This window comes from Pedobacter sp. Leaf216 (assembly GCF_001421515.1).
GTDB lineage: Bacteria > Bacteroidota > Bacteroidia > Sphingobacteriales > Sphingobacteriaceae > Pedobacter.
The window spans coordinates 56,131-113,801 of record NZ_LMKM01000004.1; the positions used below are offsets into that span (position 1 = coordinate 56,131).

The 57,671-nt window shown below is 38.0% G+C and carries 52 protein-coding genes (2 of these 52 only partly in view); 28 read left to right on the top strand and 24 right to left on the bottom strand.

What is annotated here, in order from left to right; genetic code table 11:
- The 3 genes from ASE74_RS03400 to ASE74_RS03410 all read right to left on the bottom strand — a co-directional run.
- Window positions 1-550, bottom strand: partial view of a LemA family protein gene (locus tag ASE74_RS03400; RefSeq protein ID WP_055904174.1) — the 5' portion only. The gene continues 8 nt to the left of window position 1, outside the view; 550 of the gene's 558 nt are visible here — the first part of the coding sequence; the start codon lies at window positions 548-550; its stop codon lies beyond the left edge, outside the window.
- A gap of 49 nt (window positions 551-599) precedes the next feature.
- Window positions 600-2,414, bottom strand: coding sequence for a hypothetical protein (locus ASE74_RS03405; RefSeq protein WP_055904177.1), 1,815 nt, complete (start codon window positions 2,412-2,414; stop codon window positions 600-602).
- Window positions 2,415-2,482: 68 nt separating this feature from the next.
- Entirely contained in the window at window positions 2,483-4,273 is a 1,791-nt protein-coding gene (locus ASE74_RS03410) for a hypothetical protein (protein WP_235525994.1), read from the bottom strand.
- 145 nt (window positions 4,274-4,418) lie between these two features.
- Between ASE74_RS03410 and ASE74_RS25045 the strand changes: the two genes are divergently transcribed.
- The 9 genes from ASE74_RS25045 (at window position 4,419) to ASE74_RS03455 (ending at window position 13,475) form a co-directional block, all read left to right on the top strand.
- The gene (locus tag ASE74_RS25045; RefSeq protein ID WP_055904182.1) at window positions 4,419-4,667 is read left to right on the top strand and encodes a hypothetical protein; all 249 of its coding nucleotides are present in this window, start codon (window positions 4,419-4,421) and stop codon (window positions 4,665-4,667) included.
- 734 nt (window positions 4,668-5,401) lie between these two features.
- On the top strand, window positions 5,402-6,817 hold the full coding sequence (gene miaB / locus ASE74_RS03420; RefSeq protein ID WP_055904185.1) for a tRNA (N6-isopentenyl adenosine(37)-C2)-methylthiotransferase MiaB: 1,416 nt from the start codon (window positions 5,402-5,404) through the stop codon (window positions 6,815-6,817).
- 70 nt (window positions 6,818-6,887) lie between these two features.
- Window positions 6,888-8,132: a sigma-54-dependent Fis family transcriptional regulator gene (locus ASE74_RS03425; protein ID WP_055904188.1), complete on the top strand. Its 1,245-nt coding sequence runs from the start codon at window positions 6,888-6,890 to the stop codon at window positions 8,130-8,132.
- Window positions 8,133-8,168: 36 nt separating this feature from the next.
- Entirely contained in the window at window positions 8,169-8,681 is a 513-nt protein-coding gene (locus tag ASE74_RS03430; protein WP_055904191.1) for an LptE family protein, read from the top strand.
- Between the two features lie 75 nt (window positions 8,682-8,756).
- Entirely contained in the window at window positions 8,757-9,800 is a 1,044-nt protein-coding gene (locus ASE74_RS03435; protein ID WP_055904194.1) for a hypothetical protein, read from the top strand.
- 15 nt (window positions 9,801-9,815) lie between these two features.
- Window positions 9,816-10,184, top strand: a complete 369-nt coding sequence (gene secG, locus ASE74_RS03440) for a preprotein translocase subunit SecG (protein ID WP_055904197.1) — start codon at window positions 9,816-9,818, stop codon at window positions 10,182-10,184.
- 149 nt (window positions 10,185-10,333) lie between these two features.
- On the top strand, window positions 10,334-11,359 hold the full coding sequence (locus tag ASE74_RS03445) for a cell wall metabolism sensor histidine kinase WalK (protein WP_055904200.1): 1,026 nt from the start codon (window positions 10,334-10,336) through the stop codon (window positions 11,357-11,359).
- Between the two features lie 451 nt (window positions 11,360-11,810).
- Window positions 11,811-12,452 (top strand): DUF47 domain-containing protein, encoded by a 642-nt coding sequence (locus ASE74_RS03450; RefSeq protein ID WP_200912255.1) that lies wholly within the window; start codon window positions 11,811-11,813, stop codon window positions 12,450-12,452.
- 12 nt (window positions 12,453-12,464) lie between these two features.
- Window positions 12,465-13,475, top strand: coding sequence for an inorganic phosphate transporter (locus tag ASE74_RS03455; protein ID WP_055904207.1), 1,011 nt, complete (start codon window positions 12,465-12,467; stop codon window positions 13,473-13,475).
- Window positions 13,476-13,613: 138 nt separating this feature from the next.
- Here the strand turns inward: ASE74_RS03455 and ASE74_RS03460 are convergent, their stop codons facing one another.
- The 3 genes from ASE74_RS03460 to ASE74_RS03470 all read right to left on the bottom strand — a co-directional run bounded on the left by ASE74_RS03460 (window position 13,614) and on the right by ASE74_RS03470 (window position 16,214).
- A complete protein-coding gene (locus ASE74_RS03460) occupies window positions 13,614-14,228 on the bottom strand; it encodes an FMN-binding negative transcriptional regulator (protein WP_055904210.1) in 615 nt (204 codons plus the stop codon).
- Between the two features lie 107 nt (window positions 14,229-14,335).
- Window positions 14,336-15,643, bottom strand: a complete 1,308-nt coding sequence (locus ASE74_RS03465; protein ID WP_055904213.1) for a carboxypeptidase-like regulatory domain-containing protein — start codon at window positions 15,641-15,643, stop codon at window positions 14,336-14,338.
- On the bottom strand, window positions 15,636-16,214 hold the full coding sequence (locus ASE74_RS03470) for an RNA polymerase sigma factor (RefSeq protein WP_055904217.1): 579 nt from the start codon (window positions 16,212-16,214) through the stop codon (window positions 15,636-15,638). The genes ASE74_RS03465 and ASE74_RS03470 overlap by 8 nt, the downstream gene beginning before the upstream one ends.
- A gap of 216 nt (window positions 16,215-16,430) precedes the next feature.
- On the opposite strand from ASE74_RS03470, the gene ASE74_RS03475 reads away from it, so the two are divergent.
- The 10 genes from ASE74_RS03475 to ASE74_RS03520 all read left to right on the top strand — a co-directional run bounded on the left by ASE74_RS03475 (window position 16,431) and on the right by ASE74_RS03520 (window position 24,027).
- The gene (locus ASE74_RS03475) at window positions 16,431-17,192 is read left to right on the top strand and encodes a DUF4197 domain-containing protein (protein ID WP_055904220.1); all 762 of its coding nucleotides are present in this window, start codon (window positions 16,431-16,433) and stop codon (window positions 17,190-17,192) included.
- Window positions 17,193-17,413: 221 nt separating this feature from the next.
- Complete coding sequence (locus ASE74_RS03480; RefSeq protein ID WP_082458631.1) at window positions 17,414-18,349, top strand: PD40 domain-containing protein; 936 nt, start codon at window positions 17,414-17,416, stop codon at window positions 18,347-18,349.
- A gap of 336 nt (window positions 18,350-18,685) precedes the next feature.
- Entirely contained in the window at window positions 18,686-19,237 is a 552-nt protein-coding gene (locus tag ASE74_RS03485) for an RNA polymerase sigma factor (RefSeq protein WP_055904226.1), read from the top strand.
- Between the two features lie 10 nt (window positions 19,238-19,247).
- Window positions 19,248-19,601, top strand: coding sequence for a hypothetical protein (locus ASE74_RS03490; protein WP_200912256.1), 354 nt, complete (start codon window positions 19,248-19,250; stop codon window positions 19,599-19,601).
- 617 nt (window positions 19,602-20,218) lie between these two features.
- The gene (locus ASE74_RS03495; RefSeq protein ID WP_055904232.1) at window positions 20,219-20,485 is read left to right on the top strand and encodes a hypothetical protein; all 267 of its coding nucleotides are present in this window, start codon (window positions 20,219-20,221) and stop codon (window positions 20,483-20,485) included.
- Between the two features lie 5 nt (window positions 20,486-20,490).
- The gene (locus ASE74_RS03500; protein WP_055904235.1) at window positions 20,491-20,724 is read left to right on the top strand and encodes a hypothetical protein; all 234 of its coding nucleotides are present in this window, start codon (window positions 20,491-20,493) and stop codon (window positions 20,722-20,724) included.
- A gap of 5 nt (window positions 20,725-20,729) precedes the next feature.
- Window positions 20,730-21,122 (top strand): hypothetical protein, encoded by a 393-nt coding sequence (locus ASE74_RS03505; protein WP_055904238.1) that lies wholly within the window; start codon window positions 20,730-20,732, stop codon window positions 21,120-21,122.
- A 53-nt stretch (window positions 21,123-21,175) separates the two neighbouring features.
- Window positions 21,176-21,628: an Hsp20/alpha crystallin family protein gene (locus tag ASE74_RS03510; RefSeq protein ID WP_055904241.1), complete on the top strand. Its 453-nt coding sequence runs from the start codon at window positions 21,176-21,178 to the stop codon at window positions 21,626-21,628.
- A 184-nt stretch (window positions 21,629-21,812) separates the two neighbouring features.
- A complete protein-coding gene (locus ASE74_RS03515) occupies window positions 21,813-23,045 on the top strand; it encodes a DEAD/DEAH box helicase (protein ID WP_055904244.1) in 1,233 nt (410 codons plus the stop codon).
- 70 nt (window positions 23,046-23,115) lie between these two features.
- Window positions 23,116-24,027: an AEC family transporter gene (locus ASE74_RS03520; RefSeq protein WP_055904247.1), complete on the top strand. Its 912-nt coding sequence runs from the start codon at window positions 23,116-23,118 to the stop codon at window positions 24,025-24,027.
- 87 nt (window positions 24,028-24,114) lie between these two features.
- On the opposite strand, the gene ASE74_RS03525 is transcribed toward ASE74_RS03520, so the two are convergent.
- A complete protein-coding gene (locus tag ASE74_RS03525) occupies window positions 24,115-25,542 on the bottom strand; it encodes an L-serine ammonia-lyase (RefSeq protein ID WP_055904250.1) in 1,428 nt (475 codons plus the stop codon).
- Between the two features lie 110 nt (window positions 25,543-25,652).
- On the opposite strand from ASE74_RS03525, the gene ASE74_RS03530 reads away from it, so the two are divergent.
- The gene (locus ASE74_RS03530) at window positions 25,653-26,144 is read left to right on the top strand and encodes an RDD family protein (protein ID WP_055904253.1); all 492 of its coding nucleotides are present in this window, start codon (window positions 25,653-25,655) and stop codon (window positions 26,142-26,144) included.
- Here the strand turns inward: ASE74_RS03530 and ASE74_RS03535 are convergent.
- From ASE74_RS03535 to ASE74_RS03590, 12 genes are all read right to left on the bottom strand, one after another.
- On the bottom strand, window positions 26,125-26,784 hold the full coding sequence (locus ASE74_RS03535; RefSeq protein ID WP_055904256.1) for an MgtC/SapB family protein: 660 nt from the start codon (window positions 26,782-26,784) through the stop codon (window positions 26,125-26,127). The two genes, ASE74_RS03530 and ASE74_RS03535, sit on opposite strands and share 20 nt — an antisense overlap.
- A gap of 23 nt (window positions 26,785-26,807) precedes the next feature.
- Window positions 26,808-27,830 carry a PorP/SprF family type IX secretion system membrane protein gene (locus ASE74_RS03540; RefSeq protein ID WP_055904259.1) on the bottom strand — a complete coding sequence of 341 codons (1,023 nt, stop codon included), beginning with the start codon at window positions 27,828-27,830 and terminating at the stop codon, window positions 26,808-26,810.
- Window positions 27,827-33,772: a PKD domain-containing protein gene (locus tag ASE74_RS03545; protein ID WP_055904261.1), complete on the bottom strand. Its 5,946-nt coding sequence runs from the start codon at window positions 33,770-33,772 to the stop codon at window positions 27,827-27,829. Before ASE74_RS03545 ends, ASE74_RS03540 begins: the two co-directional genes overlap by 4 nt.
- Before the next feature lie 292 nt (window positions 33,773-34,064).
- A complete protein-coding gene (groL, locus tag ASE74_RS03550) occupies window positions 34,065-35,699 on the bottom strand; it encodes a chaperonin GroEL (RefSeq protein ID WP_055904264.1) in 1,635 nt (544 codons plus the stop codon).
- A 131-nt stretch (window positions 35,700-35,830) separates the two neighbouring features.
- Window positions 35,831-36,121, bottom strand: a complete 291-nt coding sequence (gene groES / locus ASE74_RS03555) for a co-chaperone GroES (protein WP_025141798.1) — start codon at window positions 36,119-36,121, stop codon at window positions 35,831-35,833.
- A 330-nt stretch (window positions 36,122-36,451) separates the two neighbouring features.
- Window positions 36,452-37,213: a TIGR03915 family putative DNA repair protein gene (locus tag ASE74_RS03560; RefSeq protein WP_055904266.1), complete on the bottom strand. Its 762-nt coding sequence runs from the start codon at window positions 37,211-37,213 to the stop codon at window positions 36,452-36,454.
- 134 nt (window positions 37,214-37,347) lie between these two features.
- Window positions 37,348-38,604 (bottom strand): putative DNA modification/repair radical SAM protein, encoded by a 1,257-nt coding sequence (locus ASE74_RS03565; RefSeq protein ID WP_055904269.1) that lies wholly within the window; start codon window positions 38,602-38,604, stop codon window positions 37,348-37,350.
- Window positions 38,605-38,697: 93 nt separating this feature from the next.
- The gene (locus tag ASE74_RS03570) at window positions 38,698-39,228 is read right to left on the bottom strand and encodes a hypothetical protein (protein WP_157255333.1); all 531 of its coding nucleotides are present in this window, start codon (window positions 39,226-39,228) and stop codon (window positions 38,698-38,700) included.
- Between the two features lie 85 nt (window positions 39,229-39,313).
- Entirely contained in the window at window positions 39,314-39,958 is a 645-nt protein-coding gene (locus tag ASE74_RS03575; RefSeq protein ID WP_055904274.1) for an HD domain-containing protein, read from the bottom strand.
- Window positions 39,959-40,033: 75 nt separating this feature from the next.
- Window positions 40,034-40,315: a helix-turn-helix domain-containing protein gene (locus tag ASE74_RS03580; RefSeq protein ID WP_055904277.1), complete on the bottom strand. Its 282-nt coding sequence runs from the start codon at window positions 40,313-40,315 to the stop codon at window positions 40,034-40,036.
- 309 nt (window positions 40,316-40,624) lie between these two features.
- On the bottom strand, window positions 40,625-41,119 hold the full coding sequence (locus ASE74_RS03585) for a hypothetical protein (RefSeq protein ID WP_055904280.1): 495 nt from the start codon (window positions 41,117-41,119) through the stop codon (window positions 40,625-40,627).
- A gap of 67 nt (window positions 41,120-41,186) precedes the next feature.
- Window positions 41,187-42,365 (bottom strand): class I SAM-dependent RNA methyltransferase, encoded by a 1,179-nt coding sequence (locus tag ASE74_RS03590; RefSeq protein WP_055904388.1) that lies wholly within the window; start codon window positions 42,363-42,365, stop codon window positions 41,187-41,189.
- A gap of 71 nt (window positions 42,366-42,436) precedes the next feature.
- On the opposite strand from ASE74_RS03590, the gene ASE74_RS03595 reads away from it, so the two are divergent.
- From ASE74_RS03595 to ASE74_RS03605, 3 genes are all read left to right on the top strand, one after another.
- Window positions 42,437-42,802 carry a DUF3127 domain-containing protein gene (locus ASE74_RS03595; protein ID WP_055904285.1) on the top strand — a complete coding sequence of 122 codons (366 nt, stop codon included), beginning with the start codon at window positions 42,437-42,439 and terminating at the stop codon, window positions 42,800-42,802.
- Between the two features lie 255 nt (window positions 42,803-43,057).
- On the top strand, window positions 43,058-44,878 hold the full coding sequence (locus ASE74_RS03600; protein WP_055904288.1) for a sensor histidine kinase KdpD: 1,821 nt from the start codon (window positions 43,058-43,060) through the stop codon (window positions 44,876-44,878).
- Between the two features lie 172 nt (window positions 44,879-45,050).
- Window positions 45,051-45,746, top strand: coding sequence for a response regulator transcription factor (locus ASE74_RS03605; protein ID WP_200912257.1), 696 nt, complete (start codon window positions 45,051-45,053; stop codon window positions 45,744-45,746).
- A 385-nt stretch (window positions 45,747-46,131) separates the two neighbouring features.
- On the opposite strand, the gene ASE74_RS03610 is transcribed toward ASE74_RS03605, so the two are convergent.
- Together ASE74_RS03610 and mqnB are read right to left on the bottom strand one after the other, a co-directional pair.
- Window positions 46,132-46,971: a menaquinone biosynthesis family protein gene (locus ASE74_RS03610; protein ID WP_055904291.1), complete on the bottom strand. Its 840-nt coding sequence runs from the start codon at window positions 46,969-46,971 to the stop codon at window positions 46,132-46,134.
- 34 nt (window positions 46,972-47,005) lie between these two features.
- Window positions 47,006-47,635 carry a futalosine hydrolase gene (gene mqnB, locus ASE74_RS03615; protein ID WP_055904294.1) on the bottom strand — a complete coding sequence of 210 codons (630 nt, stop codon included), beginning with the start codon at window positions 47,633-47,635 and terminating at the stop codon, window positions 47,006-47,008.
- Between the two features lie 109 nt (window positions 47,636-47,744).
- Here mqnB and ASE74_RS03620 point away from each other — a divergent pair, with 109 nt between their 5' ends.
- The 4 genes from ASE74_RS03620 to ASE74_RS03635 all read left to right on the top strand — a co-directional run bounded on the left by ASE74_RS03620 (window position 47,745) and on the right by ASE74_RS03635 (window position 53,584).
- Window positions 47,745-48,155 (top strand): 6-carboxytetrahydropterin synthase, encoded by a 411-nt coding sequence (locus ASE74_RS03620; RefSeq protein ID WP_055904297.1) that lies wholly within the window; start codon window positions 47,745-47,747, stop codon window positions 48,153-48,155.
- 11 nt (window positions 48,156-48,166) lie between these two features.
- Window positions 48,167-48,802 carry a GTP cyclohydrolase I FolE gene (gene folE / locus ASE74_RS03625; protein ID WP_055904300.1) on the top strand — a complete coding sequence of 212 codons (636 nt, stop codon included), beginning with the start codon at window positions 48,167-48,169 and terminating at the stop codon, window positions 48,800-48,802.
- A gap of 76 nt (window positions 48,803-48,878) precedes the next feature.
- A complete protein-coding gene (gene fabD / locus ASE74_RS03630; protein WP_055904303.1) occupies window positions 48,879-49,760 on the top strand; it encodes an ACP S-malonyltransferase in 882 nt (293 codons plus the stop codon).
- Window positions 49,761-49,855: 95 nt separating this feature from the next.
- Window positions 49,856-53,584 carry a HAMP domain-containing sensor histidine kinase gene (locus ASE74_RS03635; RefSeq protein ID WP_235525996.1) on the top strand — a complete coding sequence of 1,243 codons (3,729 nt, stop codon included), beginning with the start codon at window positions 49,856-49,858 and terminating at the stop codon, window positions 53,582-53,584.
- A gap of 31 nt (window positions 53,585-53,615) precedes the next feature.
- Here ASE74_RS03635 and ASE74_RS03640 read toward each other — a convergent pair whose 3' ends face one another.
- Window positions 53,616-54,566 carry a hypothetical protein gene (locus tag ASE74_RS03640; RefSeq protein WP_235525997.1) on the bottom strand — a complete coding sequence of 317 codons (951 nt, stop codon included), beginning with the start codon at window positions 54,564-54,566 and terminating at the stop codon, window positions 53,616-53,618.
- Between the two features lie 157 nt (window positions 54,567-54,723).
- Between ASE74_RS03640 and ASE74_RS03645 the strand changes: the two genes are divergently transcribed.
- The gene (locus ASE74_RS03645; RefSeq protein ID WP_055904312.1) at window positions 54,724-56,268 is read left to right on the top strand and encodes a glycoside hydrolase family 10 protein; all 1,545 of its coding nucleotides are present in this window, start codon (window positions 54,724-54,726) and stop codon (window positions 56,266-56,268) included.
- 8 nt (window positions 56,269-56,276) lie between these two features.
- Here ASE74_RS03645 and ASE74_RS03650 read toward each other — a convergent pair whose 3' ends face one another.
- Together ASE74_RS03650 and ASE74_RS03655 are read right to left on the bottom strand one after the other, a co-directional pair.
- A complete protein-coding gene (locus ASE74_RS03650) occupies window positions 56,277-57,296 on the bottom strand; it encodes a LacI family DNA-binding transcriptional regulator (protein ID WP_055904314.1) in 1,020 nt (339 codons plus the stop codon).
- 35 nt (window positions 57,297-57,331) lie between these two features.
- Window positions 57,332-57,671, bottom strand: the 3' end of a protein-coding gene (locus ASE74_RS03655) for an acyltransferase family protein (RefSeq protein WP_055904316.1). Its footprint extends 821 nt past the window's final position; the window shows 340 of its 1,161 coding nt (coding positions 822-1,161); its start codon lies off the right edge, out of view; it ends in the stop codon at window positions 57,332-57,334.

Consider the following 57,671-nt stretch of genomic DNA (forward strand, 5'->3'; position numbering starts at 1 on the left):
TAAAAAGTTCTTTGGCACTGATGTTTTTGCGTTCTTCGGCTGCGGTTTCTAAAACAGCAATTGGCTGAAAGTTCAACATTCCGGCGAATAAACTTCCAGGAAACATCATAATGGAGTTGTTATAGTCGGTTACAGAAGCATTATAAGTTCTTCTTGCTGCAGCAATCTGCTCTTCACTTTCTGTCCAGGTGGTTTGCAGGTTAATAAAATTGGTATTGGCCTTTAAATCAGGATAATTTTCAATATTTACCATTAAACCTTTAACAGTGCTGCTTAATTGAGCATCCAAATCAGCCTTTTCTGCATTACTGAGGTTGCCTGAGGTTGCTTTTGATCTAAGCTCGACAATTTTAGTTAGGGTTCCCTGCTCATAGTTGGTGTATTGTTTTACCACTTCAACGAGGTTAGGAATGAGGTCGAACCGTTTTTTAAGCATCACATCAATGGCAGAGAAAGCATTGGTTACCTGGTTTTTTTTACCGATAAGTGAATTGTAGAAGAAAATTCCAATCAGGAATATAAATCCGATAATGATGAGGGCAATAATCATAATTTTGGTTTAAGTTTAGATAATAAAGATAAGAAAAGGTTACAAAATGTTACCGCTTTTCATTTTGTTCGCGCTCCCGCTTCATCCGGCGCATTAATCTTTTATGTTTCCTTAAATTATGGCTCGCCCTCATGGCTTTAAATTTGGCAATATGCTGGCGCACCTCATTCTGTTTCTCTTCTGTAATGCCAATACTGTATTTTATGCCTGTAAAAAGGCTCTTCCAGATCATGTTGAAAAAAGAAGTGTTTGCAGGCCTGCTATAAGTTACTTTTTCTGGAATGAGTTTACCACCCAGTCCGGGGTTTTCGGATTTTATGATTAAAGCATTCGCTAAAAAAGAAAGGAAGCCACGGGTTACCAAATGATCTTTTTCAGGGTCATTTTTCATCAGGGCTACAGAAAGATCGTAATAAGAAAAAGCCACAGTTCCTTTTGCTCCTAAATCATTTGCTTTAAAATCAAACTTTAATTTATCGATGTTGCCACGGTTAATGCGTACCAAACCAAGGGGTTTGGTAATCTGATTGAGCACCCTTGCATTAAAATTGTGCAAAACGCCATTGTAAGAAAAAGCCCCGTCTTTAGCGGTTAAGTTAAATTTAAAGTTCACATCAAGCTTTCCCTGTCCAAAAAGATAAGTATTAAGATTTACCTCCATTGTTGGGTTTATGGCTTTAATTTTATCGAGGTTGGTGGCATTTTTTATAATTCCCGAGGTATGCTCAAAACTGATCTGTCCTTTCTGGTTACTTTCGCTGTTGTACACTGCGTAATTAACATTAACATCTTTCAGCTGAATTTTTTGTACAAGGATAGGGGCATCAACCAGTTGCAGAAGTTGATGAGGAAATTTACCTATTTTATTTTCCTGGGGTTTCCCTGGAAGTCCATTTTGATTAAAAACGGAAATAAAACCATTCGAAATGGCCATTTCTTTTGCCCAAAGTTCTTGCTTGCTAATGTAAAGTGGCAAATCTATGTCGTTGAGCATAATATCGCTCATGCTGATGTTAAACCGTTCACGGGCATAACCCGCTACTTTTCCAAAAGTCATTTCGTCATACAGCGGAACCATTGCAAAGCTGTTTATCCTCAATTTACCCGTAGTTGCCCTAAAATCAAGTTTATCAAGCTTAATGTCGTACATTTTATCCGGTGTGCGGTAAACATAGTTATTCAGGTTAATTACAATATCTTTAAGGAGGTAAAAGCGGGATGGATCTTCTGCGGAGGTCGAATCAACCAATAAATCGGTTAAGGTGATGTTGAGATCATCAATTGAAAAAGGAGTGGAATTGGTTATATTTTTATTAATGTATTTAAAACTCACATCCTTAAACCTGATGGATTTAATGCTAAATTCCTTAAGGTTTTTGGAAATGATATCATAAGGAGATTTAATTGGCCTTGGCGCACGGCCTTCGTTAAACGCAAACTGTTGATTAACCATCGTAACCTCGGGTTTATCAAAAATGATTTCCTCGAGTTGAAGCTTTTGTTCCCTGTATAGCGTAAGCGGATGGAAGCGCTTTACAACCAGTTTTTTTAATGAAACCGTATAAAGGTTGTTTGGTGCTCTTTTTAAGGCAATAAGGCGTTTAAATCGATTGGTATCGGGGGTAATTTTAACGTTTTGCAAGGTAGCGTTGCCTGTGATAATATTGGTAGAAACCTTTGTAAAGCTAATGGTATATAAACTATCTGTGGATTTATAAAGCAGCGTTTTTATCCTGTCGGTTAACATCGGCCGCGATTTTACATTTAAAAACCAGGCAATACCTGCAAGTACGATAAAAATGCCAAGCAGCATGCCGGCAGTCCATTTCAAAACTTTATAACGGTATCTTTTTGTATCAGGCATTAAAAAAGGAAGGATCTTGTTTTTACTAGCAATATACGGTTATAAACATATATTTTAGAAATGTAAGATCAGTTTTTTTCTCTCCTTGCCTTTCGCGCTGCTTTTCTATCTGCCCGCTTTTGTGCTCTAATTTTTTTTGCAATTACTTTTTGCTGTTTTACAGGATTTTTTTCGGGTACTATTCCCACACCTACAATATCTTTAATGCCTACAAAAACTGTTTTCCACATCAGGTTAAAAAAAGATGCCGAATTGATCCTGCTATTCGTCATTTTAGCTGTTCTAGGAGCTTCGCCTTTTTGTGGGTTTTCATTTTTTACCAGAATGGCATTGGCCAGAAATGATAAAAATCCCTTTTCTTTGGTGCCTTCGCCATCAATATTATCCGATAATAATTTAACCTTTAAATCGGTGTAAAGCATATTCATAGTGCCTGCCGCGGACCTTAAGTTTCCATTAGCTTTAAAATCAAGCTGTTGTATATTGCCACTTTCTATCTCAACCAGGCCCAATGACTTTGATAGCGGATTTAGGTTTTTCATATCAAATCTGCCTAAATTACCACTGTATGTAAAAGCACCATTTTTATCGGTAAGATTAAAATCAATTTTTACGTTCATCTTTCCTGTGCCCATTAAAAGTGTATTTAAATTGGCAACGGCATGGTTATTTTTACTCACTTGTAAACTATCGTTGGTTACATTTAAAATATTGCCTGTTAATGCCTTAAAGTTTACCGAACCGGTTTTTTTACTGGCAGGATTAAATTCCGAATACTTAAGGTTAATATGTCTTAATTTTACGGTATCAATCAGTGTAGGCAAGTTTAGTCGCTTTAAAGCGATATGTGGATAATTTTTCCCCTTATCCAGGCCAGGAGGTGGTGGCGATTCGCGGCTCATAAAAACTTCAACATTTGCCGGACCAACTTTCAAAGATTTTGCGTGCAATTTCTGGTCGGTATTTAAACCAATAAAATCAACACCATTAAATTCTATTTTTTCGAAGGCCAAATTGTAGCGGTCTTTCTGAACTTTATATTTTCGGGCAAAAGTGAGTTCATCATATAAAGGAATAAGTTTTAAACCTTTTACTGTGATTTTTTTCGATGCAGTAGATCCCGTGATTGTATCAACCTTCATTGAATACATTTTATCTTTCGTTACAGATTTATATCCGGCAATTTGAAAGGAAGCATCCTTTGTATAATAAAATCTTGTGGTGTCACTTCCAGAAAGAGAGTCCAGTAAAAAATCTTTAATGTTTATATCAAGGTGTTTAATAGCGTTTTTAGTCTTTTTAGCACCGGTTTTGTTAATGTAATCAAAATCAGCATCTACAATTTTTATGCTTTTAACGTGTACCGATTTAAAGGATTTTGAAATCTGCTCATAAAGGGATTTCTCATCTTTAGCCGTATCTGGCTTTTTACTCACTTTGTTAAAAACCATATTGATGGAGGGTTTTTGCAAAAGGATTTCGTTTACATCTATCCGTTTTTTAAAATAAGCGGTTAATATGCCTACACGGGTAATTTGCAGTTTCTTCAGCTTAAGCTCGAAAGTATGGGCAGGTGCAAGTTGCATTTTCTTTAGGCTGTCAAAAACAGCGGTATCGGGCGTTAGGGTAACATCACGCAGGGCCAGGCTTCCTGTAATTACATTTAAGTTTATACTTTTAAAATCTATTTTGTAAAGGTGATGAGAACCGTTATACACTCCATCTTTAATTTTTTCGGTAAGTATAGGCTTCCATCGGGCACTTAAAAACATGGCACCAAAGGCTACAATTAATATGAGGATACCAAATATACTTCCTATCCAGGTCCAGATTTTATTTCTACGCTGCGCTGTCATCATTATGGCTTATCGATAGGTAACAGATTGGAAGACTAAAGGTTTTTTAACAGCAAGCGAAAAAACTAAGCCTATATTAAAATAGCTTTTTGAAGTGCAAGAAACCACCGTGCATGCCTGTCTTATTGAGTTAGCATATTAACCACAGATGCACACAGATAAACACGGATTATTCATCTGTGTGCATCCTTTTATCTGTGGTAAACTGAGTATTTATATTGTTAATTTTTTTTTGCAGCGCAAGGGCAGTACAAGAAACATCGTTTGTTCCTTTGCTACGCTTGTACGCTTCGGCCATCGTACCTCAAGGCCTGCAGGGTACCGCTTCGCCAAGGGCTATTCGGTTAGGCCTGTGGTATGGAAACCCCTCATAGCAACACAAACAGCTGTAAGCTAAACCCGACCATAGTGAGATGCCGATTTTTTCAATCGGCAGAAACGGGGGCGGGGCTGCAATCCTCCACATGTTCAGAACCTTACATTTCCAAAAAAGAATAAACCAACTATAAAACACTAGTATCATTGACAAATAATTTTTGCAGCACAAGTGAATTACATTTATTCCTATATAATTTCACTGAGTTAGCATATTAACCACAGATGTACACAGATAAACACGGATTATTCATCTGTGTGCATCCCTTTTATCTGTGGTTAACTGAGTATATATTGTTAATTTTTTTGCAGCGCAAGGGCAGTACAAGAAACATCGTTTGTTCCTTTGCTACGCTTGTACGCTTCGGCCATCGTACCTCAGGCCCTGCAGGGTACCGCTTCACCAAGGGCTAATCGGTTAGGCCTGTGGTGTGGATACCCCTCATATCAGCACAAACAGCTGTAAGCTAAACCCGGCCCTAGTGAGATGGTGATTTTTCAATCGGCAGAAACGGGGGCGGGGCTGCAATCCTCCACATGTGCAGAACCGTACATTTCCAAAAAAGAATAAACGAACTTTAAAACACTATCCGACAGGCATATTTTCCATTAAAAAATAATAAAATCGATTCCGTATTCCTTTTCGCAACTGCGTAATGATCATAATCCCACTGTAAACATTTAAACTAAATATGTCAATTTGTCACTTTTAATTTTATTTATGTATTTTTGCAATCCCCAAATTGTTTTTAAATAATGATTGATTTACAAGTAACAGATAAGACGCACGATGAGGCCAGGCAAGGTGAAGCTTTAATTTTAGATGCACCAGTAAAAGCCGATGCCCGTAAATTATATATCGAAAGTTATGGTTGTGCAATGAATTTTGCGGACAGCGAAATTGTTGCCTCAATTTTATCCGAAACTGGTTTTGAAACTACAGGGGATTACCATCAGGCAGATGTGATTTTTATTAATACCTGCTCTATCCGCGAAAATGCAGAAACCAGGGTAAGGAACCGCCTTTCGCAGTTTGGTGTAGAAAAACGCCGTAACCCTAAATTAATTGTTGGCGTTTTGGGCTGCATGGCAGAACGTTTAAAATCTAAATTTTTAGAAGAAGAACGTTTGGTTGATGTAGTTGTAGGACCAGATGCTTACCGAGATTTGCCTAACTTGATCGAACAGGTTGAAAGTGGGCATAAAGCGGTAAACGTTTTACTATCCCGCGAAGAAACTTACGCCGATATCAGTCCGGTTCGTTTAAACAGCAATGGAATTACCGCATTTATTTCCATTACCCGTGGTTGTAACAACATGTGTTCTTTTTGCGTTGTTCCTTTTACACGTGGCCGCGAACGTAGCCGCGATGCGCATTCAATTATAGAAGAAGCAAAAGGTTTGTTTGAAGCAGGTTACCGTGAAGTTACCCTTTTGGGCCAAAATGTAGATTCGTACACTTGGACATCAGAAGATGGAACCGAAACTGTAAATTTTGCACAGCTTTTGGAACAAACAGCCTTGGTTAGCCCTGAGCTAAGGGTCCGTTTTTCTACGTCACACCCAAAAGATATTACCGATGAGGTTTTACATACCATCGCTAAATATGATAACATCTGTAATTATATCCACTTACCTGTTCAATCGGGAAATACCCGTATACTGGAACTGATGAACAGAACTTATACCCGTGAATGGTATATTAACCGTATAGATGCCATCCGTAACATTATTCCGGGTTGTGCAATTTCTACCGATATCATTGCAGGTTTTTGTACAGAAACAGAAGACGAACACCAGGAAACTTTGAGCATAATGGATTATGTGCAATATGATTTTGCTTATAATTTTACTTACTCTGAAAGACCAGGGACTTTAGCTGCACGTAAATTAGCGGATGATATACCCGAGGATGTAAAAAAACGCCGTTTAGCCGAAATTTTGGCAAAACAACAAGCACATTCTTTAATGCGTTTACAAGAATGGGTGGGTAAAACCGTTCGCGTTTTAATCGAAGGAACCTCTAAAAAATCAGATCTTGATTATTGTGGAAGAGGAGATAGCGGCGCAATGGCCATTTTTCCGGCAATTGATGGCGTTAAACCCGGTGAATATGCAAATGTTTATATCGAAAGATGTACATCTGCTACCCTAATTGGAAAAATAGTTTAAAAAAGGTGGAGGGTAGAAGGCCAGAGGCGTAAGGTCTAATATCTCAAATCTCAATACTCAAATCTAAAGAATGGATACACAAAATATTAAACAACGGTTCGGTATTATTGGAAACTCTCCATTACTTAACCGTGCGATAGATATTGCCAGCCAGGTGGCACCAACCGATATGTCTGTATTGATTACAGGCGAAAGTGGTAGTGGTAAAGAAGTTTTCTCGCAGATTATCCATCAAATGAGTGCCCGTAAACATGGGGCTTTTATTGCTGTAAACTGTGGCGCTATTCCAGAAGGAACAATAGATTCGGAGCTTTTTGGTCACGAAAAGGGATCTTTTACAGGTGCACACGAAGCCCGCAAGGGTTATTTTGAAGTTGCAAACGGCGGAACAATTTTTTTGGATGAAGTAGCAGAACTACCTTTAGGCACACAGGCCCGTTTATTAAGGATTTTAGAGAGCGGAGAATATTTACGTGTAGGTTCATCTAAAGTTCAAAAAACGGATGTCCGCATTATTGCGGCAACCAATGTTGATGTATATAACCGTGTTAAAAACGGAAAATTCCGCGAAGATTTATATTACAGGTTAAACACTGTTCCGCTGCGTATCCCTGCATTACACGAACGTAAGGAGGACATTTACCTCTTGTTCAGAAAATTCTCTGCAGATTTTAGTGATAAATACCGTAGTCCGGCCTTACACCTTGAGCCAGATGCGATTCAGATTTTAACAAACTACAGCTGGCCAGGTAATGTTCGCCAGTTAAAAAATATTGCCGAACAGATTTGTGTACTGGAGAAAGACCGAAATGTTACCGGCCAAGCAATTTTAACCTATATCCCTAATGAGGCGGGTAGTAACCTGCCCATGGCCATTAACGCCCAATCAAAAGAAGATTTTACTGAACGTGATATTTTGTACAAAGTTCTTTTTGATATGAAAAAGGATATGGTTGAACTTAAAAAACTGGTTGCAGAAATTATACAGCACGGTGGCAATACTGCTACAGTTTTGGCGGATAATCCTCAGTATATCAACCAATTGTATCGTGATGTAGAGTTACCTGCGGGCCAGGAGCATGCTTTTACCATTCAACAACCATCGCAGGGTAATAACAACCCGAACAGCAATAACACCGATTATTTTGCGCATGAGGCCGAAGAAGTAGAAGAATCATTATCACTGGTTGATAAAGAATCAGATCTGATTAAAAAAGCTTTAAAAAAGCATAAGGGTAAACGCAAATTTGCGGCCCAGGAACTGGGTATTTCTGAAAGAACATTGTACAGAAAGATTAAGGAACTAAATTTATAATTTAAAGTACAATTGCTTTAAGCATTAATAAGAGTTATGAAAATTAAAATATTCGCTTTAATCCTACTTGCTTCGGTATTAAATGCCTGTTCTTATAAATTCAGCGGGGCATCAACCACAGGATTAAAAACAGTTGTTATCCGGTTATTCGAAAATAATGCCCCACTTGTAGTACCAACTTTGAGCAATCAGATTACAGAGTCATTAAAAACACGTATCCGTAACCAAACCAAATTAATTATTTCTACCACTGGCGAAGGTGATGCATCTTTTGAGGGAAGAATAACAGGTTATGATATTAAACCAGTGGCACTCCAAAACAGTGCTACACCTACTTCTGGCGCAAACAGGTTAACAATTACCGTTTCTGTAAAATATAAAAACAACCTGAAAGAGCACGAAAAAGAAAGTTTTGAGGAGAGTTTCACCAAATTTTTCGATTTTCCGATCAGTGGTGCGCCTATTCAAACCCTGTTGCCGGGAGCTATTGAGAATATTAACAAGCAGCTATCAGAAGATATTTTTAACCGGGCCTTTGCGCAGTGGTAGATAAAGCGGCATTCTATTAGACAAAATTTTAAAAACCCGCCCACATTTTTTTTAACTTAGCGGCAAACCTCTATAATGGATAATAAAAAGCTACTGGCCGATTTACTTGCGCAACCTGGAAAGGTTGGTCCAGAGCACGTATCCATGTTACAGGATATGGTTCAGCAATTTCCTTATGCTCAACCTATTCATTTACTTTTAGCAAAGGCCAATGCATCAGCAATCCCTAAGGCTGCACTTTATAGTCAGGGGCATGTTTTGTTTCATGTGCTAAATATGGTTTCGGTTAGGGAGACTGAAGAAGTAGAAATTGCTGCTACAACTCCAGAAACTGTTGTAGACGATAATAATATTTTTGATGAGGCTGCTCAAACAGTTAGCGAAGAACATTTACCCGCAGCTGAAAACATTAATATAGAAACACCAGATTATCTTCCAGGTGTAGATCGTCATTTAATGGATTTACCCATTGATGAGGATTCATTTATCGAAAGTGTGGCCGCTGTTGATTTTTTTGCTTTTGAGCAGAAATTAAGTACTGATGTGGTAACGCAGGCTCCGGAAATTGAAACTGTAGTGCCTGATGAGCACGAAAGAAATTTTGTTTCACAGTATAACGACGATAAACTTCCGTATACATTTTTATGGTGGCTGGCCAAAACGCGTAAAGAACACGAGCAGATTTTTCAACCTTATGCCCATGCCAGTTCTGCCAGGGTAAAGCCGCAAACACCGCATACGCAACAGCAGCCAGAATTTCAACAACAGTATGTTGAGCATATTTTTCATATTCAAACCCCTTTTGAAGTAGCCGATCACCTGGCCGAATATCCTGCCGGAGAAATTAAAGATGCTAAGGGAGCGGAAATTATAGAACGGTTTTTAAAAGAAGACCCAACAATTAAACCGCCCAAGCCTGAGCAGATTGATAATGAAAATAAGGCAAAAAAGAGTGCAGAAGACAATTACGACCTTGTTTCGGAAACATTGGCAAAGATTTACATCGAGCAGATGCTTTATCACAAAGCCATAGATACTTATAAAAAATTAAGTTTGAAATATCCGGAAAAAAGCCGTTACTTTGCCGACCTTATCCAATCTATAGAAAAGAAATTTTAAAATATAAATATTAGCATGGTAACCTTTTTAATCATTTTATTAATTATTGTTTGCGTAGCCTTAGGCCTGTTTGTTTTAATACAAAACCCTAAAGGTGGTGGTTTGGCTACAGGTGGCGGCACCAGTAACATGTTTGGTGTGCAACGTACCGGTGATGTTTTGGAAAAAGGATCGTGGGTTTTGTTGGCAGCTATTGTTGTTTTAACCTTATCAATCACTACAATTGCTAAAACCAGCGGTGGTACTACAGCTGTTGGAAATTCAGCTATTCAAGAACGTTTGGATAAAACGCCATCACCATCTCCACTTGGCGGAAGCTTAAACAACACTAAGCCAGCTACTGCTCCGGCTCCAGCTACAACAACAGATTCGACTAAAAAATAAGTCTAAATAAACTATTTTAAAAAGCTTTTCTCAAAAGGAAAAGCTTTTTTGTTTTTATAAGTAATTGGCTTAAACCCGCTCTTGCAAACATCTGGCAAATGCTATTATCTGTTAACACACATTTAACATAAAAAGCTTTAAATTGCAGCATGAAATTAAGTGTGCTGGTTTTATTTACTGCTCTTTCCGTTGGCTTATCCATCGGGATGGTTAATTTTTACTTTCAGCATAGCTGGTATTACCTCGCTATTTCTTTTGGAGTGTCCTTTCTTTGCAGTTTCCTGGTGTTTTATTATTTGCTCGAAAAATACATTTACACTAAAATTAAACTGATTTATAAGCTCATCCATAACCTTAAACTTGGCAAGGATTTAAAAGATGCACTTGGCGAATATGTAAGTTCTGATCCGATTAATGATGTAGAACAAGAAGTGAAAGAATGGGCAGGAGCAAAGAAAAAAGAGATTGATTTGTTGAAAAAGCAAGAACAATTCAGACGCGAATTCCTTTCGAATGTATCTCATGAATTTAAAACGCCTCTTTTTGCCATTCAGGGCTATATTGAAACTCTGCAGGATTGTTTGGTGGATGATCCGGATCAGGCAGTTCTGTTTTTAAAAAAGGCAGAGAACAATGTAGAGCGTTTAAGTTATTTAATTAATGATTTGGATGCCATTTCGAAGCTCGAAACAGGCGAATCGCCGATAAATTATCAAAAATTCGATTTTGTGCAACTGGCAAAAGAGGTGATGGAAAACCTTGAAGACCGTGCGCAGGCAAAACACATTAAACTTTTTTTTAAAGATAAGTATACTGCTATTACCAATGTATTGGCCGATAGAGAAAAAGTACGCCAGGTACTGATCAATTTAATTGTTAATAGCATTAAATACGGAATTGATGGTGGCGAAACGGCAATAAAAATTTTCGAATTGCATGATCAGGTTTTGATTGAGGTTACCGACAATGGTATCGGTATTGAAGAAAAACACCTGTTACGTTTGTTTGAGCGTTTTTACCGCATAGATACCCATCGGGCAAGAGAAGTTGGTGGTACAGGGTTAGGATTAGCCATTGTAAAACACATTTTGGAAGCCCATCAGCAAACCATCTCGGTAAGAAGTACGCCTGGTATAGGAACTACCTTTGCATTTACCCTGCAAAAAGGAGGTTAATATTTTTCAAATGTGGGCGACTATCAATTTTATTAAAAAGGCAGCAAGTATATAAAGAAGGGGCTTTATCATCTAATAGATCATTCGTTAATTTTTGCCACAGAATCGCAGAAAAAGCTAAGTAATTTTTGCTGACCCTAACAGACTTTATCACAAAACCGATTTCTTTTTAAAAAGGTTCAATATTGAGTATTCTGAAGAATCAGTGCAGGTTGTCAATCAGATCGAAAAAAGCACCTGTCTTTCTCAGGCAGGGGTAGAGGAGCAAATCTCTTTCAAATAAAAGGTTGTTACTATTTGGTAAGTCTTTATTTAATTCATTATCAAACATCTAAATGCTATTAAAATTAACCTCGTATGACGGAAAACTGGCCGATCTCGTTAATATAATTAATAAATTAACATTAACTTAACATTGGGCTTGTAGCTTTGCAACATATTAAAAATTAACATGAACAATATTTTTAAGTTCTTTACACCTCAAGACAGAAAGTTTCACCCACTTTTCGAACAAGCAGGCAGCAATGCATTAAAAATTGCAGAAACCCTTTTAGAAATGGTGAGCACCGCTGATGCAGAAAGAAGAAAAACAATTTTTAAAGAAATTGAACGCTTAGAGCACGTAGGTGATGATATTACCCATTCGATTTTTCTTGAGTTAAGCAGGAACTTCATTACTCCATTTGATAGAGAAGATATTCACCAATTGGCTACTGCTGTTGATGATGTTGCCGATTATATTTATGGTACTGCAAACCGCATGCAGATGTACAACATGAACACCATTAATGAGCCGATTGTTAAAATCGCTGAGCTTTTGGTAGAAATGTGTACCGATATCGATAAAGCAATAAAAGAATTACGCAGTTTTAAAAATATCCGTGTAATTGCTGATGCTTGTATCCGCATTAACAGTGGCGAAAATCAGGCCGATTATGTATTTACTTTAGCGGTTGCCCGTTTATTTGAATACGAAACCAATGCGATTGAATTAATTAAACAAAAAGAGGTTTTACAAACGATAGAAAAAGCGACAGATAAGTGTGAGGATGTGGCAAATGTGCTTGAAACTATCTTGGTTAAAAACGCTTAATAATACACAAACATGGTAACTACCTTATTGGTTGTTGTTGTAATTCTGGCTATTGCTTTCGATTACATTAACGGCTTTCACGATGCCGCTAACTCGATTGCAACAGTTGTATCTACAAAAGTTCTTACGCCTTTTCAGGCGGTTTTATGGGCTGCGCTTTTTAATTTCGCCGCCTACTTTTATTTTACCGATCATAAAGTAGCCAATACGGTTGCTAAAACAGTTATAGAGCATTATATCACCCTAGAAGTAATCCTTGCAGGATTAATTGCTGCAATTATCTGGAATCTTTTAACCTGGTGGTACGGTATCCCTTCAAGTTCATCACATACGCTTATTGGCGGTTTTGCTGGCGCAGGGATGACTTACGCATTAATTACAGGTGCAAGTCCGCTTGATGCTGTAAACATGGGTTATGTAATTAAAATTATTTCCTTTATTGTTTTGGCTCCGATAATCGGTTTGGTTATTTCTGTTGTTTTAACCCTGATCATTATCAATATCTGCCGAAACGCCAAGCCGGCCACAGCAGAGAAATGGTTTAAACGTTTGCAATTAATTTCTTCTGCAGCCTTAAGTTTCTTTCATGGTGGTAACGATGCTCAAAAAGTAATGGGAATTATTGCAACAGCATTAATTGCAGCAAAGGTTATTCCTAATTTCGAAGCCATGCCTTGGTGGGTTCCTGTAGCTTGTTATTCTGCAATATCATTGGGTACCATGAGTGGTGGCTGGAAAATTGTAAAAACGATGGGTTCTAAAATCACTAAAGTAACAGCACTCGAAGGTGTTGCGGCAGAAGGTGCAGGTGCCATTACATTAGGAATTACTGAACATTTCGGTATCCCGGTATCTACTACACACACTATCACGGGATCTATTGTAGGGGTTGGGGTTGTAAAAAGTGTATCGGCTGTACGTTGGGGGGTAACCATCAACCTGATTTGGGCATGGATTTTAACCATCCCGGTATCGGCCACATTGGCTGCCATTATTTACGCAGCCATTTACTACTTAAAATAAAAACAAAATCCTTTAAATATACTCAAAAGACCAAAGCTCATTGCCTTGGTCTTTTTTTGTTTATCCGCATTAAATCATTTAATGATGAAGTGTAGGATGACGCTATCGGAAATAAAATTATAGCATGAATCGAAATGCTTAAAAATCCTTTTTCATTTCTTTAGCAACTTCTTGATCTATCGCATCATTGCTTTTTTCTAAGTTTGCCACTATGTTTTCTTTATTTTTGGAAGAATGATTTTGACTCATTTTAAAAACGTGGTCGATATGACTAACGGTAACCTCAAAGCCGGTTATTGCTTTTAAATGTTTCTGAATGTAAGCTTCATCCATTTTATTAAATGCCGCAGGGCTCGTTTCTGGATTTTCGTATTTATCAGTCAATTCTTTTATTACCTGATAAGTCTCCTCTGACGACATTAACCTGATCATCCCTTTGGCTTGTACGGTTTTGTAATTCCATGTTGAGGCAGCAGAAGGGTTTTCGTACACTGAAGCACTAATATAAGCGTGTGCCCCTGTAAAAAGTGCCATAACGTGAGGGTTTTGTTCAAAAGCCTTGCAATGATCGGTTTTCGTCATAATATGGCCAATAAGTTTAATTGAATCTTCATCAACTACGGTTTTAACCGGAACCTGCGTGGCAACCGGGAATTCGCCATCGAAACCAATTAAGGTTACAAATGTATTTTGGTGCATAAATTCAAGCACCTCATTTTGATTATCGGCAGTATAGTGGGGTAATTTGTACATGAAATTTTGATTTTTTAGCCCAATAAAGAATGGGTTTCAAAGCGCACAACAGGGCTTGGTATATTGCCCGCTGTAATAATGCAACGCTTTGTGTTTAATAAATGAAATTAAAACTTAACACTGATTTCGACTAAATCAGTACCTTTTTTAGGTAAAACCCAATCAGGGCCATCCTGAATAAGCCGTTTTGCTTCTGCATCAGCTTTTTTGTTGAGCGATTTGATCACAGCAATGTTTGAAGGCCGCCCGTTCTTTTTAACTTTAAAGCTTAAAATCACAAATTGTTCGGGGCCCTTAGGATTATAGAGTTTATTGTTGTTTTCTAAATATTGCACATAGTTGATGGTAGAAACCGGAATAGGTTTCGTAATGCTATCAGCTGATTTTCCATCCAGGTTTTGTTCTGCACGGAGTGTAATTTTTGGCGCAGGAATATTTTCTTTTTTCTGACCGTTGGATCCTGTAATCAGTGCAATTTCATTTAAAGATTTATTTCCGGTAAGGGCATTTTTTATTGCGTTTGGATCTTGTAGACCTGCTATAGGAACTTCTTTAAAACCAATTGCATTGATTAATAATGCTTTATCTTTAGCGCTACTATCAGCAGGTAACGAAAAATATCCTTTTATATCGGTTGCCGTTATATTTTTAGAGCCAGCCAACTTAACTACAGCCCCTTGTATGGGCTTACCATTGCGCTGATCTACTACATTTCCGCTAAATACAATTTTGCTCGAGCCAATTGCAGGCGCAGGTGCTGAAGCTAGCACAGGTTCATTTAAGGATTGCTGTGCAGCCTTTGCTTTAGTGGCAAATCCATTAATATTCTCTAATCTGGAGGTACCTCTGCGGTTATACTCAACAACCGCTTTTTGTTCGGTTGCTACGCGCTCGGCAGGTTGGATCACTTCACTTTTCCTCGAATTTTTTGCCAGATCGCCCGTTTTTGCCTGGGCAATGGCTTTATCTATTAAAGCGGTTTTGGTTGCACTTTGCACTGTTGTATCAGTTTTAGGCTTACTCGAGGCAATGGATGTTGCACTATCCAACTGCACCATTACGCCTTTTTCTTTCCTTGCCGCAATTTCCGCATTTCTGCGACTGGTTTCGCGCATGAAGAACAAAATACTTACCGCAATGAAAGCTACTGTTGCTGTTGCCGCAATACTTAATCTTTGCGTAGTAATGCCCCAGAGTTTGCGTTTTATAGGTTTTTCGGAAACACGGTCGTGCAATTGTTTTTGTAAAATAGAAAGTGTTTGTTTGCGTTTTGGCGATTGTTTTAAACCTTCTAATGCTTCTGCAACAAAGGGATCATCTAAAGCCTGACGCTCAACAAAGTGCATAGCTTTAGCATCAAGTTTACCATCTAGGTAATCTTCCAGCACATCAATATCTAACCAATCGTTATTCACTACTGTTTTTCTCTATACAAATCTTTAAATTCCGTTTACCGTTTTGGATGTAACTTTTTACCTTCAGCATGTCGTAGCCAGTAATATCGGCCACTTCTTTATAGCACTTTTCTTGTAAATAAAATAAATCTACGCTTTTTCGCTGTTCTTCGGGCAAAGTTTCCATACACTTTTCCATAATGGTAAGCTGCGTTTCTTTTGTGTTGTCTATATCCAGATGCACAAACTCGCTGTTTTCCACAAAAGTATCGTCTATAGAAACGTTATTCTGCCTGGCCGATTTCCGCAATGCCATTAAACAATGGTTCCGCGTTAAAACATGAAGCCAGCTTTTGAAATTCTGCACCTCGTGTATTTTTAGTTTCGTAACCAATTCTTCAAAAATCTGCATTACCGCATCTTTACTTTGCTCTTCATCTTTAAAGTAGTTTAAGCAAACCCCGAAAACCAAATGCATGTATTTATTGTAAAGCGTACCCAATGCGTCTAAATCGCCGGTATTTTTATACTCAGCAATTAATTTGGCATCTTCCTGCTGGGTGTTTCCAGCTGTATTTTTTATAAATCTCAAAAAAAAGGTAGCTATTTCGAATTATCTTTCAAGTATAAAAAATATTTTTGAGTGATTGGACATAAACTAATTTTTTAGGCTATCAGCTGCCGAAATTTTGATATCGTAACACCAATTTTAACTGATAACTTAAGTAAGCCGTTTGTAAAGGATTATATTTGAAACAACAATTAATTAATGGCAGCTCTTTTGCTTAAGTTTGATTAAACACACAAAATGAAAACAATCAGGAATTTATCAATATCACTGGCCATGCTGGTATTTGTTAGCTTAAATGCAGGAGCACAGATTAAATTAAGCGATATATTTAAGAAAATTACGGAGAAACCGGGTACAACCACTGCTGCTACAAGTACGCCATCTACACTGGAAATAGGACAGGGGATTAAGGAAGCGTTGCAGATAGGTGTTTCTGCGGGTGCAGACCGGCTTTCGGTTAAAGATGGATTTTTAGGCAATCTTGCAGTTAAAATATTAATGCCGCCTGAAGCACAGAAAGTTGAAAAAACCTTGCGCGGCATAGGTTTGAACAAACTTTGCGATAATGTGATTGTGAGTTTGAACAGGGCTGCTGAAGATGCTGCTACTGAAGCAAAACCCATTTTCATTTCTGCCATTAAACAAATGACTTTAACAGATGCTACGAATATCCTTTTAGGTAATAATAATGCAGCTACCGAATACTTTAAAAGAGTAACCACTTCGCAGCTGATGCAAAAATTTAGTCCGATTGTAACCACGAGTTTAAATAAAGTAAACGCAACAAAATATTACAGTGATTTAACTACACAATACAACCGCTTGCCTTTAGTTAGGCCCGTAAATACCAACCTTACAGAGTATGTTACCCAAAAAGCAATAGATGGTTTATTTGTTGAAGTTGCAAAAGAAGAATTAAAAATCAGAGGTAACCTGAGTTCAAGAAGCACAACCTTATTGCAAAAAGTATTCGGTTACGCAGATAAGAAGAAGATTTAACCGGTTAGCTGGTTCGCGATGACACGAACCATAAATAAAAATGAATGAGATCTAATTTCGGTTTGTGGGGACACAGACCGGGGCAATTTATTTCCCTCCGCCGTTGGTTCCCGAAGCATGATAGAAATAGAATCTATCAAGACAAAGTTTGTTTTAGGTAAAATATAGCTCCACCACGGCATGTGGAATGACAAAAACAAAAACTATTTGTAAAATTGCACATGATGATGTTTAACAAACCATTCGCCTCAGCCTGCATTGCAATTTCGCTTTTTTTAATAGCATGTAACAGCAATAACTCAGAAAATGATGCAAATAAAGCTGTTTTAGATACCATTTCTTTAAGCAATAAAAATTTTGCTCTTGCTTATCAGGATGGCGATAAAATTGTAGCAACCAGTATTGATACCATGAAACAGATTTCGTTTGGTGGTGCTACTGATCCTGCGATTTCGCCAGATGGCAATAAACTGGCTTATACGCTAAGTGATTCTGTTGGAAATAGGTCTGTTTGGATTGCCGATCTGGAAAATAAGAGCCAGGGCAAGCTACAGGTAAACAACAATAATTATTATGGAGCGGTATGGTCTGCCGATGCAGGTAAAATTGCCATTAATGTTTTTAACAAAAACAGTGTGTGGAAAATAGGTGTGATCAAAGCTGATAATTCCGGTTATATCATGCTGGATAGTGCATCGAAAATAAATGCTTTTTCTCCCGCCTGGAAAAATGATCATGAAATTATTGCGCACGATCTGGAAAACCTCTATACTTTTGATCTTTCAGGAAAAATAATCGGTACGGAACCTATAAAAGCTTTAATAGGGACTGTCTATAATATATCGAGTAGCAACGGTTTCTTTTATACCAAAGATGGCAAAAAAATATTTTTTAATGCCGCTAACGGCCCTCTAATAGAAGGTACGCATGATGAAGCTGAAGCAGTTTATCTTCTTGATGTAGCCAGCAAAAAAATAACGCAAATCTCCCCCAAAGGAATTCATGTATCTTTTCTTTTTGTAACTGCGGATGACAGGATTTTTTACAGTGGTGCTGAAAAACCTTACAAGCAAAGCAAAATCTATGTGGCAGATTTAAGTGGGAACATTAAAACGGTAGTTGATAAAGGAACTTATCCAACTGCAGCACTAAAATAGGGACAACTTAATACGTTTACTGAGTTATTGCAAAAATAGCAAAGATAAAAGGATGCATACAGATAAATATCCATGTTTATCTATGCTCAGCCGTTGTTAAAAATGCTTAACTTATTGATATTGGATTATCGCTTCACCTAGGAATTGGCATTAGCAGCATTTCATTTTCAAAAGGAAAGTATTGAAGATTTTGCTCCTCTACATATGGTTTATATCAATACTTGAGAAGTAAGTTTTTGCGCGTAAAATGCTATAATCTAATCTGACCAAAAAAATAAAGAAAATTTAAAGTAATATTGAGTTTCATCCGTTTACTGAATTATTAAACAAAATTTAGTGCCAACAAACGAGCCTCAAAATATCATTTCAACCGTTGCCAACTATGGTAAACGCCTATTCAGTTTCATCCGCGGCAGGGTGAATACAGATGAGGATGCAGAAGATATTTTGCAGGATGTTTGGTTTCAGCTCAGTAATCAACCTGAGGCAGGTGCCATTGAACAGATCAGTGGTTGGCTTTACCGGGTGGCCAGAAATAAAATCACTGATAAATACCGGAAGCAGAAAGAAGAATCGTTAGAAGATTTCACTTTTGAGGGCGAGGATGGCGAGATTAATTTTAAAGAAATTTTGCTTGCCGAATCTTTCTCGCCAGAGGAGGAGAGTTTAAAAAAACTCTTCTGGGATCAGTTGTTTTTGGCCCTTGAGGAACTTCCAGAAAACCAACGCTATGTTTTTGTTCAGAATGAACTGGAGGAACGCACCTTTCAGGAGTTAGCTGATGAAAGCGGCGAAAATATTAAAACACTAATATCAAGAAAAGGTTATGCAGTAAAACACCTGCGGAGCCGTTTACAAAATTTATATCAAGAATTTATTAACTATTAAGTTTACAGACATGATGAATAGAAAATTTAATCGCGGTAAGAAATTCATGTTCTTTTTCCCTGTAGCAGTGCTTATTGCTGCGGTGCTGGGTTACGTAGTTATGTTTTTATGGAACTGGATTTTGCCTGAAATAGCGCATACAGGTAAGCTAAATTACTGGCAGGCAATTGGTTTACTTGTGCTGTGCAGAATATTATTCGGCAATTTTAATAAAGGCGGCCATGGCGGGCATAATGGTTTCCGTGAGCGGGCAATGGGTATGCGCGCCAAATGGGAGATGATGAATGAAGAGGAGCGGGCAAAATTTAAAGCGGAATATAAACGGAGATGTGGCGGATGGGGCCACTATCGTAACAAAGAATAATTGAAAGCTTTTAGCGAATCGTTATCTAAAAAGTAACGCGGAGCGATCTATTAAGACAGATTTCTCCATTTCGCTGCACTTCAGTCGAAATGAAGATTGATTTTTTTACTATCATACTAATAAGGACTTTCTACTTGCCATAAAGATTGCTTCGTCGGCTGAAAAAGCCTTCTCGCAATGACGATACCCGTTGGATATTCATTTCCTTAAAATCAGGTCACCTCCGTGCTTTCTGTGTTGCCGTGGCAAAAACTGATCTCTATGTAAAGCTGTGGCTAAAATCCTTGGACTACGCTACCATTAGCAGGCTTCAGTAAAGCGTCGGCTGAAAAAGCCTTCAGCAATGACGATACCCGTTGGATATTCATTTCCTTAAAATCAGGTCACCTCCGTGCTTTCTGTGTTTCCGTGGCAAAAACTAATCTCTGTGTAATTCTGTGGTTAAAATCCTTCCATTACGCTACCAACTAGAAATAACACAAGTATTTTAAAAAATCCAAAATAATTTAAAGTAAAAATAAAAGTCTTGCGTCTTCCTATATAAATAACAAAAACAACAGTATTGGTGCTTCAACTAATTTAAGGTGAATGGATTACAGTACTTAAAATTATAAGAGATGAAAAAAATATTAAAAACCATCGGATTCGGAATTGTAATCGGAGCAGCCGCTTTCTTCATACCATTTGTATTCAAATTTATATTCGCCGCAATGTTAATTGGCCTAATTTTCAGGGTGATTATTGGTAGAAGACGCCATCATTTCCACCATCGCTTTAACGGCTTCGAGCAATATTACAATCCAATTGTACCGATTGATAACCAATGGTACAGGCCAAATGTGCAAGGTAATGGAACAGTGAACAACATTAACGTAAATTATTAACAGCAATGAGAGCATTTAGAATATTATTAGCAATTGCTGTAGCAGCAGGCACTTTTTACAGCTTAAATGTATTGGCTGTTCAAAATGGTTACCGCGATCGGTTAGACTTTAAAAACAGGCATTACCATGATGATTGCCAGCAAGAGCATTACAGGAATCATAGTTTCAGCCATCACAATAGAAAAATGAATGATAGTGTGATTAAACCTATCGACAGTATAAATAAGGTAAACAGATAGAAATTATGTCGCAAGTACTTTTTTTAAGTGATCCATCTCAAGCGGATGTTCGGCCTATTTTAGGGATGGCGAATGATCTGATTACGAAAGGAGAAAAGGTAACCTTTTTCAGTTCTGATGAATTTAAGGGCTCCGTTGAGGAAATTGGTGCCGACTTTAAAGCATACAATCAGGAACTGAACATTTTTCGGGAGAAAAAAGAGGTGGCTGAAGATGAGAAACCGAAATCGGGATTGATTAGTGCACTACTTGAGCCAATGAAATTTATTGATGATATTTTGGTTCAGATAAGGGGTTTAAAATTTGATTATGCAGTTTTCTCACCATCATATCCTTATGCAAATATCATCACGCAATTATTGGGTATCCCTAAAACCGAACAACCGGTTTACAACTAACATTGGCTTGCCAATAAATTAACAGCATTAACAACAATTAAAAATTAAACACAATGTACAACGAAAATAGATGCCATTCGGGCAAGATGCATAGCCGTTTCGGCTCAGGAGCAGGCAGATTTGGAAAACAATTTGGCGGGCCCTTTGGTCACCATAAATTTGGGATGTTTAACCAGGGATTTAGAAAAGTACCTGTAAACATCGAAGAAACGGAAAGCAGTTTTATTATTGAGCTTTTTGCACCTGCATTAGTTAAAACGCATTTAAAAGTGATTACTAAAGATGATGTATTAACGATCAGTTACCAGCCTAAAGAGGAGGCAGATGCTGAAAAAAAATACAACCGCAGGGAATACAGCAACGCTGGCTTTGAAAGGGCCTTCGGCTTAAATGGAAAGGTTTTATCAGATGATATTTCAGCACATTATGCTGATGGAATTTTAAAGGTTACGCTACCTAAAAACCCTGAAACGAATACACCGGAAAAAGATATTCTGGTAGACTAAGTTTCGTCTATTATAATTTCCAAGCCTCAATTGTTTTTTTACAGTTGGGGCTATTTTTTTATGCTTTGCCAGAAAATGTAGTTTTTTTGCATTTCAAAATCGTTAAACTGTAGCTATATTGAAATGCGGTTTGCTATTCGCCGTATTTTAAGGTACTTTTGCTAAAAGACATAAACACAACAGATTGAATTTTAACGACTTTAATTTTAACCCCGATTTATACGAAGGCTTAATGGCCATGGGGTATAAAAGCGCTACTCCAATACAAGAACAAGCCATTCCAGTAATTTTAGACAATCATGATCTGATTGCCTGTGCACAAACCGGAACGGGAAAAACCGCCAGCTACCTTTTACCAGTAATGGATAAAATCAGCAAAGCTGCAGACAGACATAATAATACTTTGATATTGGCTCCAACACGCGAGCTGGCCCAACAAATCGACTTACAGGTTGAAGCATTGGCTTATTTTACAAATATCAGTTCTTTAGCGGTATATGGCGGTGGAGATGGGATTGCATATGAGCAACAAAAACGCTCAATGCGCGATGGAGTGGATATTATTATTGCCACGCCGGGCAGGTTGATGGCGCATTTATCATCCGGCGTATTAAAATTGGAGCATTTGCAGCATTTAATTTTAGATGAAGCCGATAGGATGTTGGACATGGGTTTTTATGATGACATTATCCGCATCATCAGCTACCTGCCAAAGAAAAGGCAAACACTTTTATTTTCGGCTACAATGGCGCCTAAAATAAGAACAATGGCAGGCAAGATTTTGCACGAACCGAAGCAAATTACCATTTCAATTGCTAAACCAGCTGAAGGAATTGATCAGCAAGCCTACAATATCCACGATCAGCAGAAACAGGCATTATTAACCGATATTTTTAAAAGCGGACAATACAAAAGCAGTATTATTTTCGTTTCGACTAAAGAAAAAGTAAAGGCTTTATACAAAACTTTTAAAGGTTTGGGCATTAAAGCAGAAGCCTTCCACTCTGATTTAGGACAGAAAGAGCGTGAAGATATTTTATTGGCTTTCAAAAACCGCAGACTGCCAATTTTAATCGGAACAGATGTTTTATCCAGAGGGATTGATGTTGAAGGTATCGATTTGGTAATCAATTACGATGTTCCCGGCGATCCGGCTGATTATGTACACCGTATTGGCCGTACTGCAAGGGCCGCCACAAAAGGAACCGCCATTACTTTAGTAAATGGAAGAGACAAGCGTAAATTCGATAACATCGAAAAATTGATTGAAAAAGAAGTTCCACGCATGCCTCTGCCCGAGAGTGTAGCCGCAATAGAAATTACACATGTTGAAGAAAAAAGACCTCAGCATAGTAATAATAATAATGGAAAGAAAAAGGTTTGGCATAAAAAGAAGAAGCCAAAACCATCTGCATAAATTATTAAAACGCCGATAAGTACAATTCTTATTGGCGTTTTTCTTTTATAAACTATCTTTGCGCAATTAGATGGCAAACTTCATTCTTATAGGTTTATGCATTTTAGCGGGAATTCTTTTCAGAAAAAGTAAATCGCTACCTAAAGATGCTCATAAAGGCATCAATGCCTGGATTATTTACATCGCACTCCCTGCTGTTTCTTTTAAGTATCTTCCACATATCACCTGGACTAAAGATCTGTTATTTCCCGCCCTGGCACCGGTATGCATCTGGTTGTGCGGTTGGTTATTTATTACAATTTACAGCCGCATCACAAATATTAGTAAAGCAACTTCAGGCGGTTTAAAACTCACCAGTTCCTTAAGCAATACATCTTTTGTTGGCTTTCCGTTAATTGTAGCATATTTTAGCGAAAAAGAGTTGGCTATAGCCATTATCTGTGATCAGGTTACATTTACGCTATTATCTACCATTGGCATCATTGTAGCCATTCGTTCATCGCAAAATCAACAGTTAAGTCCGAAATTGGTACTTAAAAAGGTATTGACATTTCCGCCGCTTATAGGTTGTATTTTAGCTTTAAGCATTCCACATTTTATTGATATTTCTGCTTTCGATCCATTGTTTGATAAATTAGCCGGAACGGTAGGTCCGCTGGCATTATTTTCAATAGGTTTACAGCTAAAATTCGGGGGGTGGTTTAGCGAACTAAAACACATCAGCTTTGCACTATTGTATAAATTAATTTTGGCACCCTTGGTTGTTCTGCTTGTTGCGCTTGCTTTGGGCATGAACGGAACAATTACCAAAATAACCATTTTCGAAATGGCTATGCCAACATTATTAACGGCTGGCGTGGTAGCCGATCAGTATAATCTTAACCCAAAGCTTTCTAATTTAGTGGTGGGCATCGGGATTTTGCTTTCTTTCATTACCACGGGCTTATGGTGGATGGTGCTCACTTATTCGGGCCTGGTTTAAGTATTTTTCAGTTATGAACGGGGAAATACAAAATACTATCCTTCAAATAAAGGGTTTTTAATCAATCATTTATCCTTAATTTCAGCATTAACATTCAGGCAAACTGATCGGAATATTTGTTGCCAAACCACCATCAGATGTTTCTTTGTATTTGGCATTCATATCCAAGGCGGTTTCCCACATGGTATTTACCACGGCATCTAAACTCACTTTTGCTTTATCAGGATTACTTTGTAAAGCCAATTGACTTGCAGTAATGGCTTTGATTGCTCCCATTGTGTTTCTTTCGATGCATGGAATTTGCACCAGTCCGCCTATCGGATCGCAAGTTAAGCCTAAATGATGCTCCATGGCAATTTCGGCAGCCATTAAAACCTGCCTTTGCGAGCCTCCTAAACATTCTGTAAGTGCTGCGGCTGCCATAGCTGATGAAACTCCTATTTCGGCCTGGCAACCACCCATTGCTGCCGATATTGTTGCCCCTTTTTTAAAAATACTGCCAATTTCTGAAGCACAGGCAATAAATTGAATAATTTTTTCTTCACTATAACCATCACAAAAGGTTATAAAATATTGGAGTACCGCCGGAATTACCCCTGCCGCGCCATTTGTTGGTGCCGTTACCACACGCCCAAATGATGCGTTTTCTTCATTAACTGCCAGCGCGAAACAACTTACCCAATCTAACGTGTAATTAAAGCCGTTACCGCCTTTTTTAATGGCTTCTACCCAGGTATCATAGTTTGAATATTCGCTGTTGGCAATAAGGCGTTTATTTAATGGGAAGGCCCTTCTGGCAACATTTAAACCTCCAGGTAAAAAACCAGTAGTATGGCAACCACGATAAATGCAATCCCGCATTACGGCAAAATGTTGTAAAATGCCTCTTTTGGTTTCTGCCTCACTGCGCCAGGCCAATTCGTTTTCCATCACAATTTCGCTCACTTTTAAACCGGTTGAGAGGCACCAATGCAAAAGTTCTTTGGCTTTTTCAACTGGAAAAGGAAGATCAACCTGTGCTTTTTTACTACTGTCTTCACCCTCTTTTACCACAAAACCACCACCGATGGAGTAATAAGTTTCTGAAACTCCGGTTCCGTTTTTTAAAAATGCCTGAAAAGTAACCGCATTCGGGTGAAAGGGCAGGCTTTCTGCAAAGAGAAAAAGAAGGTCGTTGCTGTAATCGAAATCGATAATTAAACTACCTGCGAAGTTTAGTTTTTTGTCTTTTTTTATGCTTTCAAAAGTAGGCGTAACCGCATCTACATCAAAAGTTACAGGATCAGCACCGGTTAAGCCAAGTAAAATGGCTACATCGGTTCCGTGGCCCACACCTGTTTTGGCAAGTGAGCCATATAACAATATTTTTATACCCTCAATTTCATTAATTAAGTTGTTTTGAGCGAGCGATGCTGTAAATTGTTGTGCTGCACGCCATGGGCCAAGAGTATGTGAACTGGATGGGCCAATGCCTATTTTAAAAATATCGAAAACTGAAATCTGTTCCTTGATCATTATGATTATAGTTACACAAAGCTAGGATTGTTTTATGATTTTGGATAAATTAATTTTGCGCTATGGTGAAAATATTTTAACTTGGAAAGGTCTAATATAAACGCCTCAAAATGAACTTCGACAACAGTTATCAAGAAATTGATTTAGAATACTGCCGTGCCAGCTCTGGCAAAAGATTCGCTAATTATATTATAGATACAGCCGTATTTTACATCCTTGCATTTGGACTTGGTATAGTGATTGGCATTTTTAAGCGAAGCCTTTTAAATGATATTGATGACCTGGCTTTACGGTTAATTACGCTATTGTTTTATGGCATAGTAATGTTTATGACAGAGGCAATGTGCAACGGGAAATCGTTAGGTAAATTAATTACTGGTACAAGGGCAGTAAATTATGATGGTACTGATATGTCTTTTCAAAAAGCATTAGTTCGGAATATTGTAAGGGCAATACCTTTTAATGCGTTAAGTGCTTTAGGTACTCCAAGTATCCCATGGCACGATCGCTGGTCGGACACAATGGTGGTTGACGAGAAAAAACTACCATTACAAACCCAAAGGGTTGATTTGTTTGATTCGGTTAAAAATCAAACTCTATAATGTCATCATCTTTAAGCATCCGCTCTACAAATTTTTGATGGTTTTGTGGCGTACCGGTAGCAATCCAGTTCCCTGTGATAATATTATCCGCCAATTGGTGTTTTCCGCGCTGTGGTTTAAGTTTGCTCTCGCGAAAAACTTCCTCATAGCTTTCTAAATTGCCATGGGTATGCTGTTTTTTAACAATACGATATACTCTTTTAGTGAAACGGCGGTCGCCAATTTCTTCTAAAAAAGGAAAAATAATCAGCGCAAGTAAAACCACAATGGTAACCCCTATGGCCTGTTCATAATAACCAGAACCTACTGCCATACCAATTGCAGCAACAATCCAGATAATACAGGCCGTTGTAAGTCCTTTAACCCGGTTTTCTTCTTTAAAAATTACTCCGGCACCCAAAAAACCAATTCCGGTTACAATATTGGATGCAATACGGTCCTGACTGGTTGGTCCGATTTTAATGGATAGGATGGTAAATAATGTAGCTCCTAAACCGATCATCATCATGGTTTTAAGACCGGCAGATTTACTTCTGTATTCGCGTTCTGCGCCTATTATACCGCAAAGGAGAGTGGCCAATAAAAATTTATTGATTTCACTCTGTGTAATGAAATGGTTTTGATCTAGGATATCGTTCATTGCCTTGAATTATCAATGGCAAATTAGTAAAAATCGTAACATCTTAAGCCATTTGCCCGGCCACCGCTTGAACTATTTTGAAAATACTTTTCGTAACCCACCCCAATTTCGGATGTCCCGCTTGTATTGCTATAATTGATTTTTGAAGTTGTAGCATCGTGACTGATGCCCAGCCTGAATTTTTCGCCATTGGTACGTCTGTTGAAAATATCAAATATTACAGAAAAAACAACTGCATCACTTCCGTTCGAATTGCCATCGTTGCGGTACCAAATGCCTGCATTTATACCTGCATATTTGTATTGCATGCCTACACTGAATGATTTTACATTGCCTTGTTTGTAGGCTACAATAGAAGGTATGAGGTAATTTCCATCGCGGTCGTACTCATCGGGTGCCAGGGTAAGTTTGTAACTTAAATTGGCCGATATCCGCATGGGCAATTTAGCCTGGAAACCCGATAATGATTCATCCGGACGGTTAAGGTGATGCGCTGCCAGGCCCATCATAAATTTGCCATAAACCAGGTTTGCACCAGCGTTGGCATCAAGATAAAACCGGCTATCTACACTTGGCCGCTCGGCACCAGAAACACTGCCCGGAATATAGCCTGTATTAATATCAATCTGATCGCCGAAAACAAGTTTATCCCAATTTAATTTCTGATTGGTGATGCCACCCTGCAATCCGAACGACAGTGTAAAGTCATCACCCCCAATAATATACGAATAACTTAATGCAATATTGTTTTTTACCAGGTAAGCGGTACCCTCGCTGCTGCGGTTAAAAATAAGTCCAACACCGCTGTTTATCTGATGGAGGTTGAGGTCTCCGGAAGCACTCATGTACGAAAAGTCGCTTGCCAAACCAGTCCATTGATTGCGGTATAGGGCATTAAACCTAATGTCGCCTTCAAATTGCCCCGTTAACGCCGGATTTAAGTAAATCGGCGCATTATAAAACTGCGAAAAAATATGGTCCTGCGCTAACATCATCAGCGGAAGCACCATTATAAACAAAACCAATATTATCCTTCTCCTCATCATCTTATTAAATATATTACGCCCGTTTTACGTGGAGGTGAAGAATCATAACTCATCCCTTTCCAATCGCTGCCATTAATAAATTTTATATCTATTTTCCAGTAATAAACACCCTGTGGCTGTTCCTGGCCCTTATAGGTACCATCCCAACCTTCAATCGGCGAGCCATCATCAAGTTTACTTGTTTCCCATAGCAGTTGGCCCCATTTATTGAAAACAGACATTTGCCATTCTTTTATGCCACGGCCCTTGGCTTTAAAAATTTTGATCTCGTTCTTCGCACTTGCAGGCATAAATGAATTCGGAATGTTCAAAAACCCGGGTACACCGATAATTCTTACGGATTGGAATGTAGTAGAAGAACAACCTTCTTTATTGAGCACTTTGAGGGTTACATTGTAAGTGCCCTCGTTTGCATAGGTATGGGTTGGATTTTGTAAGGTAGATCCCGATCCATCGCCAAATGTCCATTGCCAGCTTACCGCATTCGGGCTTACATCTTTAAAGCCAAATGTATAATTTGGAATAGAAGTTTCATTACCGGGTGTAACGGTAAATGTGGCTACCGGCGGGGCAACAATATGAATAAAATCGGCTATTGTGGTACTATTGGTACAGGTTAAACTATTTGTAGTGGTTAAGGTTACGGCGTAATTTGCATTTGATCCTGTATAGGTATGCTGAGGCTCAAACTCATTCGAAATTGGTGAACCATCACCAAAATCCCAGCTGTAACTGATGGCGCCAACACTCGTGTTTTTAAATTTAACGGCAAGGTTGGTACAACCTGTTGTTTTATCGGCACTGAAACTTGCTGTAGGTTGGGCAAGTACAGTTACCGTTTCGGTAGTGAAATTTTTTGAACAATCATTTTCCGCATCCAGTTTAATGGTGTATTTACCTGCTTTGGTAAAAGTGTAAGGGAAAACGCCCGTGGTGTTAGAAGGGAGTTGAATAATTTCGCCAGTATCTTCGTTGGTAAAGGTGTAAATAAACCGATTGGCACCGCTTGAATTGTTTACGAAATTTACTTTCCATGGTGCACAGCCTTTTTTCTCGTTTCCGTTAACAACCAGTTCTGCAATTACGTTATTTGGCGAAACTACAATGGTATTGCTGGATGTACTGGTACCACAGCTGTTTTTCGCGGTCATGGTTACTATAAAATCTTTAACCACAAGCGTACTAAAGGTATGGCTTACTTTTCTTCTGTCAGGATAGATTTCAGGGGTACTGCCATCACCAAAATCGTAGGTATAGGTAGTACCTGTACTTTCTGGAGAAGTATTGTTAAAATTAACGAGCAGATCCGAACACCCTATGGTTTTATCCGGAGAAAATACCGAAATAGGTTTTGCATGCACCGTAACCGTTACTGTTTTTATAATTGGAGGTCCGCAGGGAACAGTGGTTTCTAAGGTAACATTGTATACAGCATCTTTACCGGTCGGATCTGCCTGAAAAGTGATTGCTGGTGGCTGAGCCAGATTTGAAGTTGTACCATTGTCGAAATTCCATTTATAGGTTGCGCCATTAATTGGGGTTGTGGTATTGGTGAACGTTACATTAAGTGGCCCACAGCCATCAGTTGTACTTGCTGTAAATGAAGGGTTAATTACAGGAAGGCTGGTAAATATTTCACTTTTTTCATCGCTATTACAGCCTAAACCACTGGTTACAACAAGTTTAATGGTTACAGTTTCGTTTCCGTTTAAAATGGTGTAACCAGGAAAAGTTGGTCCCGTTCCAATTTGTACATTATTGGCAAACCAGGTATAAATGTTGTTCCTGTCTGGATATAAAGTTGCAGCAATATTGTTTGCATCAAGAATAAAAGGCGCACAGCCCACATTATTATTGTAAGTGATTTCTGCTTTGGCAGGCAGATTTACCGTTATTTTTATCTGGTTGCTAATATTGTTGCTACACGCACCGCCACTTACAGCTCGTCTGTAATAGATAGTTGCAGCAGGTGTTTGCGGGGTAAAACTTATTCCGGTTGCACCCAATACATCTGTCCATATGGTTCCGTTAGTGCTCGATTGCCATTGATAAGCATAAGTACCACTGCCTCCACTTGGCGTGCTGCCTGTTAATTGTGCAGCTGCCGATCCGGTACAAATATTTTGATCTGCAGAAATCGTATTATTGGTTAAACCTGGCAAAACGGTAACCTGGATCGAATTGCTGATGGAGGTACAAATGGTACTGTTCACCAATCGCCTGAAATAAGTAGATAGGCTTACTACCAAAGTTAAATCCTTATTTGTTGCCGATGGAACATTTATCCATGTATTTCCGTCAGCGCTGCTTTGCCATTGATAAGCAAATGTACCTGTTCCACCTGTCGGTGTATCTCCTGTTATGGTAATGCTCTGCCCCGAGCAAGTTGCTCCAGCTAAAGGATTGATGTTATTGGTAACCGGTGGGTAGTAAACAATTGTAACTTCATCTACAGAAGGCGGACAGCCGTTAAAACCAGAAATTGTCCACCTGAAAGTATAGGTTTGGCCAGGCACCAAGCCCGTTACAGTGGTGTTATATAGCGTAGGATTGGTGATAACGATACCCGTTTGTGAAGAAACCAGTGTCCATAAACCCGTGTTTGGCGCAGGATTGTTTCCGTTTAAGGTAATGCCATTTCCACTACATAAGCTTTGATCTGCACCTGCATTTGCGGCTACTGTGCCTGGGTTTACTGTAATAGTGGTTACTGTTGATATGGCTTCTGCGCAGCTGCCACTTTGTACCACCGCACGGTATTTTGTGGTGATGGCAAGGTTAGAAAATACATATGGATTTGCTGTAGAAGTAATGGTAGACCAGGTTACACCATTATCAATCGATTTTTCCCAGCGGATTACGTTTCCAACCTGCCCGCTTAAGGTAATGTTTCCTCCATTTGCTCCTGCACATACATCTACATCACCCGCTGTTGTTCCTCCAATACTAAGGGGATTTACCGTAATCACCACATCATCGCTGGATGCAGCGCAATTTGCATCGCTGATTGTCCACCTTAATGTATAAGTATTGCCTGCCTGCAATCCGGAAACCGTAGTATTGCTTTGAGTATCATCTGCAAAAGTTAAGGCCGTAGGTGCAGAAACAACAGCCCATTTACCCGTGCCAACTACAGGAGCATTTCCTTTTAAAATATAAGTGGTAGCATTACAAATTGCATCATCTGCACCAGCATTTGCCAGGGTTACATTTGGTAAAACTGTAATGGTGATGGTAATGGGCGTACCCGGGCAGCCGTTTGTTGATGTTGGTGTAACCACATAACTTACTGAGCCTGCGGTAGTGCCAGAATTGGTTAAAATATCATTTATCTGTGTGCCTGCAGCAGCTACAGTTCTGTTGCTGTTGCCGGTTATAGCGCCCATTACCGTGCTGGTATAGGTGTAGTTTACATTCGCCAGGTTAGCTGATAGGGTGATGGCTGATGAAGTTGCATTACAGATTGTACCAGGTGCCGTTGCCGATACTATTGGGTTAGGTTTTACGGTTACCACGAAAGAGAATGGTGTTCCATCACAACCATCTAAATGTGGTATAATAGTATAGGTAACGTTCGCATCAGTGGTAGGATCTGAATTGGTGAGCACATCGCCAATATTGCCAGTACCATTTGCAGTGTAGCCAATAGCAGTTCCGGTGGCCGTCCAGGTGTATGTAACGCCCGCCACGGCTGATGTGGGCGTATACCCTACATTATTACCTGTACAAATGGTTTTACTGGCTGCGCTTGTTAAACTGATATCCGGTTTAATTTTTAAGATGATATCATCATTAATCTGGTTGCAGGGTGCTGCCAGTGCCGTTGTTACGCGAAGTTGTAAAGTAACGGTTCCTGCGGTTTTTTCGGCTGCAGTAGGTGTATAAACTGCGTTTAAATCGTTTCTGTTGGGTGTAAAAATTCCCTGACCGCCAACCCAAGTTTGAGTTGAAGTAGTACCTGTTATTGTTGCGCTGAGTGTAAAACTCGGGTCGTTGAAACAGATACTTTGATCTGCTCCGGCGTTAACTACAGGAGCTGTGCTAAATGTTAATACTTGCGTATCTTCTGCGGTACCGCAATTATTTTTATGGATAACTTTGATTGTATAAGTATCGTAGCTATCAAATTTTATAGATGGATATTTTGAATTCGCTGTTGTGCCTCCTGTAAAACTATATGTGCCGGTTCCGGTAGGGGTAACTGTCCATGTGTAAGTATCGGCTAAATCAAGTGTTGTACCTGAGATTGAAGTTTTGGTTGGGCCCGTTGTGGTGTTATTGAAATCGTAAGTGGCTAAATTGCAAAGCGTAATATCAGGCGAAAGTGTTGCTACAGGACTCTGATTAACCACAACAGTTTGCGGTGCGCTAATAATTACGCCGCAAGATGGTGTACTGATGCTTAAAGTAACCCTATAAGTGCCTGGATTAGTAAAATTAAATATCGGCTCCCGGCTTGTTGCGCTTGTTCCTCCTGTAAAACCCACTGCCGGGGTAACCGACCAAGAATAGCTATTGGCTGCGTTACAGGTATTATCTAAAATTGAAAGATCAGTGGGTTTTAATGTAGTTCCAGAGCAGATTGTACTCGGTGTAATGCTAAAGGCGGGTTTTGGTGGATCCTGGATACAGATTGTCATCTCCACCGGATCAGCATCACACTCTCCGGTAATATTTTTAGAAACCAGCTTTATTTTATGCTCACCGTGAGTTGGAAAACTATAAACAAAATTGTACGATTTTGGTTTATCAGCCGCTTTAATTACCCCATCAACATACCAATCATAAGTTATATTATTTGGGGTACAGGCTGGTGTGTTGGTGTTTGGATTTTCGCCTAAAACAGAAGTATTAACAAAGGTAATATTTGCACCGGTACAGCCCGGGTTGTTATAGGTAAATGAATTTATCGGCTTTACCACCACTTTAGCAGATGAAGAAACAGGCGTACCCATTGTGCTGCAAAAAGCATTCGATACCCTGATAGATACATCAAAAGCATTATAAATTGTGCCCGCACTTGATGTAGAAACACTTCCGCACGATGATTTGGTGTAAGCATGCGTTACCTTACCTCCGTTTGCAATAATTTCGCAAAGCGTATGGGTTGTTGTAGACTGATCACCCCATGTAATGGTATAAATATCTCCGGGAAAGTTGTTTTGAATACCCGAAACTGACGTTACATCTACGTTAAAGTTAAAGTTGGCCGATGGTAAACACAATACGGTATTTCCTGTGTTGGCAAATGCGGTTATCGCTTTATTATTGATCAGCAAATAAGCCTTTGTAGCCACAGTACCATTCGGCATTACTGCTTTGGTATAAATGGTATAATGTACCTGTTGCGCGGTAAAACTCTGTATTGCGGTAGTAAAGCTCAATTGTGATGGTGCGCCACCGTTTACTTCATCACTGATGGAAGCGGTAACGGTGCTATTTGCCGTAGATTCGTTTGTGAGTGAAAATGAGTTGTTGGCCCTGCCGATACAGGTACCGAAAGTTTCGTCGCTTGTGGCATTTAATAATGTTGAAGTTAATTTCGCTTCAACTGCCGTTCCTGCCTTTACTTCAAATGCGGTAGAAGCTGCACTCACTGATGCTGGATTGGTAGATTTTACCCTTACCCTGTATCCAGTTCCTGCGGTAAGCCCTGCCGGAAGCTTCCCATTGATATAAGTACTGTAAAATCCGTTATAACTTCCAATGAGTGTTTCTGCACCGAAATTTCCATTTTGATCGGATAAGTATAACTGAAAGATATTACCCTGCGATATACAGGTTGCAGGTACAGTGAAAGGTACAGCAATGGTGCTGCCTGGTGTAAATGGCCCTGGATCTACTGTGCCAATAACAACCTGGGAATAACTTGTTGACGCATATAGAATTGCCCCAAAAAATAGGACAAAAAAAAGCCATTTCCTTTTACAACGAATCTTCATATATCTCTAACACTAGGGAATGATTTTATTGCGTTCTGGAAGCTTAGTGAAACTTACTATATCCAACCTCAGAAATGAGTATCGAACCTAAGACGCGTCAATAAATATTCATATCAAAGAACGTTATTTTGGAAATACAGATTCAAAATTTTACACCAACAATAACTAAATGAGTAGGTTATATGGGCATTAAAGCTTCGTTTATGATGGTTTTAAGGCATAAAAAAACCCCCAAGGCTTTGTGCCTTGGGGGAATATTTTTACACGAAATGTTTTCGCTGAAGGGGAAATATTACATCATACCGCCCATACCGCCGCCGCCCATTGGAGGCATTGGAGCACCACCTTCTTCAGGTTCGTCTGCTAAAACAACTTCTGTAGTTAATAACATGGCTGCAATAGATGCTGCGTTTTCTAATGCTACACGGCTTACTTTAGTTGGGTCGATAACACCTGCACCAATTAAGTTTTCGTAAACATCAGTACGTGCATTGTAACCAAAATCAGCTGTACCTTCTTTAACTTTTTGTACTACGATAGAACCTTCGATACCTGCGTTTTCGCAAATTTGACGTAATGGCTCCTCAATTGCACGACGGATGATCTGAATACCAGTATTTTCATCCTCGTTAGCACCTTTTAGGTTAGCTAAAGCTTCAACCGCACGGATAAAAGCAACACCACCACCAGCAACAATACCTTCTTCTACAGCCGCACGGGTTGCGTGTAAAGCATCATCAACACGGTCTTTTTTCTCTTTCATTTCAACTTCACTAGCTGCACCAACATAAAGAACAGCAACACCGCCAGCTAATTTAGCCAAACGCTCTTGTAATTTTTCTTTATCGTAATCAGAAGTAGTGGTTTCAATCTGAGATTTGATCTGGCTAACGCGAGATTTAATATCTTCTGAATTTCCTGCACCGTTGATCACAGTTGTATTGTCTTTATCAACAACAACTTTTTCAGCAGATCCTAAGTAAGTTAAATCAGCATTTTCTAATTTGTAACCTCTTTCTTCAGAAACAACAATACCGCCGGTTAAGATTGCGATATCTTCTAACATTGCTTTTCTTCTATCGCCAAAACCTGGAGCTTTAACAGCTACAACTTTTAACGAACCACGGATTTTGTTCACTACCAAAGTAGCTAAAGCTTCACCATCTAAATCTTCAGAAATGATTACCAAAGGTTTACCAGTTTGAACAGTTTTTTCTAAAACAGGCAACAATTCTTTCATGTTGCTGATTTTTTTGTCGTAGATTAAAATGTAAGGATTTTCTAATTCAGCTTCCATTTTATCTGCATTGGTTACAAAATATGGAGATAAATAACCCCTGTCAAACTGCATACCTTCTACTGTTTTAACTTCAGTTTCAGTACCTTTTGCTTCTTCAACAGTAATTACACCATCTTTACCAACTTTGCTCATTGCCTCTGCAATTAACGAACCGATTACCTCATCATTGTTAGCTGAGATAGATGCAACTTGTTTAATTTTATTGTTGTCATCACCAACCGCCTGCGATTGAGATTTTAAGTTTTCTACAACAGCAGTAACCGCTTTATCGATACCGCGTTTCAAATCCATTGGGTTTGCACCTGCAGCAACGTTTTTAATACCCGTAGTGATAATTGCCTGAGCCAAAACAGTTGCAGTTGTAGTACCATCACCAGCAATATCAGCTGTTTTTGAAGCTACTTCTTTAACCATTTGAGCACCCATGTTCTCAACAGCATCTTTTAATTCGATTTCTTTAGCCACAGTAACACCATCTTTAGTGATTGCTGGTGAACCGAATTTCTTATCGATAATTACATTACGGCCTTTTGGACCTAAAGTTACTTTTACTGCATTTGCAAGAATATCAACACCTCTTTTCAGGGCGTCGCGTGCTTCTACGTTATATTTTACTTGTTTTGACATTTCTTTTAAATTTTGGATGATTTTATGAGAAAATGATTGGATTTATATTCTTCTCATTTTAACATTATTATTTTATTTGTTGATTAATGCTGAATTTACTCATTCGAGATCCAGTCATCAACCCTAAATTATTACCCTACTACAGCGTAAATATCAGTTTCGCGCATAATTAGGTAATCTTTACCTTCGTAAGGGAATTCGGTACCACCGTATTTACCATAAATTACAACATCGCCAACTTTTACACTCGCTTTTTTACCTTCAGAATCTTCTTCAGAAACAGAAACTACAGTTCCTTTAGATGGTTTTTCTTTAGCAGTATCAGGGATATACAAACCCGATGCAGTTTTTTCTTCTGCCGCAGCCGGTTCAACTATTACTCTGTTCGAACTGCCAGCAATTGGTTTAAGGTTTAACGCCATAACTTTTATTATTTTTTTATTTTGATTTGAGTTTTTTAACTAAGCATACAATTAACACTTTTTATGCCAAGAGGTTTTGAGGGACAAATTTTCACCAAACTGTCAATCTTTTCAGCCTAATTAAGAATGTGCGTGTCAGCATGGCAGTAAGTTTTCTATTTTAAAGCTAATGCATCATATCAATTTTAAGTTTTAACCCTACACAATCATGACGCTGAATGTTAACTTAGGTTATAAATCAGATAAAAGATAGGGTGGTTTTCGTCACAGGTAGGATGTAATGGAATGTCGTTTTTAACTTTAACATGGCTAAAATGGCGACTAAAACGTTTAAGAAATTGCTTTTTCAGTTAAATACTTCCAATACCTTTTTGGTACGTGCTGCAAATGCAACTTGGTGTTTTTTCGGGCAACAATATTGGCACTTTTAAAATAATCTTTCCACAAGGTGGAGTATAAGGCTTCTCCTTCATCCATTAAAACCGGAGCCGGATTTTGTTTATTCACACTACTAAAGCTTATCGTAATTTCCTCTACCGAGGTTAAATTATAATGCAGTCCGTATTTGCGTTTTAAGTCATAAATTACCCATTGCTGATCGGCATAACGGTTTTTAAAATGGTTCGAGATTAAAGGCAACACATTAAAGTCGGGATCAATACCGGCATAAAATATTCCATCCCCTGTTTTTTGAAAACGAATAAACGCTTCCATCCTGTGTTTTTCTCTTTCTACACTCCGTGCATATTTTGATAGTGCCATTACATGCGCATTGCCAAAATTGCTTTCAGCTCCGGGCTGATTTTGAAAGATATAAATAGCAAATTGAAAAAGGTGATTATAAGCTTCTGGAATTTCTGATAAGTAGCTGCAATAAAATTGACGTAACCAATTTTTTTTAAGTTTTTTTTGTAATCCTGCCCAAACCCGATCTGCTTTTTCATGATGTGTGGTTACCGTAAAACTTTCTACAAATGCTTCCGGTTGAAAAATTGCTGAAGATTTTAACGTGGCTTTTCCTGGCTTGCGTTCAAACCATTCGAAAACTGCTGTTAAAAGCCCTTGAAGCGATCCATCAATAATGTAGGTCATAGGTTTATTATATTGAAAATTTTATATCGCTCGTCATTACCGCATAGGTGAAAATCTTTATACAGTAAGCTTTTAGATTCTCAATCAGGTTAGGAATGACGCAACGCCTTAATTACTTCGGAGATAAGAACCCCTTAAAATAAAATCATCTGGTTGCTGTCCGTTTTTAAATACTTGCTTTGACTTTCTGCTAAAATAAATGCTTTAATCTGTGTACCCTGGTAATCTTTTAATTGATAGGGGCTATCCAGGCAAATAATAAAATGTTTAGCCCTATTGTAAGCAACACCAATTTTTTTTAACTGATCAATTCTGAGTTTTCCAAATTTTCTGGCCTGAACAATTTTTTGAGCAGACATGACCCCGATACCAGGTATGCGAAGGATCATCTTATAGTCAGCGGTATTAATGTCTACAGGGAAATGCTGCATATTCCGGATGGCCCAGCTTAATTTCGGATCAATATCGACGTCTAGATTAGGATTGGCATCATTTAAGATTTCCTGTACCTTAAAACCGTAAAAACGCATTAACCAATCCGTTTGATACAATCGGTTTTCTCTTAAAAGCGGTGGTTGTGTACCGAGGATAGGCATTCGGGTATCATTGCTAATGGGAACATAACCTGAATAGTACACCCTTTTTAATGAGAAATTCTTATAAAAAGCATTTGCAGTATACATGATGTCTTTATCACTTTCGGGGGTGGCACCAATTACCATTTGCGTACTTTGGCCTGCGGGTACAAATTTGGGTACATGTTTAATTAGTTTTTTATCTGCAGAAAACTGGGTAATTTGCTGTTGAACAAAGGCTAAGGGTTTAATTACATCATTGTGATTTTTTTCTGGTGCCAAAAGTTTTAAGCCCGCTTCGGTTGGCATTTCTAAATTAATACTCATCCGATCAGCATATAAACCAGCTTCTTTAATTAATTCATCGCTGGCCCCGGGTATAGTTTTTAGATGGATATAACCATTGTAATTTTGTTCCAATCGCAGTTTTTTTACTACCAAAAGCAGGCGTTCCATAGTAAAATCGGCATTTTTAAAAATTCCAGAACTTAGAAACAAGCCTTCAATATAATTGCGACGATAAAAATTCATGGTCAGTTCTACCACTTCATCCACCGTAAAAGCTGCGCGTTTTACGTCGTTACTTTTCCGCGAAACGCAAAACAGGCAATCGTAAATACAATGATTGGTTAAAAGGATTTTTAAAAGTGAAACACATCGGCCATCTTCAGTGTACGTATGGCATATGCCCGAAGAGTGACTGTCGCCAAGGCCTTTATTTGTATTTTTTCTCGTGCCGCCGCTTGATGAACAAGAAACATCATATTTAGCGGCGTCAGCAAGAATATTTAATTTTTCACGAATTCGATCAGACATAGGAATATGTATTTACTAACAAATATAGTTTAATAACTAAAAAAATTAGTAAATAGATTTATTTAATCTATTCCAAATGGGAATAATCGTAGTTTAACTAAAGTTACCCGATGGGTTCAATTTTCTGCTTAAGGGAAATTGATGCGCAATATCAAAACTGTCTTGATAATATTGAAGTTCGGAAAAGAAACGATCTGCTTCTTTTTCATGATTTTTAAGCGGACTGAAATTGGCTACAAAGTCAGGATTGTTAAAGGCAATTTGATAAAAATAACCCCCATTGTGGTTATCGAACATTTCGGTTACACTGGTTATGTGCTCCCAGCCACAGAAAAAATCAGTTCTTCTGTAAAAAAATGAAGTGCTTTTTAATTTAAAACTGATTCCTTTTTCATTGATCATTACCTTGCTGCGTACAAAAATCTGTGTTTTTGTGATCCACAATAAGATCAGTGCCATCGAAACGATGGATAAGGAAACTAAAATTAAAATGGAAAGTTCGGATAAAGAGGTAGGTAAACTAAAAAGACAATATAACATCAATGAGATGAAGAATACAGGAATGCCAACCATCGCGATTAACAACACACTGTTTTTGTGGTATTTTAGTTTGTAAGCATGCATGAGAATTAATTTTTATAAAGTTAAGTGCTGATGCATTGTTCTGAAATACCTACTAATAGGTATTTTATAATAGTCTTTTTACCGGTTATTTGCCATCCCACTCTTTATAAAAATGATCAAGATAAAGCAGCATAAATTGATGTCTTTCTGCTGCTATGGCACTTCCGGCTTCTGTATTCATCAAATCTTTCAATAAAAGTAATTTCTCGTAAAAGTGATCAATGGTTGGTGCGGTGGTGTTTTTATAAGTTTCTTTTGTTAAATGCGTTTCAGGTTTAATCTCCGGATCGTAAAGTACCCTGTTTTTAAACCCGCCATAAGTAAAAGCCCTGGCAATTCCGATGGCACCAATTGCATCTAAACGATCAGCATCCTGAACAATCTCCATTTCTTTTGACGTAAATCTATCACCATCGAAGCTATTTTTGAACGACATGTTTTGAATAATCAGTTTAACATGTGCGATAGTTTGGGGATCGATAGCAATGGAAACTAAAAAAGACTCAGCAATATTTGGCCCTAAATCTTCATCGCCATTATTAAATTTAGGATCGGCAATATCGTGCAATAATGCTGCAAAAGCCACAACCTGTTCATCACCTTTTTCTTGCTCATTAATGGTTAGCGCAGTTTTAAAAACACGCTCAATATGAAACCAGTCATGACCAGCTTCGGCATTTGCTAAAGTTTTTTGTACAAAATCAATGGTTTTCTGAATGGAAGCCTGCATCTTTCTAAATTTCTTCCAAAGGTATTGGAATTATATGCAGGTAAAAAGAAATGATTTCAACAGCGTTCGAGTTAATTAACTCGCCGCTGCTGTTCTGCTTTCATCATCCGCAATAATTTTAATTAAATCATTGTGGTTAAGGGTTAATAAATGAGGTACTTCCACCTCCAAAATTGCTGCAATTTGAAATAAACGGTCAATTGTTAATTTACTGTAACCAAGTTCAATTTTGCTATATGCATTTTGAGAGATTTTTAATTTTGCTGCCAGATAATCTTGAGTATAGTCTCTGTATTCTCTAATTTTCCTAATATTCCCAGCAACATTCTTCGTCTTTAAAGCCAATACATCTTCCATAAAAAAGGGATAAATTTTAAATGTTTTTCACTATGTACGAAACTTTATCCGTGGCAGATTTTTAGCTTCCGGATTTTTTGGCCCTATAAGTAGATTTTGAGTATCGGGAAAATGAACTGATTATTACAACAAAGCAACAACCCAAATGTTTAATGTATTCTTTTTAGGGGTTGATATATGGTGTTTCAGAAAGATTTTATTGACCCAGATTAAAGAAGGAAAACCAATAAGAAAGGAGTGAATTTAGAGGTTATAAGTTATGATAATTAATGAAGAATATAAGAAAGTTGCAGGTTAAAAAGCTAAGGACTAATATAATCCCCAATCATCTTCAAACTCGTCTTTTTCGAAATATCTTACCCATTCGATAAACAGCAGGCGAAATTTTTCAATTTCACCTAAAACAATGTCTTTATATTCTGGTGTACAAATCTCAAACATATCTGCTGCCCTAACCTGGGTTTCCAGTTCGCGGCAGTTGGTGCGGATGATGGAAGCATTTTCCATTCTTAAAATGTACATATCTGCTCCTTCTGCGCCAATAATTTTAGGGCAAAGCATAAGTGCATTCTGCATAATTAAGTTAGCGGTCATTTCGGCCATTTCACCTTCCAGCGTTTCGCAAAACAAGGCAGCATATTTATAAACGGCCCTGGCCTGGTTGTAAAGGCTTTTAGCCCGGGTAACTTTTAGCCTAACCTTTTCCGCATCATCACTCGATAAATTTTCTTCATCCTCATCATCCCGGCCAAATCGGCTAAAATGCTCCCATTCGGGCATATGATCCATGTCATCAAATTCCATATTTTTCAAAATTGTTTACGTTATGGTACGTAAGAGAGTCTAATATATTAATTTTCAATCAAAAAATCTAGCCTTCAATTAATGGTGCCCTGCGAGAGCCATCGTATAACTCGTATTCCAATAATCTGCAATCTAGTTTACCATTATAAAATTCGACCTTTTTAGCTGCTTTTAATCCAATTTTCTTTGCCAGATCAGGATTTCCGGTGAAAATATAGCCAGAGTAACCTTTGCATTTGGTTTTCATAAAATCGCCCATACGCTTATAGGTTAATTCTAATTTACTATGAACACCCAAGCGTTCACCATATTCAGGGTTAAAAACAACCACTCCTTTACCATCTTCAGGTACCGGCGTTAATTCAAAGTCGCATACTTCAAATTCAATTAAAGTATCTACACCAGCAGTTTTTGCATTTCTTCGGGTAACCTCAACGGCATCTTCAGAAAGATCGGAAGCCACAATTTTAAGGTCGATGTTTTTAATCACCTGATCCTTTAATATTCTGCGTTCAGTGAAAAAATCTTCTTCATTATAACCCAAGATATGCATAAAACCATAATTCATGCGGTATAAGCCAGGCGCACGGTTGGTAGCAATTAAAGCAGCTTCAATAGCAAGCGTTCCTGAACCGCACATTGGGTTAATAAAAGGCGATTTTTTATCCCAGTTGGTGGCTAAAATAACTCCGGCTGCCAAAGCTTCTAACATTGGCGCTTTCCCTGGAATTTTGCGGTAACCATGTTTGGCAAGTGTTTCGCCTGAGGTATCCATAAATACATCAGCATCTGCATCTTTCCAGTATAAATGTACTACAGCTTTGTTTGCATCCGATCCGGAGTTGGGGCGAATACCTTTTTTCTCCTTCATGCGATCAACAATCGCGTCTTTTACTTTTAAGTTGGCAAATAGAGGCGTGGTAATATTTGGGTTATCAACATTTGAGGTTACTGAAAAATAACCCGAAAAATCGATCAGTTCTTCCCACTCAATGGCTTTAATTTCGTTATATAAATCATCAGGCGTAATGGCCTTAAAACTTTTAATGGCATATAAAATCTGACTGGCACAACGCAGGTTCAAATTAAGCTTAATACACTCTGTAAGGGTAATATTGAGCTCAACCCCGGTAGCAAAAGATCTTTCTATGGTGTAACCTAAGGCCGTAACTTCATCTTGTAAATAGGGCGAAAGGCGCTTGTTGCAGGTAATAATTACCTTGCTTTTATTGTGGAAAACTTGCATCATAATATATGCGAAGTTATCAATAAATTTATAGAGATTTGATGTTTATAGTACATTAAGTAGTATTAGATATGGAAATTAAAGGAAAAGTACACGAAGTAGGTGCCACACAACAAGTAAGTGAAACGTTTAAAAAACGTGATTTAATAATAGAATACGCAGAAAATCCAACATACCCAGAATATATCCGTTTTGAGGCTTTACAGGATAAAACAGCATTATTAGATACATTTAAAGCAGGCGATGAGGTTGAAGTATTCTTTAATTTACGTGGTCGCCCTTGGACAGATAAAACAGGTAAAACATCATATTTTAACAGTTTGGTTATTTGGCGTATCAATGCTGTTGCAGCAGGTGCCCCGGCAGCAACCCCTGCATATGCAGCACCGGTTGATGTGAGCAATACACCAGGTGAAGATGATGATTTGCCTTTCTAAATAAAGAATCTTTTTTAAGCAAACAATTTTGAACCATGCCGAGGCTTTAGTCTCGGCATTTTTTTTTGCCTGCCCGCTATACTTCCGAAGTTTACAGGGTTTGTGAAATAGCCAAACCTTATAATTCATACTTGCCATCCGCTGTTAAAATATGTTAAAAACAAACACTTAGCTTAGCTATTCAGTATTTTTGATATCTGTTTAGATTAAAAAGTTTGTGATTTGGTTTTTTACCTTTAGAACCACTCTGTTTCTATGAAAAAAAAGAGTTTTTGGTTAATTACCGTTTTAATGACGGTGGCTTTGCTTGGTGTATTTGTAATGCAGTTGTATTACATCAGGGAGTCTTACAAACTAAAATCTCAGCTTTTTGATGAACAGGTAAATCAGACCCTAACTACAGTTGTGAATAAAATACAGCGTAGAAATGTGGCAGATCATCTTAATAGAAAAGACGCAGAAAATAAGTTTAAACAACTTCAGGATTCTAGGCAGCGTGCACTGGATATAAAAGATTTAAGGCAACAATATACTCAAGAGGTAGAGCTTCGCCAGGTTGAAAGAGAAAATCAGATCGAGAACTATCTTAATCAACAGGATAGTATTATTCGGGAAGAATACCGAGCACCCAACGTGATCTCCGAAAAAGAATATGCTTCATTGTCATCAAAAAATGGAGATAAGCTGGATCTGCAGATGGATGCTTTTATTGATATGAAAAGTTTGGTTATAAAAGGTTATAGTATGCGTACAAAACCCTTTGCCGCTCCACCAAAAGCATTTGAATTTAAAAGCCTGCAAAGTTTGCCTGATACATTAAGGTACCTGGTATTTGATCCCAGAGACGGTAATCCCGGCTTTGCAAGTGTAGCTAAAATCCCTAATGATTTAGAGAAAAAATTTAAGCGGGAAGATGAAATTTCGAGAAAGAAACTAGAGTTAAAAATAGCCTCGCTGGGTAAGGATACTTTCTTTTATACCCGATCGAGTGTAGTTGAAGATGTTTCTAAAGAACTGCAGGAAAGCAACGTGCCAATTTACAAACGCATTAATTTTAGTGCTTTAGGCAGTTTATTAAAAGAAGAACTTATTGCGAATAATATTAAGCTGGAACCTTCTTATCGGGTTTCTTTAGCCAAAAAAGATTCTACTATTTTCATGATGGCTTCCAATGTAAAGGGAGAATTCTTGCCCGAAAATACCTATAAAACACCTTTGTTTGGAAACGATTTGTTCCGCGATCCGGGAATGCTTTTTGTGAGTTTTCCGAATAAAAACTCAGCTATTATTTCTAATCTTAGCGCAACGCTGGCCTCATCTATAGGTTTGTTGCTGGTACTTGTTTTTATCTTTTCTTATACCCTTTATGCCATTTTAAAGCAAAAGAAACTGTCGGAAATGAAAACAGATTTCATCAATAATATGACGCACGAATTTAAAACCCCTGTTGCAACGATTATGATTGCCAGCGAGGCTTTAAAAGATCCGGAAGTAACTGAAGATAAAGCCCGTTTAAAACGTTTGGCAGGGATTATTTATGATGAAAATGTTCGTTTGGGTAGTCATATAGAGCGTGTTTTAAGCATTGCCCGTTTAGAAAAAGGTGAGCTAACCATGGAGAATACCGAAGTGGATATGAACGATCTGATTGTAATTGTGCTCGATAGTATGGAATTGCAATTGCAGAAAAAGAATGCCATTATCCATGTAAATACCAATGCAGAAAATGCTGTTGTTTATGGTGATGAACTGCACCTATCTAACGTAATTTATAACCTGATTGATAATGCAAATAAATACAGTAGTAATACGCCAGAAATTACCATTACAACCCGTAACACCAACAGAAATTTAATTATCGAAATTACAGATAAGGGAATCGGAATGACCAAAGAGCAATCGAAGCGGATTTTCGATCAATTTTACAGGGTGCCAACTGGGAACCTCCACGATGTGAAAGGTTTTGGCCTGGGCTTAAATTATGTGCAGGATATTATCAAAAAACTAAACGGAACGGTTAAAGTAAGTAGCGAAAAAGATAAGGGAACCACGTTCGAAATATCTTTACCTTTATAAACCAGCTAACCATCAATACAAAGTTTGCTTTATTGATACATTAAAATATACCAGGTTTAATTTGCCTTATATAGTGGAGTATTAATTTAATCTTCATCCTAAATTAAACCGTTATGCATATTCAGAATCAAACCTTCAATGTAGGTAATGCTACATGAATAAAATTAAGAAAATGAAAAAAATACTTCTGGTAGAAGACGACCCAAATTTAGGTTTATTGTTACAAGACTATTTGCAGCTTAAGGGTAAATTTGATGTGGTGTTATGCACTGATGGCGAAGAAGGGTTGAGGTCGTTTAACAAACAAAACTTCGATCTTTGTATTTTGGATGTGATGATGCCCAAAAAAGATGGATTTACATTAGGTAAAGACATTAGAAAGGTAAACACGCAGGTTCCAATTATTTTTGCAACAGCTAAAACCATGTTGGAAGATAAATCTGCCGCTTATGATTTGGGTGGCGATGATTATATTACCAAACCATTTCGTATAGAAGAACTTTTATTGCGCATAAATGCCATGTTTAAGCGTGTAGCCAATAAAAGTGATCAGAATGATGAAGCTGCGGAAACTCAGTTTTCCATCGGTCAGTATCATTTCGATTATACCACCCAGATTATTACCAATAATGATATACAACAAAAGTTATCAACCAAAGAAGCTGAGTTGTTGCGATTATTATGCTTAAAAAAGAATACGGTTTTAACGCGTGAAGAAGCCTTGCTCAGTATCTGGCATGATGATAATTACTTTAACGGCAGGAGTATGGATGTATTTTTAAGTAAACTCCGTAAATACTTAAGAGCCGATCCTACGGTAGAAATCATCAATGTGCATGGAAAAGGTTACAAATTGCTGGTGGGTTAGTATGGTATTCAAATGGATGTTGTAATGTGCCACTTTCATCTCATGCGTCTTCCTGAACTTGTTTCAGGATTTCGATTTTAAATAACCACAGCTACTTAATTGTGTTTTTTTATTGCATTTGCCACGGAAACACAGAATTCACGGAAATTCTATTATGTTTTCTATACGTTTTTCTACTTTTAGTAGGATGAAACGTAGTCGGGAAATCTAACGAGATAGATCTCTCCATTCCACTGCGTTCCAGTCGAGATGACTACGCTTTTTAATAGAATCTGTCAATGGTAGCCTTCATGTGTCCACTTTCATCTCATGCGTATCCTGAACTTTTTTCAGGGCTTTTATACAAGATTAAATCGCTCCGCTACAGTCGGGATTTCGGAACAAATTAAATGTACAGGTTCTCCCGTATGGTCGGGATAATATTTCTTTCCTGAGCCAGTTTAAATAAAGTATCTACCGCTTTCCGGCCTTCTTCGCCAAGGTTTACACTGTATTTATTTACGTAGAGTTCGATATGTTTGTACATTACACTTTCTTCCATTGCCTGGGCATGCTCGCGGATGAAATCGATACCAGATTTTGGGTGTGCAAAGGCAAATTCTACCGATTGGCGGATTAAGCGGTTCACTTTTAGCTGTACTTCACGATCTAAATTCCTGTTAATCACAATTCCGCCCAATGGAATGGCGCAACCGGTTAATTTTTCCCAATAATCGCCTAAATCCACAATTTTGGTTAAGCCTTTATCCTGATAAGTAAACCTGTTTTCGTGAATGATTAAACCTAAATCGATCTCTTCATGAAGTAATGCTGATTCGATTTCAGAAAAAACAAGCTCCTGTTTATTGAGCAAATGAGGGTAAGCAATACCCAGCAAAAAATTGGCCGTTGTATACTTTCCAGGTATACCTACCTTTAATTGGGCGTTTGAAGCCTGAAGTTCTGACTCGTTAAATTGATTTTTGCTGATTAATAATGGGCCTACACCAAAACCTAAAGCACTTCCGGCATCTAATAAGGCATATTGATCGGCTACGTATGCAAAAGCATGGAAACTTAACTTGGTAATGTCCAATTCACCTCTAAGTGCCTTTTGATTTAATGTTTCCACATCATCATAAGACACCTCAAATTCTAAACCTTCTGTATCAATTTTATGGTGAATTAATGCGTCGAAAATAAATGTATCGTTAGGGCAGGGTGAAAATCCAAGTGTAAGTTTCATTCATCAAAAATAACTACTGCATAAAATTAATCGGTCATAATGAGTTCATTTCTCCAATAAAAGCAATGGCCCATTCGTTTAAATTTTTTACTGCAAGTCCTATTTTCCAATTGTCTTTATTTCTGGGTTCCACATAATTGGATACACTCCTAATTTGCAGGCAATCAATATTTAGCTGTTTACAGGCATAAAAAACGGCAGCACCCTCCATGCTTTCGGTGGTAGGGTTTAACCTTTTTACCAGGTTTTTAATGCTTTTTTCACTTCCTGTTACGCAATTCACGGTAATTCCTTTTGCCAGTGGCAAGCCAACTTTTCGCTGTGTTTTAGTTGTATAATGGTTTTCGCCAAAACCCAAATCGGTTATCGTTAAAAATTCATCTCCATTTTCTGCACCCAACTCTGCAAAAGTATCCTCAATAATGTTTAAAACTGTTCCTAAGGCTGTATTTCTGTCAAAACAGCCTGCAATGCCGAAGTTTACAACAAGATCGTATTTAGAAGAAAGATGCTTGCCCAAAGCGAAAGCTGTTGCCACCATACCTACTCCTGTAATTAGCAGATCGAAATTTTTATGCGCTATAAAATCACCCTCCGGTAAATTGAAATGCTGATAAAAGAAGGCAAGTTCTGCTTTTGTAGCAGCAACAACTAAGGTTTTCATTTAGTAAAGTTAGCAGATAGTTTTGTTAAAATTTTAGGTTTTCTTTAAGCTGGCCTTTAATCTTAAAGCTTAAACCTTTATCCGTATATTTGCATTTTATTTTATAGTAATGATTTACATAACAAGAAAAGCATCATTTAACGCCGCGCATAAATTAGCCCGTACCGATTGGGATGATGAAAAAAATAATGAAGTTTATGGTAAATGTGCCAACCCCAACTGGCATGGCCATAACTATTGGTTATATGTTACCGTTAAAGGCGAAGTTAACCCTGAAACAGGTTTCCTGGTGGATTTAAAATGGCTGAAAGACGTAATGAATAATTATGTGGTAGATAAAGTTGATCATAAAAACTTAAATCTTGATGTTGATTTTATGAAAGGCAAGCTGGCTTCTACAGAAAACCTGGCCATCGAAATCTGGAATCAGCTTTTGGCACCAATTGCAGAAAGTGGAGCCATTTTGCATTGCGTAAAGATTTACGAAACCGAAAATAATTTTGTTGAATATTTTGGCTAAAATCTAAATTAATGAGCAATAAAGACGTATTAAAAGATGAATCGAGGGATGGTTATGTAAAAATAGACCGTTACAACGAAAATAAAATTGAAGCTGTAGCTGCACATTATAAAGATATTCTTGGCCAATTGGGCGAAGATCCTGAGCGTGAGGGATTATTGAAAACACCGGAGCGCGTGGCAAAGGCTTTACAATACTTAACCCACGGTTATGATTTAAAACCAGATGAAATTCTTAAAGGGGCAATGTTCCAGGAAGATTATAGCCAAATGGTGGTGGTAAAAGATATAGAAGTGTATTCGATGTGCGAACACCACATGCTGCCATTTTTTGGTAAAGCACATATTGCTTATATTCCTAACGGGCACATTGTTGGTTTGAGCAAAATACCAAGGGTGGTTGATGCCTTTGCCCGTCGTTTACAGGTACAGGAGCGTTTAACAAACGAAATCAGAGATTGTATTCAAAATACGCTAAACCCAATGGGTGTAGCCGTAGTGATGGAATGCAGGCATTTATGCATGTCGATGCGTGGAGTGCAGAAACAGAATTCGGTTACTACAACCTCAGCTTTTACCGGTACTTTTTTAAGCAACGATAAAACGAGAGCGGAGTTTTTGAGGTTAATAACGGCGAGTTTAGATTAGCCGCATCCTCCTAAAGGGGAGGGTTTCAATAATAATTTAAGTAAATATTTAATTTCCCCCTTGGGGATTAAAGGATATGAAAGCATATATTTTTCCCGGACAGGGAGCACAGTTTGTAGGCATGGGTAAAGATCTTTACGAAAACCCAAAAGCTGCAGAATTATTTGAACAGGCCAACCAGATTATCGGTTTCCGTATCAGTGACATTATGTTCTCAGGAACAGATGAAGAACTTAAACAAACCAATGTAACCCAACCCGCTATCTTTTTGCATTCGGTTATTTTGGCAAAAGTTTTAGGTGAAAGTTTTACTCCAGATATGGTTGCCGGTCATTCATTAGGCGAATTTTCTGCCTTGGTGGCTGCAAAAGCATTATCTTTTGAAGATGGATTAAAGTTGGTTATTGCACGTGCAAATGCGATGCAAAAAGCTTGCGAAGCACAACCCTCAACAATGGCGGCTATTTTAGGCCTGGCAGATGATGTGGTTGAAAAAATATGTGCAGAAATTGATGCTGTTGTTGTTCCTGCAAATTACAACTGCCCGGGGCAACTGGTTATCTCTGGCAGTTTAGAAGGTATTGATCTGGCTTGTGCCAAATTAACTGAAGCCGGAGCAAAAAGGGCATTAAAATTAAATGTTGGTGGTGCATTTCACTCGCCATTAATGGAGCCGGCAAAAATTGAACTGCAAGCAGCAATTGAAGCCACAGATATTTCTGCGCCAATTTGCCCGGTTTACCAAAATGTTGATGCTAAGCCTTATACTGATCCAACCGAAATTAAAGCAAATTTAATTAAACAATTAACAGGAGCTGTACGTTGGACACAAACAGTAGGTAATATGCTTGCCGATGGCGCAACTGAATTTGTAGAGGTAGGTCCAGGAAATGTATTACAGGGATTGGTTAAAAAAGTAAGCCGCGAAGTACAAACAAGCAGCGCTACTATAGCTTAAGTATTCAAAAATAGAATAATAGTTACAACGCCATAAACTCAACTGTTTATGGCGTTATTTTTTATCAATATTAATATCTTTATCATTAGATGAAAATGAGCTTTGGTGTAAAAATAAGGTTTCTTTTGCTCGTTTTGGGCTGTTGCTTAATTGTGACTTCTATTTCGTTAAGCCATTTTACAACAAAAAGCGAATTGCTTGACCGTGATGCAGAAGAAATTCAGCAAAACCTTTCGATAAAGGAAAAAGCGGTGCAAAATTTCCTGGCAAATAAGAAAGAAGTAGCCAAAGCCAAACAATTTCATACTAATCCAAAAAATGCGCTAGATTTTATTGAATCTTTTCGCGAAAAGAGTGGCATAAACTTATTAACCTACCAAAATAGCCAGCTTAAGTTTTGGAGCACCTATAAAGTGTCTGATATTGATCCGAATACGATAAAAGAAGGTAGTTCTGTATTGTTTTTCTCCAATGGCTGGTATGAGGTAATAAAAAGCACGCAAGGTAATTTTAGCCTTATTTTTCTAATCTCTATCCAGTCTCAGTATCCTTTTAAAGAAACGCAATACTTTAAAAACGATATCGACCCAATTTTATCCAAAACCAAGTTGTTAACCTTTGCATCTTTTACTGATAAGGATGTATATGTGATTAAAAGTGTTGACAATAAATTTCTTTTCGGGCTGAAGGTTAAATCCGGTTATGCAGAAACTTATTATTCTGGTACACAGTTGTGGCTTTTTGTTGCCGGGATGCTGTGCATCTGTATGTTTTTTAACTCTTTAAGCTCGCTTATTGCCAGGCGCGGCCACATTGCATGGGGCACCTTTTTGCTGCTTTTTTTCTTCCTGGCTTTTCGGTTATCAGATTTATATTACGGGTGGTTTAACCATCGGTTTATTTTAGAGTTATTCGATCCGCGGATTTATGCCGATAGCTTTTTAATGCCTTCACTGGGCGATTTCCTGCTGAATGTAATTGTACTCACCTGGCTGCTCTTATTTATGTATAACCATAAGGAGCAATATCAGTTTCCCGAATCAATTAAACGGAATAAAATAATAGGCTTAATTATCCAGGCAGTTTTACTGGTATTAATTGGCCGGATAGTTTGGGATACAGATGATATTTTTTTCGGATTGATCTTTAATTCCAAAATCAATTTCGATATCGTAAATATTTTAAAACTGAGTGGAACCAGCTGGGTAGGCATCGTCATTTTATGTTTGGCCTGGTTTCAGATTTACCTCATAACGGTTATTTCGGCAACAGTAAGCAAACAGCTGAATGTTACAAACAGGGAGCGGCTAATAATTTTTCTAATTGGGTTTGCTGGTGTTTTTGTGTACAAGCTCGTTGTAGATTTTAATGCATTTTTTATTGTTTTTGCACTTGCTTTATTTATTGTTGCGCGGGCGGTTTATGTGAAAGAGCAAAACTTTTCGATAGGGATGTTTGCCATTGTTTTTTTCTGCCTGGCCTTTAATACCTCAATTAAATATACGCGGTATAAAGATTTTAAAGAAAGAAGCTTACGCGAACCGCTTGCACGTAAAGTACAGTCATCAGAAGATCCGAATGCCATTGTTGCGCTTGGTGCTTTAGGAAATGAAATAGTTAAAGATGATTTTTTGGTGCGGTATTTTGATCAGGACCGGACCGGAAATTATTCTGTGCTTAAAAATCACATTAAAGATTATTTGGATGGTTATTTAAACAGGTATGATTATCAGATTTATCCTTACGATAAATCAGGTGTTATAATTGGCAGTTCTGATAGTCCTCCGATTAATAAATACAAAAACCTGGTAGAAGCTGGCTCTGTTAAAATAGATGGTTCTAACTTTTTTTATCAGGTAAATAATACTTTCGGTTACCAGGATTATTTCGGGATAATTTCTGTTGTAGATCAAGGCAATTTATTGGGTACATTGGTTATCGAGCTTCGATCTAAGCCTTATAATTATAATAACCGTCTTCCGGATCTTTTAGGTGATCAGAGATTGATGAAAGATGAGGATTTTAAAGGTTATTCCATTGCATTGTACAGTAATAATAAACTCCTCAACCAATCTGGTAACTACACCTATCCTTTAGATGGAAGCATATTTAAAGGCAGAAAAGATGATTTTATTACCATAAGCGATGACCAACTCCACTACAGCCATTTAATTTATAAGCCATCTGATAGCAAAATGGTAATTATCAGCAGGGAGAAAGTTGATTACCTGGAGCGATTGGCAGCCCTTTCTTTCTTTTTTCTGGTATTTATCATTTTTTCAATATTGCTTTATGGCTTAATCTGGCTTATTAAAAACCTGGATGACGATAAAGTAGGTTGGTTCAGTATAAACAGGTCGTTAATGATCAATGCCAATAAGATTCTTTACAAAACCAGAATCCAGGTGTCGATTGTACTTTCTGTTGTGGCAACATTGGTAATTGTTGGCTGGGTAACTTATTATTACATGAACCTTGAATACCGCGGTCAGCAAGATGCAATATTAAAGGATAAGATAAGAAAGGTGCAGCAAAACTTCGAAAAACAGGTTTTTAGCAATGGAATAATCACAAATGATGAGAACGCAATAGCCGATTTTAACAACTTTGCAGATATTAACAATGCAGATTTGAATTTATATGATTTGAACGGCAATTTATTGATGACTACCTATCCCAAGCTGTATAATTATAAAATTATTGGTAAAAAGATGGGACCGAAAGCCTTCTTTTCATTGAGTGGTTTGCACCGTTCGGAATATATAAATCCTAAAGAAAATATTGGGAATTTAATTTATGCGGCTGCTTATGCACCAATCAGAAACGCACAGAATAAAACCATTGCATATATCGGTTTGCCAAATTATTCAAACGAAGAAGAATATACCGATAAAATTGCGCTTTTTGTAAGCAATCTGATCAATATTTATGCACTCGTTTTTGTAGCCATTGGTGTACTTGCCGTATTTTTGGCCAACCAAATCACCAGTCCTTTAACACTAATACAGGAAAGCATTAGTAAAACAAAAATTGGCCAGCGTAACGAACCAATTGTGTGGCGCAGGCATGATGAAATTGGCTCTTTAATTAAAGAATATAACAATATGATTTCGGCACTGGAGGCTAGTGCGCTTAAGCTGGCAAGATCTGAGCGTGAAAGTGCCTGGCGCGAAATGGCCAAACAGGTTGCCCATGAAATTAAAAACCCGCTAACACCTTTAAAACTGGGTGTTCAATTGCTGGAGAAATCATGGAAAGAGAAAGATCCAAATTTTGAGTTAAAGTTTAATAAGTTTAGCAAATCGTTTATAGAACAAATTGACAGTCTTTCGAAGATTGCTTCCGAATTTTCGAACTTTGCAAAAATGCCTGATACCAACCTGGAACGCCTTTCTTTGGTTCCAATAATTGAACAGGCAAGAGAGGTATTTAAAAGTACAGAAAATGTAACGATTGATGTGCTGAATAAAAGTGACCGTGATATCGAAATTATGGCCGATCATGATCAGCTTTTAAGAACCTTTAATAACTTGCTTAAAAATGCCATTGAAGCCATTGATGAAGAAACTTTATGCTGCATTTCCATTGTGGTATACATTGATGCGCAAAATGCATATATCGAGATTAAAGATAATGGTAAAGGTATCCCTTTAACCTTACACGATAAGATTTTTGTACCAAACTTTACCACCAAAACTTCGGGCACTGGCTTAGGGTTGGCTTTTGTAAAGCAAGCGGTTGAAAATGCTGGCGGGTCGGTTAAATTTACGTCAATAGCAGGCTTGGGAACTACGTTTTATTTGAATTTCCCTTTAGCTAAATAAAAAATAAAGATTGGTTAATATGGTGCTGATTTTACCTCAATTCTACTTGAGCTTTGCCCATGGTGTTGCCATCAGCATATAAAATTACGGTATAAATCCCCTTAATAAAAGGTTTTGGATTTGCCCAGTCGATAACATAGGTGCTATCGTCGTTATTGTAATTGATAAAAATAGAATGGCTGAACTGCATTTCCTGTCCATCAGCCTCGAAACGGTTGCCTTCGTCGGCCAATAAATTTCCGGCAGGATCAAATACCCTTAAATAAATGTTGTGATGGCCTTTTTCTGCCAGTTGATTGGGAATAATATTAAACCTTACGCTTAATTTTTCGGCAGTGGATGATTTTGTTACTTCAACTTTTTTGCCGCTCGATTTGGTTCTGAAGGCAATAATTTCGGCAGTTTGCAATTTTAATGCTGCTGCGGTTCTAACTTTCGCGTTTAAACTCGAATTCTCATTTTCGAGATTTGAAGCCTTATTACTGATATTTTTCAGTGTATTTTCTAAGCTATCGCGACTGTTTTTTAGAAAAATGTTATCTTTTTGTAGCTGGATAATCTGATCGTTGTAATTTTTTACAAAAGTTTTAAGCTCGTTTATCTGCGCATTGGCTTTATCAAGCTCGCCCTGTGTGATCTGATTTTTTTCTAAGGCAACCTTAAGTTCATCAATTTTTTCGCGGGCTAATTTTTGCTCTTCAACAAGTTTATCGTTTAGGTCTAAATTTAAGGCATTCACTTTATCCAGCTCAACCTCAATCTTTTCTACCTCAAGCCTTAGCTTATCTTTTTCTGTGCTAACGGTAACAAATCTTTCGCTCTGCTTTCGATCTTTAAAAAATAAGTAGGCATTTGTGCCAATTAAAGCCGCAATAACGATGACCAGGAAGTAAATTTTGTTTCTATCACCCTTATTAATCTTTTGTGGTTCCATTTTTAATAACGCTGTATCTTCTTTAATTAATATACTTTTGTTCTCCATAGGTAAATGGGTATACACAATTAATTTTAGCAGGGCGCAAATTAAAATTTTTTAAAAACTTATAAGAGTTTTTAAAAAAAATCGTTTACTTGCTAATGTTGATTTGTATTCAAATTAACACAAACACACAACCTGAGTAAAAAATAAGACAGAAATAATGCTTAAAAACTTCCTATACGCACTTTTATCTTTAATCGTAGTACCTTATATATTAAATGCACAACCTTTATCAAAAATTGCACCAAAAAGGGAGTTTAGGGGTGTTTGGGTGGCTACAGTTACCAATATCGACTGGCCATCGCGGCCGGGTTTAAGCATCGATCAACAAAAGCAAGAGCTGATCGGGATTTTGGAGCGGCATAAAAGTCAAGGCATGAATGCTATAATTTTGCAGGTAAGGCCAGCCGCTGATGCTTTTTACGCAAAATCGAGAGAGCCATGGAGCCAGTGGTTAATGGGTAAACAGGGATTGGCTCCTGCTCCTGGTTACGATCCGTTGGCTTTTGCCATTAAAGAGGCTCATTTTAGAGGGATGGAGCTTCACGCCTGGTTTAACCCTTACAGGGCGAGTATGAGCAGTTCTGCTGTATTGAGCGAAGACCATGCTTACCGTAAACATCCAGATTGGTTTTTTACTTACGGCGGCAAAAAACAGTTCGATCCAGGTATCCCTGATGTTAGGGAATATATTGTTCAGGTAATTTTAGATGTGGTGAAAGGGTATGATGTAGATGGAATCCATTTCGACGATTATTTTTATCCGTATAAGGTTGAAGGACAAACAATTAACGACAGCAATACTTTTTACAAATACCCAAATAACATTTCGGATATTAAAGATTGGAGGCGGAACAATGTTGATTTACTGATTAAACAGCTGGATGACAGTATTCACCACTATAAAAAATGGGTTAAATTCGGAATCAGTCCGTTTGGTATCTGGAAAAACAAATATGAAGATCCGGAAGGTTCTGCAACAAGTGGTTTATCCAATTATGCTGAGCTTTTTGCCGATAGCCGTAAATGGGTAAGGGAAGGCTGGGTAGATTACATCAATCCTCAAATTTATTTTACGTTTACCAGAAGGGTTGCGCCTTATGGTACCCTGGTTGATTGGTGGAGCAATAATACTTATGGCCGGCATGTTTACATTGGCCAGGGTGCTTACCTGGTTAATTCGCGTGCAGAAGCCGCCTGGAAAAATTTAAGCGAAATTCCGAATCAGATCAGGTACATTAGAAATAATAACCGAATTCAGGGAAGTGTTTATTTTAGTTCAAAATCTTTAAGCACGGTGGCAAAGGCTGTTGGCGATTCGTTAAAGAATGATTTTTACAAATACCCTGCCCTGCCTCCTCAAATGCCCTGGTTGGATGATGTACCACCTAATGAACCATTGGCCTTAACAGCAGATGCGTTAAAGGACGGCGTTCATTTAAAATGGCAACTTCCTTTAAAAGCGAAAGATGGCGAAACGGCTTCGGGTTTTGTAATTTACCGTTTTAGCGAAGGAGAAAAGATTTCTGTGCTCGATCCTAAATATATTATTAAAATAAGTTTTGAAGATTATCTTTCATTTATCGATACAAGTGTAGAAAGCGGAAAACGTTACAGCTATCTTGTAACTGCTTTGGATCGATTAAAGAATGAAAGTGAGCCGAGTGGTCCGGTGGGGATAGAGGTGCCTTTAGCTAAAGAATAATACGAATATTAATCTGTTTTATTAGTTGATTCCCGATCTACAACGGCAGGATCGATTACGATGTGTTCCATGTTGGCATATGGGTTTTGCTGACTGACCATTTTGAGGAACATTTTAGCGCATTCTTTGCCCATTTGAGGTGCATGCTGATCGATAGTTGATAGATTTGGGGTGATATAGGCAGAGAAAGCCTCATTTGCAAATCCGATTACACCAACTTCTGGCGGCGTTTCATCAATTTCTTTAAGTTTTTTAATTACCCCCAAAGCTGTAAAATCATCACCGGCAATAATGGCGTCGGGTTTGTTTTTGCTGCGCATTAATTTGCCTGCGCCAAAACGGCCATCTTTTATTGATAGGCCTCCAAAAATAATGTGTTCATTTGAAAGCGGGAGCTGATGATCTGCGAGCGCAGATTTATATCCCTCTAAACGATCGTTAAAGATCTTAATCTGGTGAATGGTGGTAATAAAGGCAATTTTCTTATATCCCTTATCAATTAAGTGTTTGGTAGCGATATAACCAGCATTAAAATCATCGAGTGTAATGGTAGGCACATTTAAATCGACGTTTACACGGTCGAATAATATCAAGGGTTTGTTTTGTTTAATAATTTCGGCAAAATGCGAAACATCTTGTGTTTCTAAAGAGAGGGAAGCCATAATGCCATCTACCTGTGCTTCTAATAAGGTTCTTACGCCATTTATTTCGTTTTCTACAGATTCATTTGATTGATAAATAATAACGCGGTAACCGCTGTCTTTTAAACCATCCTCGATGCAATGAATAATGGATGCAAAAAAATGAGCCTGTACACTTGGTACAATTACGCCAATAATGTAGGTTTTGCCCGATTTTAGGGCAGAAGCAAGCTTGTTTGGACTATAATCTAACTTTTTAGCCATTTCTACAACCGCTTTCCTTGTGGTATCGCTTATTGCCGGAAAGCCACTAAGTGCTCTTGAAACTGTAGAAACAGTAACATTCAACTCCTTAGCGATATCGTATATGGTGGTTTTCTTTTTCAATTGAGCAGGGTTCAGTCAATTATAGTTTAAATTTACTAAACCTTAATAATAATGTTCTTTTTATACATGAAATATAACAGGATATAAAAGCCAAGCACATAAGTTATGGCCCACACGAGCGAGGCATTTATCGGACTGAAAAATGGAGTGTAACAAGTTTCGTAAAACCTCACCAATAAGCCGGTTTTTGTGCCGTCGGGATTGGTGAGCTGAATGAGGTTTAATACACGGGGCATTAAGCCCGCCAGGAAGAAAACAGTTATGGCATTTACACCGTAAACAACAAAAGGTGTGGTAAATTTTTTATAACCCTGTACATCGATAATCCAGTAACAAAGGGCCAGGCCGATTGAGGCCAGTCCTCCGGCATAAAGT

Coding starts and splice junctions, on each gene's coding strand:
- ASE74_RS03480 (WP_082458631.1), top strand. CDS start 17,414: ATGATGATGTTTAACAAACCATTCGCCTCAGCCTGCATTGCAATTTCG.
- ASE74_RS03640 (WP_235525997.1), bottom strand. CDS start 54,566: ATGGAGAACAAAAGTATATTAATTAAAGAAGATACAGCGTTATTAAAA.
- ASE74_RS03520 (WP_055904247.1), top strand. CDS start 23,116: ATGGCAAACTTCATTCTTATAGGTTTATGCATTTTAGCGGGAATTCTT.
- ASE74_RS03565 (WP_055904269.1), bottom strand. CDS start 38,604: ATGTCTGATCGAATTCGTGAAAAATTAAATATTCTTGCTGACGCCGCT.
- secG (WP_055904197.1), top strand. CDS start 9,816: ATGGTAACCTTTTTAATCATTTTATTAATTATTGTTTGCGTAGCCTTA.
- ASE74_RS03540 (WP_055904259.1), bottom strand. CDS start 27,830: ATGATGAGGAGAAGGATAATATTGGTTTTGTTTATAATGGTGCTTCCG.
- ASE74_RS03595 (WP_055904285.1), top strand. CDS start 42,437: ATGGAAATTAAAGGAAAAGTACACGAAGTAGGTGCCACACAACAAGTA.
- ASE74_RS03575 (WP_055904274.1), bottom strand. CDS start 39,958: ATGCAGGCTTCCATTCAGAAAACCATTGATTTTGTACAAAAAACTTTA.
- ASE74_RS03585 (WP_055904280.1), bottom strand. CDS start 41,119: ATGGAATTTGATGACATGGATCATATGCCCGAATGGGAGCATTTTAGC.
- ASE74_RS03580 (WP_055904277.1), bottom strand. CDS start 40,315: ATGGAAGATGTATTGGCTTTAAAGACGAAGAATGTTGCTGGGAATATT.
- ASE74_RS03495 (WP_055904232.1), top strand. CDS start 20,219: ATGAAAAAAATATTAAAAACCATCGGATTCGGAATTGTAATCGGAGCA.
- ASE74_RS03530 (WP_055904253.1), top strand. CDS start 25,653: ATGAACTTCGACAACAGTTATCAAGAAATTGATTTAGAATACTGCCGT.
- ASE74_RS03525 (WP_055904250.1), bottom strand. CDS start 25,542: ATGATCAAGGAACAGATTTCAGTTTTCGATATTTTTAAAATAGGCATT.
- ASE74_RS03600 (WP_055904288.1), top strand. CDS start 43,058: ATGAAAAAAAAGAGTTTTTGGTTAATTACCGTTTTAATGACGGTGGCT.
- mqnB (WP_055904294.1), bottom strand. CDS start 47,635: ATGAAAACCTTAGTTGTTGCTGCTACAAAAGCAGAACTTGCCTTCTTT.
- ASE74_RS03620 (WP_055904297.1), top strand. CDS start 47,745: ATGATTTACATAACAAGAAAAGCATCATTTAACGCCGCGCATAAATTA.
- ASE74_RS03430 (WP_055904191.1), top strand. CDS start 8,169: ATGAAAATTAAAATATTCGCTTTAATCCTACTTGCTTCGGTATTAAAT.
- ASE74_RS03590 (WP_055904388.1), bottom strand. CDS start 42,365: ATGCAAGTTTTCCACAATAAAAGCAAGGTAATTATTACCTGCAACAAG.
- ASE74_RS03545 (WP_055904261.1), bottom strand. CDS start 33,772: ATGAAGATTCGTTGTAAAAGGAAATGGCTTTTTTTTGTCCTATTTTTT.
- folE (WP_055904300.1), top strand. CDS start 48,167: ATGAGCAATAAAGACGTATTAAAAGATGAATCGAGGGATGGTTATGTA.
- ASE74_RS03455 (WP_055904207.1), top strand. CDS start 12,465: ATGGTAACTACCTTATTGGTTGTTGTTGTAATTCTGGCTATTGCTTTC.
- ASE74_RS25045 (WP_055904182.1), top strand. CDS start 4,419: ATGCACACAGATAAACACGGATTATTCATCTGTGTGCATCCTTTTATC.
- miaB (WP_055904185.1), top strand. CDS start 5,402: ATGATTGATTTACAAGTAACAGATAAGACGCACGATGAGGCCAGGCAA.
- ASE74_RS03510 (WP_055904241.1), top strand. CDS start 21,176: ATGTACAACGAAAATAGATGCCATTCGGGCAAGATGCATAGCCGTTTC.
- ASE74_RS03435 (WP_055904194.1), top strand. CDS start 8,757: ATGGATAATAAAAAGCTACTGGCCGATTTACTTGCGCAACCTGGAAAG.
- fabD (WP_055904303.1), top strand. CDS start 48,879: ATGAAAGCATATATTTTTCCCGGACAGGGAGCACAGTTTGTAGGCATG.
- ASE74_RS03410 (WP_235525994.1), bottom strand. CDS start 4,273: ATGATGACAGCGCAGCGTAGAAATAAAATCTGGACCTGGATAGGAAGT.
- ASE74_RS03635 (WP_235525996.1), top strand. CDS start 49,856: ATGAGCTTTGGTGTAAAAATAAGGTTTCTTTTGCTCGTTTTGGGCTGT.
- ASE74_RS03445 (WP_055904200.1), top strand. CDS start 10,334: ATGAAATTAAGTGTGCTGGTTTTATTTACTGCTCTTTCCGTTGGCTTA.
- ASE74_RS03610 (WP_055904291.1), bottom strand. CDS start 46,971: ATGAAACTTACACTTGGATTTTCACCCTGCCCTAACGATACATTTATT.
- ASE74_RS03490 (WP_200912256.1), top strand. CDS start 19,248: ATGATGAATAGAAAATTTAATCGCGGTAAGAAATTCATGTTCTTTTTC.
- ASE74_RS03535 (WP_055904256.1), bottom strand. CDS start 26,784: ATGAACGATATCCTAGATCAAAACCATTTCATTACACAGAGTGAAATC.
- ASE74_RS03645 (WP_055904312.1), top strand. CDS start 54,724: ATGCTTAAAAACTTCCTATACGCACTTTTATCTTTAATCGTAGTACCT.
- ASE74_RS03460 (WP_055904210.1), bottom strand. CDS start 14,228: ATGTACAAATTACCCCACTATACTGCCGATAATCAAAATGAGGTGCTT.
- ASE74_RS03560 (WP_055904266.1), bottom strand. CDS start 37,213: ATGACCTACATTATTGATGGATCGCTTCAAGGGCTTTTAACAGCAGTT.
- ASE74_RS03570 (WP_157255333.1), bottom strand. CDS start 39,228: ATGCATGCTTACAAACTAAAATACCACAAAAACAGTGTGTTGTTAATC.
- ASE74_RS03450 (WP_200912255.1), top strand. CDS start 11,811: ATGAACAATATTTTTAAGTTCTTTACACCTCAAGACAGAAAGTTTCAC.
- ASE74_RS03405 (WP_055904177.1), bottom strand. CDS start 2,414: ATGCCTGATACAAAAAGATACCGTTATAAAGTTTTGAAATGGACTGCC.
- ASE74_RS03425 (WP_055904188.1), top strand. CDS start 6,888: ATGGATACACAAAATATTAAACAACGGTTCGGTATTATTGGAAACTCT.
- groES (WP_025141798.1), bottom strand. CDS start 36,121: ATGGCGTTAAACCTTAAACCAATTGCTGGCAGTTCGAACAGAGTAATA.
- ASE74_RS03605 (WP_200912257.1), top strand. CDS start 45,051: ATGAAAAAAATACTTCTGGTAGAAGACGACCCAAATTTAGGTTTATTG.
- ASE74_RS03500 (WP_055904235.1), top strand. CDS start 20,491: ATGAGAGCATTTAGAATATTATTAGCAATTGCTGTAGCAGCAGGCACT.
- ASE74_RS03475 (WP_055904220.1), top strand. CDS start 16,431: ATGAAAACAATCAGGAATTTATCAATATCACTGGCCATGCTGGTATTT.
- ASE74_RS03505 (WP_055904238.1), top strand. CDS start 20,730: ATGTCGCAAGTACTTTTTTTAAGTGATCCATCTCAAGCGGATGTTCGG.
- groL (WP_055904264.1), bottom strand. CDS start 35,699: ATGTCAAAACAAGTAAAATATAACGTAGAAGCACGCGACGCCCTGAAA.